Here is a 57,156-nt window from a genome sequence, read left to right on the forward strand (position 1 = left end):
TCCTGGCGCCGCTGATCTACCTGCGGAGTCCGGAGAAGTACACGCTGCCGCTGATGCTGCGGCAGTACGCGGACCAGACCAGCGTCTCCGACTACGGCGCGCAGATGGCGGCGGCGATGCTGGCGCTGGTGCCGGTGATCCTTTTCTTCGCCCTCTTCCAGCGCTATATCGTCGAGGGCGTGTCGACCCAGGGGCTCCGCGGCTAGCGGGGCACGCACGGCGAAAGGCGGCGGACGATGACCGGCAGGCGCTGGACGAGCGGCTTCGCCCTGTTCGGCGAGGTCCTGATCACCGGCGTGTTGGTCGCCGTGCTGTCGCTGCCGGTCGTCACCGCGCTGCCCGCGGTGGCGGCCGGCACCGCGCACCTGCGGCGGCATCTCACCGGCGACAGCGTCCGGGTGGCCGACCTGATGCGGGACTTCGGAGCCGCGTGCCGCGGTCTGTGGCGGCTCGCGCTCGGGCTCACGGGCGTGGCGCTGGTGCTGCTGTGGAACCTGTCGCTGGGCCAGGCCGGGGTCATGCCCGGCGCCGGCGGCGTGGTCACCGTCTCGGCGCTGCTGCTGGTGGCCTGGGCGGTGCTGCTGCTCCGCACCGCCGCCGGCTGGCGTGCCGGCGCGTCCGGCGGCGCCGAGCTGCTCCGCGCCACCGCGGAGCGGGCCTGGCGCGATCCGGCCGGCTCGGTGCTGCTGGCGTTCGCCTGCGGGATGTGCGGGCTCTTCGTGTGGATGCTGCTGCCGCTGGTGCTGGTGGCCGGCGGCTTGCTCTGCCTGGCCTCGCTGGCCGTCGAGCTGCGCCACGAGGCCCGCACGACGCCCGGCCCCGACGCCGCCGGCGGCGTCGTCGAGAGCTAGCGCGTGTCGCCAACTCCCACGCGGGCGCGGGCGTGCTCGACGGCGGCCGTGGCGAGGCCGGTGATCAACGGGTGCGCCCGGGTGCCGTCGCCGTCCAGCTCGGGCTGGAAGAGGGTGCCGAGGAAGAACGGGTGGCCGGGGAGTTCGGCGATGCGGACCGCGCCCGACTCGTCGACTCCGGTGAACTCCAGGCCGTGGGCGCGCAGCGCGTCGAGATGATCGGGACTGGGGCCGTAGCCGCAGTGGTAGCGCGCCGGCACCCGCTCGACGCCGAGCAGTTCGGCGGCCCGTGAGCCGGGGGCGACCGTGACCGTGCCCTCGTGGCCGACCAGGGAACAGCCCAGCGGAACGACCAGGGCGTCCTCGTCGGCGATCCCCGGGTCGTTCTCGGTGTGGCCGGCGCGCGCCATGCCGCAGACGTTGCGGGCGAACTCCAGCAGCGTGTGCTGGAAGCCGCCGCAGGTGCCGAGGAACGGGATGCCGCCCTCGCGGGCCGCGCGGATCGCCGCCAGCACCCCGGCCTCGCTGCGGTACGGGCTGCCGGGCAGCACCCAGACCGCGTCGAAGCCGTCCAGGTCCTGGTCGGCCTCCGGGGAGGGGATCCAGTAGGCGTCCAGGTCGAGCCCTTCGCGTGCGCGGAGGGCCGCCAGCAGGCCGGGGACCCGGGTGTGCGAACGGACGGCGTCGGAGCGGTCCCCGACCAGTGCGATGCGTGCCTGGTTCATGGCCTCATGCTCCCGCCGGAGCCCGCATCAGGTCCAACGATGATTCCGCGATCCCGCATCAGGAACGCTGATGGAGACTGGCCGCCATGGACCCGCATCTGCTGCGCACCTTCGTCGCGGTTCTCGACCACCGCTCGTTCTCCGGCGCCGCCGTGGCCCTCGGCTACACCCAGTCCGCCGTCTCCCAGCACATCGCCGCGCTGGAGGCCGACCTGGGCGCCCGGCTGGTCGAGCGCCGCCCCGTCGCTCCCACTCCGGCCGGCGCCCGGCTGCTGGAGCACGCCCCCGCCCTGCTGCTGCGCCTGGACGCGGCCCGCGCCGACGTCGCCCGGATCCGCCACACCGACGCCAGCCGGCTGACCCTGGCCTGCTCACCGCTCGCCTGCGGCCCCGCCGTCGCCGGCGCCCTCTCCCGGCTGCGCGGGGCCTCCCCCATCCTGGACCTGGAGGTGCGGGTGCTGGGCCGGGACGCGGTCATCGGGCAGGTGCTCACCGGGCGCGCCGACGCCGCCCTGGTGGACGGCGTCGCCGCGCCCAGCGATCCGCTGCCGCTCCCCGACCTCGGTCCCGCCGTCCCCCTCGCCGCCGGCGAGGAGCCGCTGGCCGTGCTCTTCCCCGACGACCATCCGCTGGCCCGGCGCCGCTCCGTGCGGCTGACCGATCTGGCGCAGGCCCGGTGGATCGACGCCCCGGACGCCGCCGTCCCCCTCGACCGGCTGCGCGCCGTCTGCCGGACCGACGGCTTCCTCCCCCGGATCCGCCACCGCGGCACCGACGTGCACGGCCTCGCCGCGCTCGCCGCCGCGGGCCACGGCCTCGTCGCTCTCCCGCTCCCCCTCGCCACCACCCTCCCCGGAGCGGCCGTCCGCGTCGGCGAACCCCGCCTGGTCCACCGCACCGAACTCCTCCACCCGGCCACCCCCACGGAACCGGCCAGCCGGCTGGTCGCCCTCCTCACCACCTGAGGCGGCTCCGCCGGGCGGGTCAGCGGGCGATGAACGGCTCGGTCAGGTGCGGGGTCGCGAGGTGGAGGGTGCTGGCGGCCCGGCTGCGGAGCACCCGTTCCCTTGAGGCCCTGGCCTGCTCGGGGTCCATCTCGTGGGCGTAGGCGAGTTCGGGGTGCAGCAGCTGGATCGCGTGCACGAGCAGGTCACCGGTGACGGCGACCCGTTCGCGCCCGAACCCGACGAGCACGCTCTGGTGCCCGGGCGTGTGGCCCGGCGTGGCGCACACGCGCTCGCCGCCGCGCAGCGGGGTGTCGCCGTCGAGCAGCCGGAGCTGATCGGCCTTCCGGAGCGGGTCGATCAGCGCGGACCGCAGCCGCGGATTGACCTCCTCGATCGCGTCGAGTTCGGCCCGCTGCAACAGGTACTCGGCGTTCGGGAAGAACGGCCGCGTCCGCTCGCCGACGACGGCCCAGCCCACATGGTCGGTGTGGAGGTGCGTGAGCACCACGGTGTCCACGTCGGAGGGATCGATCCCCGCGGCGGCCAGCGAATCCGGGAGCACCCCGGGCACGGGCGCCCACGAGGCCGCCGGGCTGTCGACCGGGCCGATTCCCGCGTCGACCAGCGTCACGCCCTGGTCGCCGCGGATCGCGAACGCGCGGAACCGGAGCCACCAGCGCCCGTCGCCGTCGAGCGCGCCGGGATCGAGCCGGTCGGCCGCCGCCCACTGCTCGGTGGTGGCGCCGGGGAACGCCTCCGCCCGGGGAGAGAAGAAGGGGCCCGCGCCGTCGGCGAGCGCGATGACGGTGTACGGGCCGATCTGGAGGGAGGGGGGCAGGGGCATCCCACGATGCTGCCACCGGCGGACGGCCCGCGACCAGGCGGGCTGCCCCGGAGCCCACCCCCGGGAGAGCAGCTAGCCCGGGCGGACCGCAGTCTCGATGTGGGCGAGTTGGGCGGCGAGGATCTCCTCGAACGCGGCGCGGCGGTCCTCCCCGAGGGGGCGGACGTCGCGGGCGAAGTGGGCCAGGGCGGGGAAGCGTTCGGGGTCGGCGCCCAGTACCGCCACGCGGAACAGCTCCATGCCGTGTTCGTGCTCTGTGGGGGCGACGGTGCCGAAGCCGGCCTCGGAGGCGATCAACGCGACGATGAGGACCGCGATCCGGTGGTACCGCACCGGGATCTCCTCCTCGGGCAGCCCCGACGCGCGCAGGGCCTGCAGCACCTCTTCCATGGCCAGCCGGGAACCGGTGCCGCCCGAGGCGTGGCGTCCCCAGACCGAGGCGAGCTGGGGGTGCTGGCCGAAGGCCTCCCGCATGCGCAGGGCCAGGGACGTGATGCGCTGCTTCCAGTCGCCCTCGGGGCGGTAGCCGTCCATGGCGGCCAGCAGGACCCGGTCGGCGACCGCGCGCAGCAGTTCGGTCTTGCTGCGGAAGTGCCGGTAGAGGCTGGAGGAATCGGTGCCGAGCACCGCCGCGAGCTTGCGCACGCTGAACGAGTCCGGGTCGTCCGTGCGCAGCAGTTCCGCCGCCGCGTCCAGGATCTCCTCGGTCGACCAGCGTCGTCTGCCTGCCATTCCACCCCTCTCGTCGGGTTCAGCCTAGCCCATGCACTTGGTGTTGCACGCACTGCGTGCAACATGCGAGCATGAACGTGCCGAGCAGCCCGTCAGCGGGCGCCCGGCGCACCGCTCGCGCCCTGTCGCCCCAGGTCAGGCAGCAGATACGCGGCTCACCCGCCGGGTTGGTTCGCGACGAGATGACGACGACGGGAGAGAGATGAGCGCCACCGCACGTGCTCAGACAGAGGAGCGGTCCACACCCCCACCACCAGAAGCCGACGCTCCCGACGCTCCGGCGGGACAGCGCCTGACCGGGCTGCTGCGTCCCCACCGACGGAGCTTCGCCGCCGTGGTGATCCTGCAGGTGATCGGCGCTGTCGCGGGTCTGGCTCCGCTGGTGGCGGTCATCGAACTGGGCCGGACGCTGCTGTCGCCCGGCCCGGTCGAGCACGATCACGTGTGGACCGTCGTGATCGCGGGCGCGGCCGGCCTTTTCGTCCGGCTGCTGTGCACGGCCGCGTCGGCCGGACTCGGGCATCTGGTCGACGACCGGGTGCAGCTGTCGTTCCGCCGGGCACTGGCGGCGCGGCTGGGCAACGTGCCGATCGGCTGGTTCTCCCGGCGCCGGACCGGCGAGCTTGCCAAGGTGGTCGGCGAGGACGTGAGCGCGGTGCACCCGTTCATCGCCCACACCCCCGGCGAGCTCGTCTCGGCGTTCGTGGTGCCCCTGGTGTCGCTGGTCTACCTCTGCACCGTCGACTGGCGGCTCACCCTGATCACGCTGATCCCGGTGGTGCTGGCGGTGGCCGTGGTCCCGCTGATGATGACCCCGGCCCGGCTGCGCGAGCAGGAGGCGTTCGACGGGGCCATGGGACGGATCTCGAGTTCGGTCGTCGAGTTCGTCCAGGGCATCTCGGTGGTCAAGGCGTTCGGCGGAGGGGAACGCGCCCACCACAGGTTCCGCACCGCCGTGGACGACTTCGTCGGCACCTTCAACCGGTGGGTGCGCGGCATGTCCGGGCCCGCCGCGGGAATGCAGCTCGCCCTGTCGCCGCCGTTCGTGCTGCTGGTCGTGCTGATCGGAGGTACGACTCTGATCACGAACGGCGGCATGGCCCCAGCCGACCTGCTGCCCTTCCTGCTGCTCGGACTGGGCCTGACCGCTCCGGTGGCGGCCCTCGGTCACGGCTTCGACGAGATGCAGGCCGCCCGGCGCGCCGTCGGCCGGATCCGGGACGTGCTCGACGTGCGGCCCCTGCCCGAGCCCACGGAGCCGGTCGCGCCACGGGGCCACCGGGTGGAGCTACGGGACGTTCGGTTCGGCTACGAGGCCGAACACGAGGTGCTGCGCGGGATCGACCTGGTGCTCGAACCGGGGACGGTCACCGCGATCGTCGGACCGTCGGGAAGCGGGAAGTCCACGCTGGTACAGCTGTTGCCGCGGTTCTTCGACCCGACCCACGGCTCGGTCCTCCTCGGCGGCGTCGATCTGCGCGACCTGGGCAGCCGGGAGCTCTACCGGACGGTCTCCTTCGTCTTCCAGGACACCGCCCTGCTGCGGGCATCGGTCGCGGACAACATCGCGCTGGCGGTGCCGCGTGCCGACCGCGACGCCGTGGTGCACGCCGCCCGGCTGGCGAACATCCATGACCGGATCCTCGAGCTGCCGCGCGGATACGACACCGTGCTCCTGGAGGAAGCCGGACTGTCCGGCGGCGAGGCGCAACGGATCTCGATCGCCCGCGCGCTGCTCGCGGACACGCCCGTTCTGGTGCTCGACGAGGCGACCGCGTTCGCCGATCCGCACACCGAACAGGCGGTGCGCCGAGCCCTGGCGACGCTGCGGGCGGACCGGACGATTCTGGTCATCGCGCACCGCCTCGAGACGGTCGCCGACGCCGACACCGTCGTGCTGCTGGAGAACGGATCCGTCGTCGAACGCGGCGGGCCCGCCGAACTGCTGACCCGGAACGGCAGGTTCGCGGCGTTCTGGCGAACCCACCGTACGGCGATCGGCGACGAGATCGGAGAATCCCGGTGATTCGAACGCTGCTGCGCGTGCTGGGGCACGAGTACGCCCGGCCGGTGCGACGCACCGTGGCGCTGATGACGACGACCGCGATCGCCGAGGGCCTGTCCTACGCGTTGCTGGTTCCGGTGCTGCGGGCGCTGTTCGGGGACACGCCGGGCGATGCCTGGCCGTGGCTGGCCGCGTTCGGGGCCGCGGTCGCGTGCTACGCGGTGCTGCGCTACAGCAGCGACCTGTCCGGTTTCCGCGCCGGAACCACGCTGCTGCACGGGATGTATCACCGGATCGGCGATCATCTGGCCCGCCTGCCCATCGGGTGGTACACCGCCCGGCGCGTCGGCGAGGTGTCCGTCCTGGCCAGCCAGGGCGTGCTGCAGTCGATGAGTGTGATCGCGCATCTGCTGGCGCCGTACGTCTCGGCCTGCGTCACCCCGCTGACGATCGTCGTCGTGATGCTCGCCCTCAACTGGCAGATGGGGCTCGCCGCGCTGATCGCGGTGCCGGTCGTGGCCGCGATCCAGTCCTGGACGGGGCGCTCGATGGCGATCCACGACACGGAGCGCGCCGAACGCGATCACGAAGCCACCGGCCGGGTCATCGAGTTCCTCCAGGCGCAGCCGGTGCTGCGCGCGGGCGGCCGGACCGCCGAGCGGTTCCGGTTGCTCGACGACTCGCTGTCGGAGCTCCAGCGCGCGTCCCGCCGCGGCACCGTGTCGGCGCTGCCCGGCGTGCTGGGCCTGGCGCTCACCGTGCAGGTGGTGTTCACCGGGCTGCTGGTGCTGGGCACCTACCTCGCGCTCGGCGGGAACATCGGCGCGGCCGAGCTGCTGGCGATCCTGGTGCTGGCCGCCCGCGGCGCGGACCCGTTGCTGTCGCTGACCGACATCGCGGGCAAGCTCCGCGGCGCGCGGTCCGAGCTGGCCCGGCTCGACGCGGTGTTGCGCGCCGAACCGCTGCCGGAGGCCAGGGAACCCGTCCAGCCCGCGGGCCATGGTCTGGAGTTCGACTCCGTTGTCTTCCGGCACGGCGGCCACGCGGTGATCGACAATCTGTCGCTGTCCGTGCCGGAAGGCCAGCGCCTCGCCGTCGTCGGACCGTCGGGGGCCGGCAAGAGCACGTTGCTGCACCTGCTCGCGCGCTTCTACGACGTGGACACGGGCGCGGTGCGCGTCGGCGGGGTGGACGTCCGGGACATCAGCACCGAGGCGCTGATGTCCCGGATCGCCATCGTCTTCCAGGACTCCTACCTCTTCGACGGGACGCTCGAGGAGAACGTGCGCCTCGGCCGCCCCGACGCCGACGAGGCCGAGGTACGGGCGGCCGCGACCGCCGCCCGACTGGACGACGTGATCGAGCGCCTGCCCGGCGGCTGGGCGGCCAGGGTCGGCGAGGGCGGCGCGCTGCTCTCGGGCGGCGAACGCCAGCGGGTCTCGATCGCGCGGGCCCTGCTGAAGAACGCGCCCGTCGTGCTGCTGGACGAGGTGACCTCCGCGCTGGACCCGGTGAACGAGGCCGCCGTCCACGAGGGAATCGCACGCCTGATGACGGGCCGGACCGTGGTGATGGTCGCGCATCGCATGCGAACCGTCCGACGCGCCGATCGCATCGTCTTCGTCGACGACGGCCGGATCGTGGAGGAGGGCGACCACGACGAACTGCTGCGCCGCGACGGCCGCTACGCCGCCTTCTGGAACGCCTCCCTGAACGCGGTGGCCAGCGAACGAGCACTCGATTGTGGGTCTGGATCGTCGCGGCGGCACGGGGCGGTTCGGTGAGGCCACCCGGGCGGTACGCCATGCCACAGCCCTCGACCGGAGGTGGGCTCTCCGCCGTCGACGCCGTGCGGCCACGCCGATGAGTTTCGTCGCGCGCAGCGGTCTCAACGTGCATGGAAACGTCACTTGACCCCGAGCCGCAGACCGCGGCCGGCAAGGTGCTCTGGCACTTCACGATGTCGCTTGACGGCTTCGTCGCCGGGCCGAACCACGCCATGGACTAGATGTCCGGGCTGACCAACCGGTCCGGGCTGGAGGAGGAGTACGCCGCGACCACCGGCGCCGTGCTCGGCGGCCGGGACGGCTGGGACGCGTTCTCCGACGCCCGCCCGTACGGCGGCGGCGAGGTGTGGCAGGGACGGGTCTTCGTCCTCACCCACCATCCGGAGGACGCCGCCCCGGCCGACGACGTCACCTTTCTCAGCTGCGACGTCGCCGAGGCCGTGCGGATCGCGCTGGAGGCCGCGAACGGCAAGAACGTCGAGGTGCTCTCGGCCTCGATCGGCGCGCAGCTGATCGAACGCGGCCTGATCGACGAGATCGACCTGCACATAGCGCCAGTGCTGCTCGGCGACGGCATCCGGCTGTTCGACAACCCCGGAGGTCGGCCCGTGCCCCTCCTGCGCGTGCACGACGGCGCGCCGAACGCGGAGCTCAACGTCCGGTTCCGACCGGCACACCGGGCGCCGCTCCGGGGGCGAACACCCGAAGGGTGAGGTCCAGCAGATGGACCGGGCCCGCTCCGAGGAGTACCGGGCCGGGGAGCGCCTCAGCCGCAGGGCCCCGGGCTGGCGGGCTGGCGGGCCGGCGGGCTGGCGGGCTGGCGGGCTGGTCTACGCCCGGTGGGTGGTGATGATGCGCTGCAGCTCGCGGGCGGCGCGGGGTGGGGAGACGTCGCTGCGGTGGGCGACCGAGATGGTGCGGTGCAGGCCGGGCGGCGCGAGCGGGGTGGTGCGCAGTCCAGAGCGGGTCGCGACCATGCGGGGCACCACGGCCACGCCGAGCCCGGACCTGACGAAGCCGAGCACCGCGTCCATCTCGCCGCCCTCGACGCTGAAGGACGGCTCGAACCCGGCGCGCTGGCAGGCGGCCAGGGTCAGCTCCCGCAGGTCGTAGCCGCGCCGGAACATCACCAGCGGCGTCTCGCGCAGGTCCTCGATGCGGATCCGCGGCTCCGCGCCCGCACTCGCTCCCCGCACCGGCATGGGGTATCCCCTGCTCGAAGCGCTCGGGGAGGGCGCGTTCGGAGAGGAGATCACCACCAGCTCCTCGCGGAGCAGCTCCTGGGTGGTGAGCGCCGGGGCCTGCCCCGGCACGGGCGTGATGATCAGCGCCAGGTCGAGCTCGCCGGCGGCGAGGCTGCGCACCAGGTCCTGCGAGCCGTCCTCGTGCACGAAGAGCTCGACGCCCGGATAGCTGTCCCGGAAGGTGCGCAGCACGTCCGGCACCAGGCTGGCGCACAGGCTCGGCGGCGCGCCGAGCCGCACCCGCCCGCGCCGCAGCTGCGCGACCTCCTGCACCTCGCGGCGGGCCGTCTCGGCGTCGGCGAGGATGCGGCGGGCGAGCGGCAGCAGCGCCGCGCCGGCGTCGGTGAGCGAGATGTGGCCGCGGGCCCGGTGGAACAGCTCGGCCCCCAGCTCCCGCTCCAGCGACCGGATCTGCTGGGACAGTGAGGGCTGCGCCACATGCTCGCGGCGGGCCGCCTGGGTGAAGTGCCGGGTCTCGGCGACGGCGGTGAAGTACCTGAGCTGCTGGAACTGCATGTGGCCAGGATACGACGGCATAGCTCACGCCTATCGAAAGCAGCGTTTCTATGTCTTGGACTGATTCACCCAGGTCTTCGTACCGTCTGACGTATGGCTGTGGCGACCAAGGAGCGCGCGCGCTCGGAGCACCGTCCTCCTCCCCCGTCCTCGACGCTGGGCCGGATGTGGCACTCCACCATCGGCAAGAAGACGGCGATGGCCGTCACCGGCGCGATCATGCTGCTCTACCTGGTGGCCCACATGGTCGGGAACCTGAAGGTCTTCTTCGGTCCCGACGAGATGAACGGCTACGCGCACTGGCTGCGCACCATCGGCGACCCGGTGCTGCACCACGAGTGGTTCCTGTGGATCATGCGGCCGGTGCTGGTGGCCGCCGTGGTCGTGCACGGCGTGGCCGCCTACCAGCTCAGCCGCCGCGACCTGGCCGCCCGCCCGGTCGGGTACGCGCACCGCCGCCGCCCGGCCAGCTACGCCACCCGCACGATGCGCTGGGGCGGCGTGATCGTCGCGCTGTTCGTCGTCTGGCACCTGCTGGACCTGACCACGGGCACGGTGAACCCCGACTTCCGGTCGGGCGAGCCGTACCACAACATCGTCGAGACCTTCAGCACCTGGTACGGCAACGCGATCTACATCGTCGCGATGCTGGCCGTCGGCCTGCACATCAGGCACGGCTTCAACAGCGCCGCGCAGACGCTGGGCGCCGGCGGCCGCGGCCGGGACCGCGCGCTGCGGCTGACCTCGAACGCCCTCGCCCTGGTGCTGACCGTCGGATTCCTCGCCGTGCCGGTCGGCGTGATGACCGGATTGGTGGACTGATCATGAGCTCCTACTCCGACTACGCCACGGGCGAGCCCGTCGTCGACACCCGGGCACCGGACGGTCCGGTCTCCGAACGCTGGGACCGCCGCCGGTTCGAGGCGAAGCTGGTCAACCCGGCCAACCGGCGCAAGCACACGGTCATCGTGGTGGGCACCGGACTCGCCGGCGGCGCCGCCGGCGCCACCCTCGCCGAGCAGGGCTACCGGGTCGTCCAGTTCTGCTACCAGGACTCCCCGCGCCGCGCCCACTCCATCGCCGCGCAGGGCGGGATCAACGCCGCGAAGAACTACCGCAACGACGGCGACTCCATCCACCGGCTGTTCTACGACACCGTCAAGGGCGGCGACTTCCGCGCCCGCGAGTCCAACGTCTACCGGCTGGCCCAGGTCTCCGTGGAGATCATCGACCAGTGCGTCGCCCAGGGCGTGCCGTTCGCCCGCGAGTACGGCGGGCTGCTCGACACCCGCTCGTTCGGCGGCGTGCAGGTCTCCCGCACCTTCTACGCCCGTGGCCAGACCGGGCAGCAGCTGCTGCTCGGCGCCTACCAGGCGCTCTCCCGGCAGATCGCCGCGGGGAACGTCGAGATGCACCCGCGCACCGAGATGCTCGACCTGATCGTGGTCGACGGCCGGGCCCGCGGCATCGTCGCCCGCGACCTGGTCACCGGCGAGGTCTCCACGTACCTGGCGGACGCCGTGGTGCTGGCCACCGGCGGCTACGGCAACGTCTTCTACCTCTCCACCAACGCCAAGAACTCCAACGCGTCCGCGATCTGGCGCGCCCACCGGCGCGGCGCCTACCTCGCGAACCCGTGCTTCACCCAGATCCACCCCACCTGCATCCCGCGCGCCGGCGACCACCAGTCGAAGCTGACCCTGATGAGCGAGTCGCTGCGCAACGACGGCCGCATCTGGGTGCCGAAGCGGGCCGGCGACACCCGGCCGGCGGCCGAGATCCCCGAGGACGAGCGGGACTACTACCTGGAGCGGATCTACCCCTCGTTCGGCAACCTGGTGCCGCGCGACATCGCCTCGCGCGCCGCCAAGACCGTCTGCGACGAGGGCCGCGGCGTGGGCCCCGGCGGCCAGGGCGTGTACCTGGACTTCGCCGACGCCATCGCCCGGATGGGCCGCAAGGCGGTCGAGGCGAAGTACGGCAACCTCTTCGACATGTACCAGCGGATCACCGCCGAGGACCCGTACCAGGTGCCGATGCGGATCTACCCGGCCATCCACTACACGATGGGCGGCCTGTGGGTGGACTACGACCTGCAGACCACGATCCCCGGCCTGTTCGCCATCGGAGAGGCCAACTTCTCCGACCACGGCGCCAACCGCCTCGGCGCCTCGGCGCTGATGCAGGGCCTGGCCGACGGGTACTTCATCCTGCCCGCCACGCTGGCCGACTACGTGGCCCGCCACCCGCACGCCGAGCCGGTGCCCGCGGACCACCCGGCCGTGACCGAGGCCGTCACCGAGACCACCGACCGGCTCCAGCGGCTGCTGGCCGTCGGCGGCGACCGGACCCCCGACTCGTTCCACCGGGAGCTCGGCGAGCTGCTCTGGGACGAGTGCGGCATGTCCCGCAGCGAGACCGGCCTGCGCAAGGCGCTGGGCCGGATCCCCGAACTGCGGGAGGAGTTCTGGCGGCGCATCAGGGTGCCGGGCAGCGGCGCCGAGCTCAACCAGTCCCTGGAGAAGGCGAACCGGATCTCCGACTACCTGGAGCTGGCCGAGCTGATGTGCCTGGACGCGCTGCACCGCGCCGAGTCCTGCGGCGGCCACTTCCGCGAGGAGAGCCAGACCCCGGACGGCGAGGCGGCGCGCCGCGACGACGAGTTCTCCTACGCCGCGGCGTGGGAGTTCACCGGAACCGGCCAGGCGCCCGTGCTGCACCAGGAGGACCTGACCTTCGAGTACGTCCACCCCACCCAGCGGAGCTACGCGTGAACCTCACCCTGCGCATCTGGCGCCAGTCGGGCCCCGACACGGACGGCGCCATGTCCACCTACGAGGTCGCCGACGTCTCCCCCGACATGTCCTTCCTGGAGATGCTGGACACCCTCAACGAGGAGCTGATCCTCCGCGGCGAGGAGCCCGTGGCGTTCGACCACGACTGCCGGGAGGGCATCTGCGGCGCCTGCGGCATGGTCATCAACGGGCAGGCGCACGGCCCCGAGCGGACCACCACCTGCCAGCTGCACATGCGGCAGTTCTCGGACGGCGACGTCATCGACGTGGAGCCGTGGCGCGCCGCCGCCTTTCCCGTGGTGAAGGACCTGGTGGTGGACCGCTCCGCGTTCGACCGGGTCATCGGCTCCGGCGGGTACATCACCGCGCCGACCGGCTCGGCGCCCGAGGCGCACGCCACCCCGGTGCCGAAGCCGGCCGCGGACACCGCCTTCGAGCACGCCGAGTGCATCGGCTGCGGCGCGTGCGTGGCGGCCTGCCCCAACGGTTCGGCGATGCTCTTCACCTCCGCCAAGATCAACCACCTCAACGTGCTGCCGCAGGGCGCCCCGGAGCGCGAGAGCCGGGTGCTGGACATGGTCGAGCAGATGGACGCCGAGGGCTTCGGCGGCTGCACCAACACCGGGGCCTGCGCCACGGTGTGCCCCAAGGGCATCCCGCTGAGCTCCATCAGCGGCATGAACCGCGAGTACCTGCGGGCGATCCGCAAGGGCGGCTAGGTCCTGTCCGGCGGGTCTTCGTGGGCCCGCGAAGACCCGCCGGACAGGGCCTCAGCCGGCCGGGCCCGGATCAGGGGCGGGCCCCGCACGGCGCGGCCGGGGCCGGCCCGCTCGACCCGGCCGGGGCCCAGCACGGGCCCCGGCCGGGTGCTCGTTCGGCGCTCGGTGCGCCGGCCCGCGGTGCTCAGATCCGGCCGACGCCGACCCCGGCCGGAATGATGTCCGGCAGGCTCCGCGGGTCGTCCAGCGTGTAGGAGTAGTAGCCGCTCGGCTCGGCGACCGTGCCCAGCGTCTCCGGCGTGCCGGACGAGACGTAGACGTTGTCCCGCTCCACCACCCGGCCCGGGCCGCTCTCGTCGTAGCCCGAGTAGATCGGGTAGGGCACGTTCTCGAAGTAGTTGCCCTCCACCAGGACGCCGGCGTCCATGGTCGAGGCGACGCCGTAGAGCGCGCAGCCGCGGTAGTAGTTGTTGTAGACGTGCACCGGCTCGCCGAAGCGCACCCGGGGGTGCCGCTGCTCGGTGCCGTCGAAGTAGTTGTGGTGGAAGCTCACCCGGAGGTGGCCGGTGTCCTGGCTGCCGTTGGAGTCGGAGTGCCCGATCAGCATCGTCTTGCTGTGGTCGTGGAAGTGGTTCCAGGAGACCGTGACGTAGTCCGCGCCGCGCACGATGTCGATCAGGCCGTCGGCACCCGAGCTGAAGTCGCAGTGGTCGATCCAGATGTGGTGCGAGTCCTGCTGGATGCTGATCGCGTCGTCGTCGGCGCCGGTGAACCGCAGGTTCCTGATGATCACGTTCTGCCGGCGGTACATGTCCAGGCCGCCGCCGCTGATGGTGGCGTCCGTGCCCAGGCCGATGACGGTCTTGTTGGAGCGCAGCCCCTGCTTGCTGCTGATGTTCATGGTGCCCTGCACCTGGATGACGTACGGCTCGTTCCGGTCGCAGTAGTCGAGGAACGTCTCGGCGTCGGTGACGGTGACCACCTCGCCGCCCTCGCCTCCGGTGACGCCGTTCTGACCGAGGGCGTTGACGCCCGCGAAGCCGTCCGCGACGTTCAGCACGGAGGGGTGGGCGGCGGGGTGGGCGGCGGGACGGACGGCCGAGCGCGCCGCCGGGGTGGCGACGGCCAGCGCGGCCGCGGTCGCGGCCGAGCCGGTGAGCAGGCGGCGTCGGGTGATGCGGCTCATGGTCTGTCTCCTCAGATCTTTCCGGTGCCGGCGCCCGCCGGCACGATGGTGGGCACGTCGGCGGCCGCGTCGAGGGCGTAGGAGTAGTACGCGGACGGCTCCTCGACGGAACCCCTGACCTCGATCTCGTGGTTGCAGTCGACGAGGATGTTGTCGCGGGACACCATCCGGCCGAGGTCCCCGCTGAAGTCGACCCGGGCGGGGTTGTTGACGCTGAAGAAGTAGTTGCCCTCCAGGACCACCCCGGCGTCCATCGTGGAGGCGACGCCGTAGCTGTTCTCCCGGTAGTAGTTGTTGTAGACGTGCACCGGCTCGCCGAAGCGCACCCGCGGATTGCGCTGGTCGGAGGCGTCGAAGTAGTTGTGGTGGTAGGTCACCCGGAGCCGGCCCACGTCCTGGGCCGACGCCTCGTCGTCGTGCCCGAGCAGCAGCGTCTTGTCGTGGTCGTGGAAGTGGTTCCAGGAGACCGTGACGAAGTCGGAGCCCCGCTTGATGTCCAGCGCGCCGTCGTCGCCGTTCGAGAAGTCACAGTGGTCGATCCAGACGTGGTGGGTGAACATCTGGACGTTGATCAGGTCGTCGGTGGCCCCGGTCAGCGCCAGGTTGCGGATGATGATGTTGTGCACCGCGTCGGCCGGCGGGCTGGTGGTGTCGTCGTCCACCGGGAGGCCGATGTTCAGGCCGCCTCCGGCGAGGCCCGCGTTCGCGCCGAGGCCGAGGATCGTGGTGTCCGAGGCCACGTCGTGCATGCCGTCGCTGTCGCCGGTGGGCAGCGTGATCGTCCCGCTCACCTGCACGACCAGCGGCTCGGGACGGGCGATGTAGTCGAGGAACTGCTCGGTCGTGGTGGCGGTCACCACCTCGCCGCCGGCGCCGCCCGTGGTGCCGTTCTGGCCCAGCGCGTTGACGCCCGCGAAGCCGTCGGCGACGTTCAGCACGGAGGGGTGGGCGGCGGGACGGGCGGCGGCGCGCGCCGCCGGGGTGGCGACGGCCAGCACGGCCGCGGTGGCGGCGCTGCCGGTCAGTAACTGACGTCGGGTCAAGCGGCTCATGCGTGTCTCCTCGGGTCGGCCCCCGCCGCGAGAAAGCGCTTACTATGTTGCCGGACGGTAAGCGCTTGCTACGTACATGTCAATAGCGCACGGGCCCGTACCCGTGCCGTGACGGCGGCCCGGGCGCGGTACGCGTCCGGGCCGGGGAGGCGGCGGGGCCGGTCAGCGCACCGGGTGGCCGGCCGCCCGCAGCGTGTCCTTGACCTGGCCGATGCGCAGGTCGCCGAAGTGGAAGACGGAGGCGGCCAGCACGGCGTCGGCGCCGGCGGCCACCGCCCGTGGGAAGTGGTCCAGGCGGCCCGCCCCGCCGGAGGCGATGACCGGCACGCCGACGTGCTCGCGCACCGCGCTGATCATCTCGGTGTCGTAGCCGTCCCTGGTGCCGTCCGCGTCCATGGAGTTGAGCAGGATCTCGCCGGCGCCCAGCTTGGCGGCGCGGGTCGCCCAGGCCACGGCGTCGATGCCGGTACCACGCCGGCCGCCGTGGGTGGTCACCTCGAATCCCGAGGGGGTGGTGGTGCCCTCGGGGCAGCGGCGGGCGTCGACGGACAGCACGAGCACCTGGCTGCCGAACCGCTCGGAGATCTCCCCGATCAGCTCGGGCCGAGCGATGGCCGCGGTGTTGACCCCCACCTTGTCCGCCCCGGCGCGCAACAGGCGGTCCACGTCCTCGGTGGAGCGCACCCCGCCGCCGACCGTCAGCGGTATGAAGACCTGCTCGGCGGTGCGGCGCACCACGTCGTAGGTGGTCTCCCGATTGCCCGAGGAGGCCGTGATGTCCAGGAAGGTCAGCTCGTCGGCGCCCTCCGCGTCGTAGACCCGCGCCATCTCCACCGGATCGCCGGCGTCGCGCAGGTTCTCGAAGTTGATCCCCTTGACGACCCGGCCGGCGTCCACGTCCAGGCAGGGGATGACTCGTACGGCCAGGGTCACGAGGCGGCTCCTCGGCGTGCTTCCGGATCGGTCTCAGGGTCGGCCCGCGGGCCGGCGTGCGGGGCGGCGCCGGCGTCCCGGCCGGCTCCTCGGTGCGCCTCGAGCTCGACCTGCACCAGCACCCGGGAGTCGGCGAAGCCGGAGACCACCACCAGGGTGGTGACCGGCCGGACCGCGTCGAACAGCTCCTTGTGGGCCCGGCCGACCTCGTCGGCGTCCCGGCCGTGGCTGACGTACAGCCGGGTGCGGACGACGGACTCGACGCCGAGCCCGAACGGCTCCAGCGCCGCCACCGCGTCGGCCAGCGCCGACCTGGCCTGCTCGTAGGGGTCCCCGACGGCGGCGGCCCCGGCGGCGGGCGGCATCGTCCCGGCGACCAGCACCAGGTCGCCGGCGGCCACCGCGCGCGCGGAACCCACGGACTCCTGCCAGGAACTGCCGTTCCGCACGCGCTCGATGGTCACGGTGACACCGCCTCCAGGGCCTCCTCCAGGGTGAACGCCCTGGCGTAGAGCGCCTTGCCCACGATGGCTCCCTCGACGCCCTCGGGTACCAGGGTGGCGATCGCGCGCAGATCGTCAAGTGAGGACACTCCGCCGGACGCGACGACCGGGCGGTCGGTGACGGCGCAGACGTCCCGCAACAGCTTGAGGTTGGGGCCCTGCAGCGTGCCGTCCTTGTTGATGTCGGTGACCACGTACCGGGCGCAGCCCTCGGCGTCGAGCCGCGCCAGCGTCTCGAAGAGGTCGCCGCCGTCCCGGGTCCAGCCACGGCCGCGGAGCGTGGTGCCGCGCACGTCGAGGCCGACGGCGACGCGGTCGCCGTGCTCGGCGATGACCTTGGCCACCCACTCCGGCGACTCCAGCGCCGCCGTGCCCAGGTTGACCCGGGTGCAGCCGGTGGCCAACGCGGCGGCCAGCGTGTCGTCGTCGCGGATGCCGCCGGACAGCTCGACGCGGACGTCCATGGCCGCGACCACCTCGGCGATCCGCGCGCGGTTGTCGCCGGTGCCGAACGCGGCGTCCAGGTCGACCAGGTGCAGCCACTGGGCGCCGGCGCGCTGCCAGGCGAGGGCGGCGGTCAGCGGGTCGCCGTAGCCCGTCTCGGTGCCGGACTCGCCGTGCACCAGGCGGACCGCCTGGCCGCCTCGGACGTCGACGGCCGGGAGGAGTTCAAGCATCAGAGGGTCTCGATCCAGTTGGTGAGGAGCTGGGCGCCGGCGTCGCCGGACTTCTCCGGGTGGAACTGGGTGGCCCACAGCGGGCCGTTCTCCACGGCGGCGACGAACGGGTCGCCGTGCGTGGACCAGGTGACCCGGGCGGCGGCCAGCGGATCCGCCGGGCCCGGGGGCGTCAGCTCCCAGTCGTGCACCGCGTAGGAGTGCACGAAGTAGAAGCGGGCGTCCTCGGCCAGGCCGGCGAACAGCCGGGAGTCGGCCGGGGGCCGCACCGTGTTCCAGCCCATGTGCGGGACGATGTCCGCGCGCAGCGGGCCGACCGTGCCCGGCCACTCGTCCAGCCCCTCGCTGGCCACGCCGTGCTCGATGCCGCGGGCGAACAGGATCTGCATGCCGACGCAGATGCCCAGCACCGGCCGGCCACCGGCCAGCCGGCGGCCGACGACCCAGTGGCCGCGGGCCCTGGTCAGTCCCGCCATGCAGGCGGCGAACGCCCCGACGCCCGGCACCACCAGGCCGTCCGCGGTCATCGCGCGGTCGTAGTCCCGGGTGATCTCGACCCGGGCGCCGGTCCTGGCCAGGGCGCGCTCGGCGGAGCGGACGTTGCCGAAGCCGTAGTCGAAGACCACGACGTCCTTGGCGACCTTCGACACGCTCACACCTCCAGCCTCAGCGCGCCGCCCAGCAGGCACAGCGCGCTGCCTATGCCGAGCACCAGCACGACGCTCCGCGGCATGCCCTGTTTGCGGAACGAGTACACGCCGCCGAGCAGGAACAGCCCCAGCACGATCAGCAGGGTGGACGCGCCGTTCACCGTGCCCTCCGCTCGCCGGTCTCGCCGGTCACAGCGCGCCCTTCGTGGACGGGATCCCGGTCTGCCGGGGATCGATCTCGCTGGCCTGCCGCAGCGCGCGGGCCAGGGCCTTGAACTGGCACTCCACGATGTGGTGCGCGTTCCGCCCGTAGGGCACGTGGACGTGCAGCGCGACCTGGGCCTGGGCCACGAAGGACTCCAGGATGTGCCGGGTCATGGTGGTGTCGTAGGAGCCGATCATGGGCGCCATGCCCTCCGGCTCGCGGTGCACCAGGTACGGGCGCCCCGACAGGTCGACGGTGACCTGGGCGAGCGACTCGTCCAGCGGCACCGAGGCGTCGGCGAACCGGCGGATGCCGCTCTTGTCGCCGAGCGCCTGGCGGAACGCCGCGCCCAGCGCCAGGGCGGTGTCCTCGATCGTGTGGTGGCTGTCGATGTGCAGGTCGCCCTCGGTCTTCACGGCGAGGTCGAACAGGCCGTGCCGGCCGAGCTGGTCCAGCATGTGGTCGAAGAAGCCGACTCCCGTCGCTACGTCGACCCGGCCGGTGCCGTCGAGGTCGATCTCGACGGTGACCGAGGTCTCCTTGGTGGTGCGTTCCACCCGGCCCACGCGGCTCATCGGTTGTCCTCTGCCTTCTCGTTCCGGTCGGTCCGGTCGTGCCGGTCGTTCTCCAGGTCCTTGACCACGGTGCGCATCGCCTCCAGGAAGGCGTCGTTCTCCGGACGGGTGCCCGTGGAGACGCGCAGCCGGCCGGCGATGCCGTAGTCCCGGACCAGCACGCCGCGGTCGAGCAGCCGCTGCCAGACGGCCGCGGCGTCGTCGAAGACGCCGAACTGCACGAAGTTCGCGTCGGAGTCGGTGACGTCGCAGCCCAGTGCGCGCAGCTCCGCGACCACCCGGTCCCGCTCCGACTTCAGCTCCTCGACGTACCCCAGGAGCGTGTCGGCGAACTCCAGGGCGGCCAGCGCGGTGGCCTGGGTGACCGCCGAGAGGTGGTACGGCAGGCGCACCAGCTGCACGGCGTCGACCACGGCGGCGTCGGCGGCCAGGTACCCCAGGCGGAGCCCCGCGGCGCCGAACGCCTTGGACATGGTACGGCTGAGCACGAGCGTGGGGCGGCCCTCGACCAGCGGCAGCAGCGAGGGCCGGTGGCTGAACTCGGCGTACGCCTCGTCGATGACCACCAGCGCGCCGGCCCCGCCCCTGGCCTCCTGCGCCGCCTCGTACAGCGCCAGCACGGTCTCGGGCGCGACGGCGGTGCCGGTGGGGTTGTTCGGCGAGCAGACGAAGAGCACGTCGGGACGGTGCTCCCGGATGGTGGCCACCGCGACGTCGAGGTCCACGGTGAAGTCGGGCCGGCGCGGCCCGGAGACCCAACGGGTGCCGGTGCCCCGGGAGATCAGGGCGTGCATCGAGTACGTCGGGTCGAAGCCCAGGGCGGTGCGTCCGGGGCCGCCGAACGCCTGGAGCAGCTGCTGGATGATCTCGTTCGAACCGTTGGCCGCCCAGACCCGGTCGTGATCGAGCGGGAAACCGGTGGTGCGGGTGAGATAGCCGGCCAGCTCCGTGCGCAGCCGCACCGCCTCCCGGTCGGGATAGCGGTTCAGCGACCGGGCGGCGTCGGTGACGCGCTCGGCGATGCGGCGCACCAGGGGCTCGGGCACCGGGTACGGGTTCTCGTTGGTGTTCAGCCGGACCGGGACGGTGAGCTGCGGGGCGCCGTAGGGGCTCTTGCCGCGCAGTTCGTCCCGGATGGGCAGATCGTCGATGCGGGTCACTGCGGGCCGGGAACCTTCCAGTCACTCGTGCCTTCTGGTTCGCCTCCGGCGCTGGCGCCTTCTGGTTCGCCTCCGGCGCTGGCGCCTTCTGGTTCGCCTCCGGCAAAACGAGCCTTGACGGCGGTGCCGTGGGCCGGGAGATCCTCGGCCTCGGCGAGGGTGACGACGTGGTGGGCCACGCCGGCGAGGGCCTCGCGGTCGTAGTCCACGACGTGGATGCCGCGCAGGAAGGACTGCACGGACAGGCCCGAGGAGTGGCAGGCGCAACCGCCGGTCGGCAGCACGTGGTTCGAGCCGGCGCAGTAGTCGCCGAGGGAGACCGGCGCGTAGGGGCCGAGGAAGACCGCGCCGGCGTTCCGCACCCGGGGGGCGAGGGCGGCGGGGTCCTCGGTGATGATCTCCACGTGCTCGGCGGCGTACGCGTTGACCACCGCCAGGCCGTGGTCCAGGTCGCGGACCAGCACCGTGCCCGACTGGCGGCCGGCCAGCGCCTCGGTGATGCGCTCGTGGTGCTTGGCGGCGGGGACCTGGCGGCGCAGCTCGGCGTCCACCGCGTCGGCGAGCTCGAGCGAGGGGGTGATCAGCACGGCGGCGGCCACCACGTCGTGCTCGGCCTGGCTGATCAGGTCGGCGGCCACGAAGGCGGGGTCCGCGCCGGCGTCGGCCAGCACCGCGATCTCGGTCGGTCCCGCCTCCGCGTCGATGCCGACCACACCGCGCAGCAGCCGCTTCGCGGCGGCCACGTACACGTTGCCCGGGCCGGTGACGAGGCTGACCGGCTGGCACTCCTCGGTGCCGTACGCCAGCATGGCGACGGCCTGGGAGCCGCCGGCCGCGTGCACCTCGTCGACGCCGAGCAGCGCGCAGGCCGCGAGGATGGACGGGTGCGGCAGGCCCACGCCCCAGTCGTTCCCCGGCGTGCGCTGGGGTGGCGAGGCGACGACGAGCGAGCCGACCCCCGCCTCCTGGGCGGGCACCACGTTCATCACCACGGAGGACGGGTAGACGGCGCGGCCGCCCGGCACGTACAGACCGACCCGGTCGACGGGCACCCAGCGCTCGGTGACCGTGCCGCCGGGCGCGACGCGCACGGTGGAGTCGGCGCGCCGCTGGTCGCGGTGCACCAGGCGGGCCCGCCTGATCGACTCCTCGAGGGCCGCGCGCACCGCGGGGTCGAGCTCCGCCAAGGCCCTGGTCAGCGCCTCCGCGGGGACCCGGGTCCGGGTCAGCCGCACCCCTTCGAACCGCTCCGCGTACTCGATGAGCGCCGCGGTGCCGCGATGGCGCACGTTCTCGCAGATCGGCCGCACCTGGTCCAGGGCGGCCTCAACGTCGAGCTCGGCGCGGGGCAGCAGCGCGCGGTCGATCCCACCCGACGAGGGGTCGGAATCCCGCAGATCGATTCGGTTCAGCACGGCTCTAGTCTCGCAGAACGCGACGACGAGCGGTCGCGTCATTTCACCATGCGGGCCGGAGGCGGCGGCTCAGCCGCTAGGCTCACCGGCTGTGACGACGACGCGCCTGCCACTCTTCCCGCTCAACACGGTGCTGTTCCCCGGGCTGGTGCTGCCGCTGAACGTGTTCGAGGCGCGCTACCGGGCGCTGATGCGGGACCTGCTGAAGCTACCGGAGGACGGCCCGCGCCCCTTCGGGGTGATCGCCATCAGAGACGGCCACGAGGTGGCGCCGACCGCGACCGGCCTGCCGGAGCCGGGGGAGCAGCCGGAGGTCGGTCCCGGGGCGGGCTTCGCGGCGGACCCGATGGACTCCTTCCACGGCGTGGGCTGCGTGGCCGACGCCGCCACGATCCGGCCGCGGCCGGGCGACGGCGGTGCCGACGAGGCAGCCGAGGGCTACGAGGTGTTGGCCACCGGCACCACCCGGTTCCGGCTGCGGTCGGTGGACGCGAGCGGCGAGTACCTGACGGCGGAGGTGGAGCCGCTGCCCGAGGTGACGGGCGAGGGCGCGGGCGCGCTGGCGTCCGGTGTGCTGCGGGCGTTCCGCACCTATCAGAAGGTGCTGGCGGGGGCGAACGAGCGCACGCTGGCGCCGGGCCAGGAGCTGCCGGAGGATCCGGGCGTGGTGTCCTACCTGGTGGCGGCCGCGACCATGCTGTACGCGCCGGACAAACAACGGCTGTTGCAGGCGCGCGACACGGCGACGCGGCTGGCCGAGGAGCTGCGGATCCTGCGCCGGGAGACGGCGTTGATCCGCCGGCTGCCCACGGTGCCGGGGGCGGAGTTCACACTCCGGCCGACCAGCCTGAACTGACCGGACCCGAACGGACCGGACCGGAACCGACCGGAACGGACCGGAAGGTGTCGAACGACGGGAGCGACGTGGTGGGCGGGAAGCGGGGCGCGGGCTCCGGGGGCGGAACGCCGGCGACGGTGGCCGCGACGCGGGCGGGCGTGACCTTCGCACTGCACGCCTACCGGCACGAGCCGGGCGCCCAGTCGTACGGGGCGGAGGCGGCGCGGGCGCTCGGCGTGGAGCCGGCGCGGGTGCTGAAGACGCTGGTGACGGAGGTGGACGGGGCGCTGACGGTGGCGCTGGTGCCGGTCGACGCCTCGCTCGCGTTGAAGGCGCTGGCCGCGGCGGTGGGCGGCAAGCGGGCGGCGATGGCCGATCCGGCGGCGGCCGAGCGGGCGACGGGGTACGTGCGGGGCGGGATCTCGCCGCTCGGCCAGCGCCGGCGGCTGCCGACCGTGGTCGACGCCTCGGCCGCCGGTCATCCGACGGTGTTCGTCTCGGCCGGCCGCCGGGGCCTGGAGATCGAGTTGGCGCCCGCCGATCTGGTCGCCCTCACGGCCGCGCGCACGGCCGCCATCGCCCGCCTCGCCTAGCCCTGTCGGCCGAGGGCCGGCGGGCCGGCGGGGGCCGGGTGCTCAGCCGCGTGGGGGGTCGCCGTTCCGGCCGGGGATGTCGTGCCCCGGCGCGGCGTCGCCCGCGGGGGCGCCGGGCTGGCGGTCGGGGACGCCCCAGCTCGGCACGGGGACGGGCGGCTGCGGGGCGGGGTCGCGCGGACCCCAGAGCGCCATGCAGGCGAGGTGCACGCCGAGCGCGGCCAGCGGCAGACCCATCAGCACGCCGCGGGCGGTCAGCTCCAGCGGTCCGTCGAAGACGACGTCCGGGCCGACGGCGCGCGCGTGCGCCCGGATGTCGTCGGTGGGGCCGAACCAGGTGCCGATGCCCCAGGCCAGCAGCGAGCCGAGCAGCGAGCCGGCGGCGAGGCCGACGACCACCGCCACTCCCCCGGTGCGGCGCAGCAGGAAGACCACGAGCCCGGCCACGGCGCCGACCGCGAGGCCGTAGAGCAGGAAGGTGCCGTCCGCGCCGACGACCTGCTCGCCCTCGGAGCTCACCAGCAGCACCTGCTCGCCGTCGGAGACCAGCGGCAGCCGCGGCGCCCGCCACAGCCACAGCAGCCCCAGGGCGGTGCCGGTCAGCACCAGCACGGGAAGGGCGACCAGGACGGCCTGGGCTATCTCCCCGAACCAGTGGCGGGTCGGGGGCCGCGCCGGCTCGTCCTTGTCCGGCAGGGGCGCCGCCCACGGACCGTGGCGGCCGGGGTCCCGGTCCCGGGCCACCGCGCCGTCCGTCTCGTGGTGCGTGTCATGATCCGGTGAAGGCTGGGCTGGGGTCACTCAGTCATCCTGTCAGGTGCGGGTGGTCGTTCGACGCCTGGGACATCCGTTCGTGCGAATCGTGCGTGACCCGCGGCGCGCGGCGGCGGCCGGGGTCAGTGTCGCGCCGCGCGGCCGTAGGCCCAGGTGGCGAGAGCCAGTGCCGCGGCGCCGACGGCGGCGCAGACCGCGAGGTTGCCGGCCACCGTGCCCCATTCGGGGCTGGGGCGCAGGGCCTCGGCGAGGGCGTCCACGCCGTAGCTGGAGGGCAACGGCTCCCGCAGCCAGCGCGCGGGCTCCGGCAGCCGGTCCGGGGGCAACACGCCGAGCAGCAGCGCGGCGGACATGCCGAGCTGGCCGCAGACGGTGGCGAGCTCGGGACGCGGGGCCAGCAGCCCGAGCGCGGCGCCCAGCCCGGCCAGCGCCGCGCCGGCCAGCGGCACCACGGCGAACAGCACCCACAGGCCGCCCAGCGGCAGCCCGTAGAGCAGCCCGCCGGTGACCGCGGTGACCGCGACGCCGGGCACCGTGAAGGAGGCGTAGGCGGCCGCGGTGCCGAGGGCCACGGCGGCGGCGGGCACCGGCAGCGTGGCGTAGTGGTCGAGGCCGCCGCCGGCGCGCAGCTGGCCGAAGTACTGGGCCAGCAGGTTGAGGGCGACGAACGCGACCACCAGCACGGCGGAGCCGGCGACCACGGCGCGCGCCTCGGCGCCGCCGTCGCCGTCGACGACGCCGCGCATCAGCACCATGATCCCGATGGACTGGAAGGTGGCGACGAAGAGCAGCGGGATCCGGGCCACCCTGACCCGGGACAGCTGCGCCCGGTAGACCGCGGTCAGCGCGGGCCACAGCCGCGGCCCCGGCGTCAGCGGCGCCGGTTCCCCCGGGTCGCCCGGCATCCGGACCTGGTCGCCGGCCGGCGCTGCGGCGCTCACCGGGTGAGCCCCGCGGCCCGACCGCCCAGCGCCAGGTAGACGTCCTCCAGGCTGGGGGTGGCGAGCGTGAAGTCGTCCAGGGCGGCGAAGGCCGGGCCCTGGGTGACGGCGGCGACGGCCGCGCGGGCCTCGTCGGGCGGCAGCCGCAGCGTCCAGCGCCGCCCGGCGACCGTGGCGCGTTCGCGCAGCGCGGCGACCCGGGCGTCGGCCGCGGCGGGCGGTGGCTCCGCGCGCCACACCAGGTCGAGGCGCACCTCGGCGCCGACCCGCTCCTTCAGGCCGCCCGCGGTGTCGCAGGCGATGACCCGGCCGGCGTCCAGCACGGCGACCCGGTCGAGCACGGTCTCGGCCTCGGAGACGTTGTGGGTGACCAGCAGCACCGTGGTGCCCTGCTGGGCGCGGCGGCGGTCGACGGCGGCCCACACGGCACGCCGGGCGACGGCGTCCATGCCGGCGGTGGGCTCGTCGAGCACGAGCACGGGGCGGCGGCCGACGAGCGCGGCGGCGACGCAGGCCAGCCGCCGCTGGCCGCCGGAGAGCCGCTTCAACGGGCGGCCGGCGAGGCCGGTGAGGTCGAGCTCCTCCAGCACGGCGTCGCGCTCCCGGCGGGCGGCCGCGGCGTCCAGGCCGCGCAGCCGGGCGGTGGTCTCGGCGGCGACCGCGACGGTCAGCTCGTCGAGCGCGGTGGACTCCTGTCCGAGGTAGGCCAGCAGCCGGGCGGCCCGGCGCGGGTGGCGCACCAGATCGTGGCCGAGCAGGGTGATCCGGCCGGCGTCCGGGCGGAGCAGCCCGGTGAGCTGCCTGACCAGGGTGGTCTTGCCCGCCCCGTTGGGGCCGAGCAGGCCGAAGATCTCGCCGCGGGCGACCTGGAGGCTCACCCCGTCGGTGGCGCGGACGGGAGGCGCTCCGGCCCGCCGGGCGCGGCGGCCGGCGGCGTACGTCTTGACGAGCTCGCGCACGCTGAGCGCGGTCTCGGCCGGGGCGCTGCGCGGGTGGCCGGCGGGGGGTGCCTGGGGGCGCCGCCCAGGCCCGGAGGGCCTGGGGGAAGGTCCGGCCCGCGCGATGGAGGTGGGCACGGCACCCGAGCCTACGTGCCGGGTCAGGACCCGGGCACGCCGGGTTGTCGGTTCCGGACCGTTTCATCAGGGTCGTACGGCCCCGGTCCGGGTGTCCACCTCGCGCCAGAAGCCGGCGCGGATGGCGTACCGGTCGCGCTCGTCGATCTGGTCGTCCTTGTGCGCCAACAGCCCGAACCGCGCCGCGTAGCGCAGCAGTTCGCCGTCGATGCGGTGCGGGATGCGCGGGTACTCGCCGGACAGCCGGTGCAGGGCGTCGGCGCCGGCGAGGCGCTCCGCCCAGCGGCGCGCGAAGACCTGGCCGACCTCGAACGGGTCGCCGCTGACCGCGGTGATGTCCTCCTCGCGGTCGGCCCACCGCTGCTCGGCCGTGGTGAGTTGGGAGAGCATCGGCAACGCCGCGGTCTCCGGCGACTCCTCGGGGCCACCGCGGTCCACCCAGCCCCGGTCGGAGGACCAGCGCAGGGTGGCGGTGGGCTCCGGGTGGGTGGCCCGACTGCCGAGGGTGGCGAGGTCCTTGGGGGTGGGCACGGCCCGGCCCGGCGCCCCGACGGCGTCCTTGGGCGCGCCCACGACCTCGTCGCCGCCCCGGTGCGTGCCGTTCTTCTGTCCCGCCCGCTCGTGCTGTTCGGCGTCCTGGGGGGCGGCCGGCGTCTCGGGCAGCGGGGCGGAGAGGATCGCCGCGATCTCGGGGCGCGGGGTGGCGTGCGGGGCGCCGGCGTCGGGCGCCTCGCTGGGCCGCACCGCCTGGGTGATCCAGGCCCGGTCGAGCACCCGCCGCTCGTCGGCCTCCGCGACCAGGTCCTCCGACTGGTTGTAGTCGCCGTCGGCGGCCTGGACCGCCCACAGGTGGACGGCGACGCCGTGCTCCTTGGCGGACATCAGCCCGGGCAGCAGATCGCCGTCGCCGGTCACCAGCACGATGTCGGCGCAGGCGCGGTTGCGGGCCAACTCCGTGAGCTCGGCGTGCATCGCGGCGTCCACACCCTTCTGCGCCCAGCGGCCGTCGCTGCGGGTGAGGGCGCCGAGGCGCACCGTCACCCGGGGCATCACGCGCAGCCGCCGGTGCTCGGGCTGGGGCACCCGGTCGGGCGCGCCGTCGAACCAGTAGATCCGCAACAGGTCGCGTCCGGTGTCCGCCTCGGCGCGGTCCCGCAACCCCTGGATGAGAGCGGCGTAGTCGACGGTGATGCGCGGGCGGGAAGGCTCCCCGGCGAGCAGGCTCGCGGCGGCGCCCAGCAGATACCCGGCGTCCACCAGGACGACGCAGCGGTCCACGTTGCACCTCTTTCGCCGATCTTTCGCCGAATTCGCCGAGACTTCGTTGAAGCGTTTTCATGAGTCTGCCCGACCAGGCCACTCTTATCTGCCCTGCTTGATCTTCGGCGTGGCGAATCGGGCAACCCCCGTCGAGGCCCCGTTCGCCGAGGCGCGGGACGCGGGGGACGAACCCGGGTGCGAGCACCCGGTCATGGCCGGCCGGGAAACGGCGGCGAGAACCGCGGAGAGAACCGCGGAGAGAACCGCCGGGAGAACCGCCGAGAGGGCGCACCCCCGAAAGGGCACGCCCTCGTCGCGTACGGATCCGAACTCGGATCCCGCGGGTCAGTCGGTGAATCCGTGTCGCTCGTGCGCGGACGCGAAGTACCGCGCGTCGGCCAGCTGCGAGGCCACCACGACCCCTTCGGGCGCACCGCGGTGCGCCATGTCCCACGCCTCGGAGACGCATCGCAGCCGATCGTCGAAGGCGCTGCCGGGAAAGTACTCCGCCAGCGCGTGCACCGCGTCCTGGCGTGACACATGCGCGTCCGCGAGAAGAAACGCCGCCTTCGCGACCATCAGGGCATCCATGACCATCCCACCCCTCACATGGGCGATTACCTCATCACCGAAGGTAGCGCCCGCTATGCCCCGCTTCGGTAAAGCGCGCTCCATCTTCCGGCCAAGCAACTCCCCCATCAAACAAAGGGATTGACACAAGCGCCGCAAGGGACCCGTGAGGGCGCGAGGCGGCGCGCCGGACCGCCGTCGGGGCCAGGGCGAACACCCTCCGCAGCTGTGACGCAGATCACTCCCGACTACTTCTCGCCACCGCCCGCACGCGGCCCGGAAAAGGGCGTCGTCCGGGGCTCGGCGGCCGTCGGACGGACCGCTTCGAAGATCGCTCTCAACGCTAAGGTGGACCCTCTCACCTCCCCCATGGCCCACTCGCGAGGAGTCCTGTCGCATGGCTGACAGCTTCGTTCACCTGCACGTTCACACCGAGTACTCGATGCTCGACGGAGCGGCGAAGAACAGCAAGCTGTTCGCGGAGGTGGCGAGGCAGGGCATGCCCGCGGTGGCGATGAGCGACCACGGGAACATGTTCGGGGCCTACGAGTTCTACGATCTCTCGAAGAAGTCGGACGTCAAGCCGATCATCGGCATCGAGGCGTACGTCGCCCCCGAGTCCCGCTACACCAAGAAGCCCGTCTTCTGGGGTCCGGGCGGCAAGCGGGCGGTGTCGGACGACGGCGAGGGCAGCAAGGACGTCTCCGGCGGCGGCCGGTACACCCACATGACCATGTGGGCGCGGAACGCGCAGGGCCTGCGCAACCTCTTCCGGCTCTCCTCGCTGGCCTCCTTCGAGGGCTACTACGGCAAGCCGCGGATGGACCGGGAGCTGATCGCCGAGCACGCGGCCGGCATCATCGCCACCACCGGCTGCCCCTCGGGCGAGGTGCAGACCCGGCTCCGCCTCGACCAGTACGACGAGGCGGTCAGGGCGGCGGCCGCCTACCAGGACATCTTCGGGAAGGAGAACTACTTCCTGGAGCTGATGGACCACGGCCTGGACATCGAGCGGGACGTCCGCGAGGGCCTGCTGCGCATCGCCCGGCAGCTCGACATCCCGCTGCTGGCCACGAACGACTCGCACTACGTCACCGAGGACCAGGCCGACGCGCACGACAGCCTGCTGTGCGTCGGCGTGGGCAAGACCAAGGCGGACCCGAACCGCTTCAAGTTCAACGGCTCCGGCTACTACATCAAGACCCCGGAGCAGATGCGGCAGCTGTTCCGGGAGCTGCCCGACGCCTGCGACAACACGCTGCGGCTCGCGGAGATGGTGGAGTCCTACGAGGAGGTCTTCAGCTACGTCGACCAGATGCCGCAGTTCGACGTCCCGGAGGGCGAGACACAGGCGACCTGGCTCCGCAAGGAGTGCGAGCGCGGCCTGAAGGAGCGCTATCCGGACGGCACGACCCCCGAGATCCTGGAGCGGCTGGAGACCGAGCTCAACGTCATCACCCCGATGGGCTTCGACTCCTACTTCCTCGTGGTCTCCGACATCTGCCGGCACGCCAGGAACAACGGCGTGCCGGTGGGCCCGGGACGCGGCTCCGCGGCCGGTTCGCTGGTCGCCTACCTGACCCGGATCACCGACGTCGACCCGCTGCGCCACGGCCTGCTGTTCGAGCGGTTCCTCAACCCCGAGCGCATCAACCCGCCGGACGTCGACATCGACTTCGACGACCGCCAGCGCGACGTCATGGTCCGCTACCTGAGCGAGCGGTACGGCGTCGAGTACACCGCCCAGGTGAACACCTTCGGCACCATCAAGGCCAAGGCGGCGGTCAAGGACGCGGCCCGGATCCTGGGCTTCCCCTTCTCGATGAGCGACCGGATCACCAAGGCGATGCCGCCGGACGTGATGGGCAAGGGCATCCCGCTCACCGGCGTCTTCGACCCCGACCACCCGCGGTACAGCGAGGCGGCCGAGGTCCGGCAGATGTACGAGAACGAGCCGGACGTCAAGAAGGTGCTCGACACCGCCCGCGGCATCGAGGGCCTCACCCGGGGCACCGGCGTGCACGCCGCGGCGGTCATCCTCTCCCGCACGCCGCTGCTCGACCTGGTCCCGATGCACAGGCGGGACCGCGACGGGGTGATCATCACCGGCTTCTCGTACCCGCAGTGCGAGGAGATGGGCCTGATCAAGATGGACTTCCTGGGTCTGCGGAACCTGGGCGTCATCGATCACGCCGTCCAGCTCGTCAGGGACAACCGCGGCCTCGAGATCGACACCGCCACCGTGCCGCTCGACGACCAGAAGACGTTCGAGCTGCTGGCCCGCGGCGACACCCTGGGCGTGTTCCAGCTCGATGGCGGCCCGATGCGCGCGCTGCTGCGGCTGATGCGCCCCGACAGCTTCGACGACATTTCGGCGGTCCTCGCCCTGTACCGGCCGGGACCGATGGGCGTGGGCTCGCACACCAACTACGCCCTGCGCAAGATCGGCCAGCAGGAGATCCAGCCCATCCACCCGGAGCTGGAGGAGCCGCTCAAGGAGATCCTGGAGCCGACCTACGGTCTGATCGTCTACCAGGAGCAGGTGCAGAAGGCCGCGCAGATCCTCGCCGGGTACAGCCTGGGCCAGGCCGACCTGCTCCGCAGGGCCATGGGCAAGAAGAAGCCCGAGGTGCTGGCCAAGGAGTTCGTGCCGTTCCAGAACGGCTGCCGGGAGCGCGGGTACTCGGACGAGGCGATCCAGGCCGTCTGGGACGTGCTGGTGCCGTTCTCCGGATACGCGTTCAACAAGTCGCACACCGTGGCCTACGGCATGGTGGCGTACTGGACCGCCTACCTGAAGGCGAACTACCCGGCCGAGTTCATGGCCGCCCTGCTGACCTCCACGGACAACGACAAGGACAAGGCCGCCGTCTACCTCGCCGAGGCCCGCAAGATGGGCATCAGGGTGCTCTCCCCCGACATCAACGAGTCGGTCGCCGACTTCTCGGCCGTCGGCGACGACGTCCGCTTCGGACTCCAGTCGGTCCGCAACGTCGGCGCGAACGTCATCGAGTCGCTGGTCAGGACCCGCAAGGGCAAGGGGAAGTACACCTCCTTCGCCGACTTCCTCGACAAGTCCGAGATCGCCGTCTGCAACAAGCGGACCATCGACTCGCTCATCAAGGCCGGCGCCTTCGACTCGCTGGGCCACACCCGCAAGGGCCTGTGCGACGTGCACGAGACCGCCATCGACTCGGTGCTCCCCGTCAAGAAGCAGCAGGCCATCGGCCAGGACGACCTCTTCGGCTCGCTGGCCACCGACGACGACACCCCGGCCATGGGCCTGGACTTCGAGGTCGGCGAGCAGGAGTGGAACCGCAAGGCCAAGCTCTCCCTGGAGCGCGAGATGCTCGGCCTCTACGTCTCCTCGCACCCGCTGGACGGCGCCGAGCACATCCTGGCCCGCAGCCGCGACACCTCCATCGCCGAGCTGCTCGCCTCCGGACGCACCGAGGGCGAGACCAAGCTCGCCGGGCTGATCAGCGCCATCGACCGACGGATCAACAAGCAGGGCGATCCCTGGGCCATCGTCACCCTGACCGACCGGGACGCCAGCCTGGAGGTGCTGTTCTTCCCCAAGTCCTACGCGCTGGTGCAGCACGAGCTGATCGACGACAACGTCATCTCGGTGCGCGGCCGGCTCAACGAGCGGGACGGCGCCATCAGCATCTTCGGCCAGGAGCTCAGCCCGCTCGACGTCTCCGCCGCCGAGCACGGCGGCCGGCCCCCGGTGCTGCTGGTGCTGCCCGAGCACCGGATCACCCAACAGGTCGTCGGCGAGCTCAAGCGCACCCTGCGCGCCCACCCCGGCGACTCCCCGGTCCGGCTGAAGGTCGAGGGCCGCGAGAAGACCACGGTCTACGAGCTCGGCTTCCTGGTGAACCCGGACAACATCGCCTCGGACATCAAGGGCAGCTTCGGACAGGCCGCCTGGGCGGGCATCGCGGCCTGACGTCCGTGCTCTTCCGGGCTCTTCAACGCGAAGCGGTCACGGTGCGGTCACCCCTTATACCTCTTTGACACCAGGCGTGGCACACTCTGGCTCGATGGGCATATCAGCACTCCGGATCCCCGGAACGCCGGGCATCAGCGGGGTACGGGTCGCGCGCGCGGCGGTCTTCACCGCGTGCTGCGTCACGCTGTCCACCGGCGCCCACGTGCTGCTCTCCGGCGCCCCGCTGCCGCTGCCCACCGTGGCCGCCGTGGCGGCCGCCGTCTTCGTGCTCGCCCTCGCCCTCGCCGGGAACGGCGAGCGCCGCTTCTGGCACATCGCCGCCCTGCTGATCCCGTTGCAGCTGGCCGCCGACACCGTCTTCACCACCGGCCAGGCCACCTGCTACGGGCCGGGCGGCGGGCCGGTCACCGGGCCGCTGCGGGTGATGGGCGTGGACCTGATGTGCGCCGGCGGCGACGTCGGCACCCCCCTGGACTGGGGGGCCAGCATCGCTGCCGGCGAGCACGCCCCGCAGCTGCACCACCCGGCGGGTCCCTGGCTGCTGCTCGCCGCGCACGTGGCGGTCGGCCTGGCCGCCGCCGCCTGGCTGCGCAGCGGCGAGGCCGCGCTCGGCCGGCTGCTGCGTTCCGCGGCGGCCGCCACGTTCCGCCCGCTGCTGCTGGCGGCGGCGATCCGCGTTCCCGCCGGAGGCTCCGGCGCGGCGCCGCGGCGCATCCCGCCGGTCGGCCGCCCCGAGGGCACCGCCCCGGCGCTTCCGTTGCTCATCCACTCCGTCGCCCGCCGCGGGCCGCCGCCGTTCCTCGCGCCCGCCCGCTGAGGCGGCGCGCCCCGGCAGCCACCAGCACGCAGGACCTTTTTCACCCGACGGAGACACCAACCATGAGCAAGCGCAACTCCCCCGAGGCCAAGCGGGCCGCCCGCGAGCGGCTGCGCGCCGAACGCGAGCGCCAGGCGAAGCGCGAGAAGATCCGCCGTCAGCTGATCGTCGGCAGTTCCGTGGTGGCCATCCTGGCCATCGCCGCCGGCATCGGCATCGTCGTGGCCGGCATGGACGAGGGCGGCGACAACACCGACTGGGACGCCGTCCGGGCCCAGCTGGACGGCGAGGCGAGCGAGGACGCGGAGAGCTACCCCACCGACGCGCCCTCCGGTGCCAGCGGCGACGACGGGCTGACCGTCGTGGTGGGCGACGAGAGCGCCGAGCACACCCTCAGCCTGTACGAGGACGCCCGCTGCCCGGCCTGCGCCGCGTTCGAGCAGTCCATGGGCGAGAACGTGCGCCAGGGCATCGAGGACGGCGCCTACCAGGCCGAGTACGTCTTCGCCACCTTCATCGACGACAACATGGGCGGCACCGGCTCCAAGAACGCGCTCAACGCGCTCGGCGCCGCGCTCGACGTCAGCGACGAGGCGTTCCTGGACTTCCACGACGCGCTGTACACGCTGGAGAACCACCCGGCGGAGACCGACGACGCCTTCGCCGACGACGAGCGGCTGATCGAGATCGCTCAGGACGTCGACGGCCTGAAGAACAACGAGGACTTCGACAACGCCGTGCGGAACGACAAGTTCGCCGTGTGGGCGCTGCAGATGTCGGACAAGTTCAACGGCACCGAGGGCGTCGAGTCGACCCCGACGCTGATGTGGGACGGCGAGATCATCGAGACCCCGCAGACCCCCGAGGACTTCGACGCCTTCGTCGAGGAGAGCACCAAGTAGCCCCGTCCGCACGCCCGACGGGTGGGCGAACATCCGGTGACGTTCCCGGTGTTCGCCCACCCGCGGGCCGCCGGGCGCATAGCATCGGCATCCGTGACCCGGCCCTCGTTCACTCCCCGCCGCCGCACCGTCGTCACCGCCGCCGCCACGGCCGCGGCCGGTGCCGCGCTGCCGCTGGCCGCCGCGCCCACCGCCCGCGGTGCTGACGCCCCCGCCTTCCACCACGGCGTCGCCTCCGGCGACCCCCTGCCCGATGGCGTCCTGCTGTGGACCCGCGTCACCCCCACCCCGGAGGCCGTGCCCGGCTCCGGCGTGGGCCCCGACACCGCGGTCGGCTGGGAGGTGGCCGAGGACGCGGCGTTCGCCCGGACCGTCGCCCGGGGCGAGGCCCTCGCCACCGCCGCGGCCGACCACACCGTCAGGGCCGACGTGCGCGGGCTGCGCCCGGACACCGCCTACCACTTCCGGTTCACCGCCGGCGGCGTCGTCTCCCCGGCCGGCCGCACCCGCACCACCCCGGCCGCCGACGCCCCGGCGCCCGCGGCCGGCGGCCTGCGCCTGGGCGTCGTCTCCTGCGCCAACTACGAGGCCGGCTACTTCGCCGCCTACCGCCACCTGGCCGCCCGGGCCGACCTGCACGCCGTCCTGCACCTGGGCGACTACGTCTACGAGTACGGCACCGCCGAGTACCCCGCCGAGCCGGTCCGGCGGCAGGAACCCGCCCACGAGATCCGCACGCTGGCCGACTACCGGATCCGGCACGCCCACTACCGCGCCGACGCCGACCTCCAGGCGCTGCACGCGGCCCACCCGGTGATCGCCGTCTGGGACGACCACGAGACCGCCAACGACAGCTGGCGCGACGGCGCCGAGAACCACTCGGCCGACGAGGGCGCCTGGGCGGACCGGGTGGCCGCCGCCAAGCAGGCGTACTTCGAGTGGCTGCCGGTCAGGCCCTCCGTCGAGGGCACCACCTACCGGCGGCTGGGCTTCGGCGCCCTGGCCGACCTGCATCTGCTGGACCTGCGCTCGTTCCGCGACCAGCAGGCCGCCACGGGCGACGGCGAGGTCGACTCCCCCGACCGCACCATCACCGGCCGCGCCCAGCTGGACTGGCTGAAGTCCGGGCTGTCCGCCGGCACCGCCCGCTGGCACCTGGTGGGCACCTCGGTGATGATCTCGCCGGTGGCCTTCGGCTCGGTGCCGGCGTACCTGCTGGGCCCCCTGGGCGAGATCCTGGGCATCCCGGCCGGCGGCCTGGCGATCAACACCGACCAGTGGGACGGCTACACCCACGACCGGCAGGAGCTGCTCGCCCACCTGAACGACGCGTCCGCGGGCGACACCGTCTTCCTGGCCGGCGACATCCACATGCACTGGGCCAACGACGTGCCGGTGACCGCCGCCACCTACCCCGACTCCCCCTCCGTAGCCACCGAGTTCGTCGTCACCTCGGTCACCTCGGACAACCTCGACGACACGCTCGGCGTGCCGCCGCACACCCTGTCGCCGGTGGCCGTCGCCGCGATCCGCGCCGCCAACCGGCACGTGAGCTGGCTGGACATGGACTCGCACGGCTACGCGGTGCTCGACGTCACCGCCGAGCGGGCGCAGATGGACTACTTCGCGCTCTCCGACCGGGCCGACCCCGCCGCCACCAGCACCCACCTGCGGTCCTACCTGACCCGCGCCGGGCGGCGGCGCGTGGAACGGGCCGAGGGTCCGGTGGCCTGACCGGGACGGGCGCGGGCGCGGCTCAGTCCCGCGCGCCCAGCGTTTCCAGGAAGGCGAGCGCCACCCGCCAGGTGGCCTCGGCCGCCGCCGCGTCGTGGTCGGGCAGCTCCGGATCCGTGTACAGGTGTCCCGCCCCTGGGTAGCGATACACCTCGACGTCCGTGCCGGCCTTCCGCATCCGCAGGTACCAGGCGTTCAGCCACTCGTGCGTCTCGAACGGATCGGGGTCGGCCACGTGCAGCTGGACCGGGAGGCCGTCGGCACTCGCCTCGTCGGGGAGGTCCGCGGTACCGTGCAGGAGCAGCAGGCCGCGGGCCCGCTCGTCGCCGAGGGCGACGGTCTGGGCCAGTGCGCCGCCCAGAGAGAAGCCCGCGTACACCAGGCCCGCGTCGGAGAGCGGCGCGCTCGCGGCGATCGCCCGCCGGAGCAGTTCGTCCCGGCCGATCTCGTCCCTGATCGCCGTGCCCTCCTCCACCGAGTCCGCGGTCCGCCCGTCGAAGAGGTCGGGCGTGACCACCCGGTGACCCGCGTCACGCAGCCGCTCCGCGGCGGCCGACACGGCGGGGCGCAGGCCGTACACGGAGTGAAAGAGCATGACATCGGTCACGGCGGGCACCGCCTTCGGGTGGGCAAACTGGCCCCCGGCCGGGGGCCTCGGCCATCATCCTGCCAGGTGGCCCACCCACCACGGACCGACGGACTTCAGCTGGAGGAACCATGGATGATGTGTTGCGGCCGGTTCTCGTGATCGGCGGCACCATCACACTCACCCTGGTCATCGGCTGGTTGATCGACCGCGCCCTGTGCGCCGCCGACCGCCGCCACCCCGACACCCGGCTGTGGAGTCTGCTGCGCCGCTGCCAGATGCCGCTCCAGCTGCTCCTCGCCGCGTCCGCGGTGCAGGTGAGCTACGACACGTTCCACGTGGACCTGCGGCGGGGCGACGTCATACAGAGCATGCTGGCCACGATCACCGTCGTGGCCGCCGTCTGGCTGGTGATCCGGGCGGCCGGCGCGGTCGCCGAGAACTCGCTGACCCGCTACGCCGCCCGCACCACCGACCAGGCCAGAGTCCGGCAGTTCCGCACCCAGCTCGCCATGATCCGGCGGGTGGTGACCACCGTGCTGGCGATCGTGGCCGTGGCCGTGGCCATCCTGCTGGTCTTCCCGAGCATGCGGGCGCTCGGCACGTCGATGCTGGCCTCCGCGGGCATCATCGGCGTCATCGCCGGCGTCGCCGCGCAGTCCATGCTGAGCAACCTGTTCGCCGGGCTCCAGGTGGCCTTCGGCGACTCGGTGCGGATCGGCGACACGGTGGTGGTCGACGGCGAGTGGGGCACCGTCGAGGAGATCTCGCTGGCGTTCCTCACCGTGCGGATATGGGACGACCGGCGGCTGACCATGCCGGTGTCGTACTTCAACAGCAAGCCGTACGAGAACTGGTCCCGCGGCGGCCAGGAGATCACCGGCACCGTCTTCTTCCACCTCGACCACGCCACGCCGGTGGCCGCGCTGCGCCGGAGGCTGCACGACTTCCTGCGGGACCGCGAGGACTGGGACGGGCGGCACTGGGGCCTGGTGGTCACCGACACCACCCCCACCACCATCGAGGTGCGGGCCGCGATGTCCACCCGGAACCCGGACGACGCCTGGTCGCTGCGGTGCGCGGTCCGCGAGGAGCTGATCGCCTGGTTGGGCGAGCACCACCCGTACGCGCTGCCCCGGGTGGCCACCTCCCCCGCGGCGACGTTCCCCGGCGCCGAGGCCCTGGACGGCCAGGCCACGGACGGGCGGGGGCGCGGCTCCCGGACCGCGGACGGCGAGGTGGAGGCCGGGCTGGCGGCCGAGGCGGAGGCCAGGTCCCGGACGGTCAGGAGCTCTCGGCCCGCAGGATCGTGAGCGCGCGCCGCAGGTCGTCCGGGTAGTCGCTGTGGAAGACCACCCAGTGGCCGTCGCTCGGGTGGGCGAAGCCCAGCCGCACCGCGTGCAGCCACTGCCGGGTCAGCCCCAGCCGCCCGGCCAGCGTCGGGTCGGCGCCGTACGTCGTGTCCCCGACGCACGGGTGCCGGTGCGCGGACATGTGCACCCGGATCTGGTGGGTGCGGCCGGTCTCCAGCCTGATGTCGAGCAGGCTGGCCGCGCGGAACGCCTCCACCAGGTCGTAGTGGGTCACCGCGGGCTTGCCGTCGGCGATGACCGCCCACCGGTAGTCGTGCTGCGGATGCCGCCCCACCGGAGCGTCGATGGTGCCGCTGAGCGGGTCCGGGTGGCCCTGCACCAGTGCCTGGTACCGCTTGTCCACGGTCCGCTCGCGGAACTGCTGCTTCAGCCGCGCGTACCCGGACTCGGACTTGGCCACCACCATCAGGCCCGAGGTGCCGACGTCCAGCCGGTGCACGACGCCCTGCCGCTCGGCCGCCCCCGAGGTGGCGATCCGGTAGCCGGCGGCGGCCAGCCCGCCGACCACGGTGGGCCCCGTCCAACCCGGGCTCGGGTGCGCGGCGACCCCCACCGGCTTGTCGACCACCACCAGGTCCGCGTCGTCGTGCACGATCTCCATGCCGGGCACCGGCTCGGCGACGACCCGCACCGGGGTGGGTGGCGCGGGCATCTCGACCTCCATCCAGGAGCCGCCGGTGACCCGCTCCGACTTGCCGACCTCGGAGCCGTCGAGGCGGACCTTGCCGGCCGCGGCCAGCTCGGCGGCCTTGGTCCGCGAGAAGCCGAGCATCCGGGCGAGCGCGGCGTCGACCCGTTCCCCCTCAAGTCCCTCGGGGACGGGCAACGTGCGGGTCTCGGGAATCTCGGGAATCTCGGAGAGCGGGTTCACCCACCCGAGTATGTCAGTCCCGGTGCGTCGAACCGTCGGGGTCCAGACCGCGGAAGGACAGCAGCACGATCAGGATGCCGCCGCAGACGATCGCGGAGTCCGCGAGGTTGAACACCGCGAAGTAGCGGGGCGCGATGAAGTCCACCACGTGCCCCTCCAGGAAGCCCGGGGCGCGCAGCAGCCGGTCGGTGAGGTTCCCCAGGGCGCCGCCGAGCAGCAGGCCGAGCGCCACCGCCCAGGGCGCGCTGTACAGCTTCCTGGCCAGCCGGATGATCACCACGATCACACCCACGGCGATGCAGGTGAAGACGACGGTCAGCGCCTCGCCGACGCCGAACGCCGCGCCGCCGTTGCGCACCGCCTGGAAGCGGAGCCACTGGCCGAGCACCTCGACCGGCTCCCGGTGCTCCAGCCACTCGACCACCATGATCTTGGTGATCAGGTCGAGCACGTAGGCGAACGCCGCGACGCCGACCAGCACCGGGATGCGCCGGCGGCGCGGGGCGTCCGCGCCGTCCCCCGCCGGCTCCTCGGCCGTGTCGGGGCGCCGCGCGGCGGCCGGCCGCTCCGCCGCGTCCGGGCCCGCCGGGTCGGCCGCGCCGGGACGACCCGCCGGGTCCTCCGGGCCGTCGGCCGTCGGGGGGTCGTCGGGTGACTCGATGGTCCGCTCCGCCTCACTGCTCACGGGATGAGCGTACGACACAGCAGTGCGATCACCGGACGTCCCTCGGACCGCCGTTCGGAACCCGGCTCAGAATCGACGCTCCTGTTTCTGCTTGCAGTCCACGCACAGCGTGGCGCGCGGGAACGCCTGCATCCTCGCCTTGCCGATCGGATTGCCGCAGTTCTCGCACAGACCGTAGGTGCTGGCCTCCAGCTGCCGCAGCGCGCGCTCGGTCTGGTAGAGCACCTCCCTGGCGTTGCTGGCCAGGGCCATCTCGTGCTCCCTGGTGACGTTCTTGGTCCCGGTGTCGGCCTGGTCGTCGCCCGCGCCGTCGCCGGAGTCCCGCATCAGCCCGCTCAGCGCCGCCTCGGCCGCGGAGATCTCCTCGCGCAGCCGGTCCGCGTCGGCCTGCAGCCCCGCCCGGGCCTCGGCCACCTCCTCCTCGCTCCAGGGCTCCTCGCCGGCACGTACGGCCAGTTCACCGGGGGCGGCGGGCGCCGCGGTACGGGCCTGCGGTACCGCGGTAGCCGACCTCTCCGTCGTGCTCTTCTTCGCAGCCACCTTCTTGGCTCCTGTCTTCCGGGCCCTCTTCGCTGTCGCCGTCTCCGCGGCCTCCGCCGGCTTCTCCGCGGCGGTCTTCCGCGCCGTCTTCCGTGCGGTCCTCTTCTCGGTGGCCCCGGTCGTCCCCTCGTCCGTGGCCCCGCCCGTCCTCGGCGTCGCCTTCGTCGCCTTCGTGGCTTTCGCGCTCTTCCTCGCCACCATGGCGGCGGCCCCTTCACATAGTGTGATCTTGCTCGCGAATCGTGACCGGAACGATAAATCGACAGCGAGCTCACGGCAACGAGGCCACGCCGGTCTGCCTGCGTTGTGCCCCGCGCGGCCCCGGGATAACCGGTCGTACCGGTCCACGGCGGGCCCGTACACTGGGAGCCAGCGAGAGGCGTTGATGGGGACGAGTAGCGTCGTCAGGCAGCCGCGAGCGACCCGGGGACGGTGTGAGCCCGGGGGCGAGCGCGACGCGAAGATCACCCCGGAGCCGCCGGAAGAAAGCCCTCGGTCATCCGTGGGCGAGTAGACCCGGCAGCGCGGCCCAACGAGCGGGTCGCGGGCAGCCAGGCCATGCCGGCCGGCCGCCCCGGCCAAGGAGGGTGGTACCGCGGGGGCTCGCGCCCTCGTCCCTCCGACGGAATACGCAGCGTGTGTCCGCCGGAGGAACGATCCGATGAGCAGCCAGTACCGGCCCGTGCCGGCCCAGGTCGATCTGCCCGCCCTCGAGCACGAGGTGCTCGCGCTCTGGCGGGAGCGGAAGACCTTCGCCAGGAGCGTGGAGCAGTCCGAGGGACGCCCCGAATGGGTGTTCTACGAGGGCCCGCCGACCGCCAACGGCATGCCCGGCGCGCACCATATCGAGGCCCGGGTCTTCAAGGACGTCTTCCCCCGCTTCCGCACCATGCGCGGGTACCACGTGGTCCGCAAGGCCGGCTGGGACTGCCACGGCCTGCCGGTGGAGCTCGCCGTGGAGCAGGAGCTGGGCTTCACCGGCAAACGCGACATCGAGGAGTTCGGCATCGCCGCGTTCAACGCCAGGTGCCGCGAGTCGGTCACCCGGCACACCGACGCGTTCGCCGAGCTGACGACCCGGATGGGGTACTGGGTCGACCTGGACGACGCCTACCGCACCATGGACCCGGCGTACATCGAGTCCGTCTGGTGGTCGCTGAAGCAGATCTTCGACAAGGGGCTGCTCACCCAGGACTACCGGGTGGCGCCCTGGTGCCCGCGCTGCGAGACCGGCCTGTCCGACCACGAGCTGGCGCAGGGGTACGAGACGGTGGCCGACCCCTCGGTCTACGTCCGGTTCCCGCTGACCTCGGGCCCGCTGGCCGGCGAGGCCGACCTGCTGGTCTGGACGACCACCCCCTGGACCCTGGTGTCGAACACCGCGGTCGCCGCGCACCCCGAGGTGACCTACGACGTCTTCGAGGCCGAGGGGCAGGGCCGCGTGGTGGCCACCCGGGAGCTGTTCGAGAAGGTCGCCGGCGAGGGCTGGACGCCCACCGGGCAGCGCTTCACCGGTGCCGAGATGGAGCGCTGGTCGTACCGGCGCCCGTTCGAGCTGGTCGACTTCGGCGGGGCCGAGGCCCACTACGTGGTGACCGCGGAGTACGTGACCACCGAGGACGGCACCGGGCTCGTGCACCAGGCCCCGGCCTTCGGCGAGGACGACCTGCGGACCTGCCGCGGGTACGGCCTCCCGGTGGTGAACCCGGTGCTGCCGAACGGCACCTTCGAGGAGGGCCTGCCCCTGGTGGGCGGCCAGTTCTTCAAGAAGGCGGACGAGACCCTCGTCGCCGACCTGCGCGAGCGCGGTCTGCTCTTCCGGCACGAGGCGTACGAGCACAGCTATCCGCACTGCTGGCGCTGCCACACCCCGCTGCTGTACTACGCACAGCCCTCGTGGTACATCCGCACCACCCGGATCAAGGACGCCCTGCTCCGGGAGAACGAGGCGACCACCTGGTACCCCGACTCCATCAAGCACGGCCGGTACGGCGACTGGCTGAACAACAACGTGGACTGGGCGCTGTCCCGCAACCGGTACTGGGGCACCCCGCTGCCGATCTGGCGGTGCTCCGAGAAGCACCTGACCTGCGTGGGCTCGCTCGAAGAGCTCGGCGAGCTGACCGGCGCCGACCAGTCCGGGCTCGACCCGCACCGCCCGTTCATCGACGAGGTCACCTTCGCCTGCCCGGAGGCGGGCTGCGAGGCGACCGCCCGCCGGGTCCCCGAGGTGATCGACGGCTGGTACGACTCGGGCGCCATGCCGTTCGCGCAGTGGGGCTATCCGCACCGGAACCGCGAGGAGTTCGAGAAGCGGTACCCGGCGCAGTACATCTGCGAGGCGATCGACCAGACGCGCGGCTGGTTCTACACGCTGATGGCGGTCGGCACCCTGGTCTTCGACCGGACGTCGTACGAGTCCGTGGTGTGCCTGGGTCACATCCTCGCCGAGGACGGCAGGAAGATGTCCAAGCACCTGGGCAACATCCTGGAGCCGATGCCGCTCATGGAGCGGCACGGCGCGGACGCGGTGCGCTGGTTCATGGCGGCCGGCGGCTCCCCCTGGGTCGCCCGCCGGGTGGGGCACGGCGCCATCCAGGAGGTGGTCCGCAAGACGCTGCTGACGTACTGGAACACCGTGGCCTTCCAGTCGCTCTACGCCCGCACCGGCGAGTGGTCGCCCAGCGACGCCGACCCGGCGCCCGCCGAACGGCCGCTGCTGGACCGCTGGCTGCTCAGCGAGCTGCACGCGCTGACCGAGATGGTCACCAAGGCGATGGACGGATACGACACCCAGCGCGCCGGCAAGCTCGTCTCGACCTTCGTCGACGACCTCTCCAACTGGTACGTGCGCCGCTCCCGCCGCCGCTTCTGGCAGGGCGACCGGGCCGCGCTGCGCACCCTGCACGACACGCTGGAGACGGTCACCCGGCTCATGGCGCCGCTGGTCCCGTTCATCACCGAGCGGGTGTGGCAGGACCTGGTGGTGCCGGTCACCCCGGACGCGCCGGACTCGGTGCACCTGACCTCCTGGCCCGAACCCGACCTGTCGCTGGTCGACCCCGAGCTGTCCCGGGACATGCTGCTGGTTCGACGGCTGGTCGAGCTGGGGCGGGCGACCCGGGCGGAGTCCGGGGTGAAGACCCGCCAGCCGCTGTCCCGGGCGCTGATCGCCGCGCAGGGCTTCGAACTGCTCAGCGACGACCTGCGCGAGCAGATCGCCGACGAGCTGAACGTCACGGCGCTGGCCTCGCTGTCCGAGATGGGTGGCTCGCTCGTCGACACCACCGCCAAGGGCAACTTCCGGGCGCTGGGCCGCCGGTTCGGCAAGCGCACCCAGCCGGTGGCCCAGGCCATCGCGGCGGCGGACGCGGCGGCGCTCGCCGAGGCACTGCGCGCCGGCACGGCCGCCGTGGAGGTGGACGGCGAGCAGGTGGCGCTCACCCCGGAGGAGGTCATCATCACCGAGACGCCGCGTGAGGGCTGGTCGGTGGCCTCGGACTCCGGCGCCACGGTGGCCCTGGACCTGGAGATCACCCCGGAGTTGCGCCGGGCCGGGCTGGCCAGGGACGTGATCCGGCTGGTCCAGGAGTCGCGCAAGAACAGCGGCCTGGACGTCGCCGACCGCATCGTGGTGCGGTGGGGCACGGACGACCCGGAGCTGGAGCGGGCGCTCGAGGAGCACCAGGCGCTGATCTCGGCCGAGGTGCTGGCCACCGACTTCGCGGCGGGCGCCGGGGACGAGGCGTTCGGCCCGGAGTTCCGCGACGAGGCACTCGGTCTGACCTTCCGGCTACGCCGGGCATAGGCAGAGTCCGGCTACGCCGCGTATCGGCAGAGACGTCGCACCACGGCGCCGTGGCCCGGATGGAGATCCGGGCCCCGGCGCCGTGTGGGTCGTGCGCTGATCGCGAGCGGTCAGCTGTCGTCCTCGTCGATGAGGAAACCGCGCATCGGCGAGGGCGCCTGGTGCTGCACCGGCTGCGGGCCCTGGGGCCGGACCGGCGCCATCGGCTGGGTCATCGCCGGGGACATCTGCTGCTGACCGCCGTAGGACCCCTGCGGGCCCGGTCCCCCGGGGCCGCCCATCGACTGGTTGCCGCCCATGGAGCCGGGGGCACCCATCGGGGAGTTGCCACCCATGGAGTTGCCGCCCATGGAGTGGTGCCCGCCCATCGTGCCGCCCGGCGCCGGGGCGCCGGCGGAGGCCAGCGACGGCTGGGGGGACGGGGGCAGCGGCGCGGCGGCCGGGGTGCGCGGCGGCGCGAGCGAGTCGTCGGACTGGCTCTCCAGCTGGCGCAGCTGGCTCTCCAGGTACGACTTCAGCCGGGTGCGGTACTCGCGCTCGAAGCCGCGCAGGTCCTCGACCTTGCGCTCCAGCGTCGCGCGCGCGGACTCCAGGGAGCCCATGGCGACGCGGTGCTTCTCCTGCGCGTCCCGCTCCAGGGCGTCGGCCTTGGCGCGCGCGTCGCGCTCCAGGCCCTCCGCCCGGCTCCGGGCCTCGCCGACGATCTTGTTGGCCTCGGAACGGGCCTCGGCGATCGCCTGGTCGGCCGTCTGCTGGGCCAGCGAGAGCACCCGCGCGGCGCTCTCGTTGCCGCCGCCCGGCATGTGCGGTGCCGGAGCCGGACCGCCCATCTGACCGCCGGGGCCGCCCATCTGCCCGCCCATCTGACCACCGGGGCCGCCCATCTGACCACCGGGGCCACCGAGCTGGCCGGCAGGTCCGCCCAACTGACCGGCGGGACCACCCATCTGCATGGGTGCGCCGGGGTGGCCCTGGTGCGCCTGATGCGCCTGCGGGCCCAGCCCGCCGGGGGCCACCGGGGTGTGGCCGCCAGGACCCATCGGGCCGCCGGGATGCCCCTGGCCGCCCTGCCCCGCCGGCAACTGCGGCGGGCCGCCCATCTGCTGCTGCGGGTGCTGTTGGGGCACCGGCTGCGGTCCCGATATGGCGGCGGGCCCTCCGGGCCGATCCTGCGGCTCGGGTTTGCGCATGTTCTGCTGGTTCTGTGCGGCGGCTCGGGTGGCCGCGGCCAGCTTGGCGCGCAGGTCCTCGTTCTCCCTGAGCAGCCGGGTCAGCTCGGCCTCGACCTCGTCGAGGAAGGCATCGACTTCATCCTCGTCGTAGCCCTCGCGGAGACGGACGGTCGTGAACTGCTTGTTCCGCACGTCCTCGGGAGTCAGCGGCATCTCTTCACCTCAACGTAATTCGTCGGCATATCGGCAAGACCGTAACCGTTCACAGCCCGGCCACGACGCTGATCAGGATGTAGACGATGATCATGAGTACGAAGAAGGACAGATCAAGCGCCACACCCCCGAAGCGCAGCGGAGGGATCACCTTCCGCAGCGCCTTCAGTGGCGGATCGGTGACAGTGTAGGTGGCTTCCAGGGCGACGACCATCGTCTTGCCGGGCTGCCAGGAGCGCGCGAACATGAAGACGTAGTCCATCACCAGCCGGAAGAGCAGCAGTCCGAGAAGGCAGTACAAGGCAATCAGGATCACCTGCTGAACGATGCCCATCCGGCCTGTCCCTCTCCCCTGTCCTCCGCCCCGACCACCTGGTCGGGGGCATGTCTTCCGGTGTCGTCCGTCAACTCTGGTTGAAGAACCCGCCCTCAGCGATGCGGGCCTTGTCCTCCGCCGTTACATCGACGTTAGCAGGCGACAGAAGGAAGACCTTCTGCGTCACCCGCTCGATGCTCCCATGCAGACCGAAGACAAGACCAGCGGCAAAGTCGACAAGTCTCTTTGCATCCGTGTCGTCCATCTCCGTGAGGTTCATGATCACCGGGGTCCCCTCGCGGAAGTGTTCCCCGATGGTACGAGCCTCGTTGTACGTCCTGGGGTGGAGCGTCGTGATCCGGTAGGGCTCCCGCTCGGACACGACCTTGGGCATGATCACCGGCGCGCTCTTCTCCACGTTCTGTCGGTCGGATGTGATGGAAGACACGGGAGCGATCCTCCCGGGCCGTCTGTTTTCGGTCAGCAGCGCGGCGGGCGTGGGCTCCGTCTCCCGCTGCGCCGGCGGGTGCACGACCCTGACCGGCTCCTCCACCCGCTCCCGCTGCGGCGGTTCGTGCGTCTGCTGACGCCGCCCCCGCTCGGGCTCCGGCTCGGGCTCGAACTCGTCGTCGGGGGCGTACCCCGGGCGGTCGTAGCCGTCGTCCTCCACGAGGCCGAGGTAGACCGCCATCTTGCGCATAGCGCCAGCCATCGACTGCGTCCTCCGCTCTGTGGTGGATCGGCTCCGCCTGTCGGGGCCGCGCATCCACGTGCTGTCGGAAATGACCATATTTTCGGTTGTGATCCCTCGCGTGGCGACGTTACCCGAGGGACTCACGGACTCCGAGCACCGCGCTGCCGACGCGCACATGTGTCGCTCCGGCGGCGACAGCCTCCTCCATATCCGCGCTCATGCCTGCCGACACCATGGTCGCAGCAGGATCGGTCCTGCGCAGGTCCCTTGAGATTTCCACCAGCCGCCCAAAGGCTACGCCCGGCCGCCCGGCGTACGCCCCCGACAGCGGCGCGACCGTCATCAGTCCGGCCAGCACCAGACCGGGGGCGGCGCCGATCACGGCCGCCAACTCCGGCACCCCGTCCGGGGCCACACCACCCCGGTCGCCACCGTGTCCCTGCTCCTTCTCCAGCGCCACCTGAATGAGGCAGCGCACCGGGCCGCGCTCGCGCCGCTCCACCGCCGTCGAGAGCGCGCCGACCAGCCGGGGCCGGTCCACGGAGTGCACATAGTCTGCGTAGTTCGCCACGGAACGCACCTTGTTCGTTTGCAACTGCCCCACAAAGTGCCAGTTCAGCGGAAGATCCGCGCAGGCCTCGGCCTTCTCCGCGGCCTCCTGGTCCCGGTTCTCGGCGACGTGACGCACGCCGAGCTCGGCGAGCAGCCGAACGTCCGTGGCCGGCCGCGTCTTGGTGACGACGATCAGCGTGACGTCCTCCCGTGCGCGCCCCGCCGCGTCACACGCGCCGGTGATGCGCTCCTCCACTCGGGCGAGGCCGGCGGCGATCTCCGCCCGTCGCGTCGCGCTCACGGCGTGATCCAGACGTAGCTCGCCTGACGCCCCGTGATCGCCGCCCTGCGGTAGGAGAAGTGGTCGGGCGACTCCAGGGTGCAGACGGTGGGCGGCACGACGTCGACGACGCCGAGGTCGACCAACTGGTTCCTGACCCCACGGGGGATGTCGATGGCGGGCGTGCCCCGACGGGTGGTGGCGGAGCTGCCCGGCGCGGTCCGCGCGGCCTCCGCGCGCATCGTCGCCGGGACCTCGTAGCACCGGCCGCAGACCGCGGGTCCGATGCGGGCGACGATCCGGGCCGCCTTCGCGCCCAGCCGGACCATCGCCTCGACCGTCGCCGGCACCACCCCGGCCACCAGCCCCGGCCGCCCGGCGTGCGCGGCACCGGCCACGCCGGCGATCGGATCGGCCAACAGGACGGGCACGCAGTCGGCGGTCAGCACGGCGAGCGCCATCCCGGGGACCGCGGTGACCACGCCGTCCGCCGCCGGCGGTTCGCCGTCCGGCCACGGTCCCTCGGCCACCGCCACCGCCCGGCCGTGCACCTGGTTCATCCAGCGGACGTCGCCGGGGTCGAGCCCCAGCGACGCGGCCGCGCGCTCGCGGTTGGCCCGCACGTCGGCGGGCCGGTCGCCGACCGCGCCGCCGAGGTTCAGGGCGTCATACGGAGCGGCGCTCACGCCGCCCCACCGGTCGGTGAAGGCGAAGTGGGCGCCGCTCTCGGTGTTCTGTTGCTCTATCACGGAAGACGACGGGTCACTTCAGGAAGTCGGGCACGTCGAGCTCCTCGACCTGGCCGCTGTCGTACGGGCGGGCCGACGGCACCTGCGGGGTCGGCGGCTTCGACTCCGCGACCGGTTCCGCGGGCTCCCGGCCACCGGAGCCGCCGTCCAGGTCCGTGGACAGGCCGGCCACCTCGCGCGGGGGCAGCGAGCCCAGCCCGCCGAACGACGGGCGGTCGGTCTCGCCGGGCTCCGCACCGGACGACGAGTCGTCCCGGCCGCCGTACCCGAGCACCTTCTCCCGGGTGCGCGAGGGCGGCTGGCCGCCGTCGAAACCGGCGGCGATCACGGTGACCCGGACCTCGTCGCCGAGCGCGTCGTCGATCACCGCGCCGAAGATGATGTTCGCCTCGGGGTGGGCCGCCTCGCTGACCAGCTGGGCCGCCTCGTTGATCTCGAACAGGCCGAGGTCGGAGCCGCCGGAGATGGAGAGCAGCACGCCGCGGGCGCCGTCGATCGACGCCTCCAGCAGCGGGGACGAGATGGCCATCTCCGCGGCGGCCACCGCGCGGTCGTCGCCGCGCGCCGAGCCGATGCCCATCAGCGCCGAGCCGGCCTCCGACATCACCGACTTGACGTCCGCGAAGTCGAGGTTGATGAGGCCGGGCGTGGTGATCAGGTCGGTGATCCCCTGCACACCGGACAGCAGCACCTGGTCCGCGGACTTGAACGCGTCGAGCACGCTGACCTGGCGGTCCGAGATGGACAGCAGCCGGTCGTTGGGGATGACGATGAGGGTGTCCACCTCGTCCCGGAGGGCCGCGATGCCGTCCTCGGCCTGGTTGGCCCGGCGCCGCCCCTCGAAGGTGAACGGGCGGGTGACCACACCGATCGTCAGCGCGCCGAGCGTCCGCGAGATGTTGGCCACCACCGGCGCGCCGCCGGTGCCGGTGCCACCGCCCTCGCCCGCCGTGACGAAGACCATGTCGGCTCCCTTGAGAACCTCCTCGATCTCCTCGCGGTGGTCCTCGGCAGCCTTGCGCCCCACATCGGGATTGGCACCCGCGCCGAGTCCACGGGTGAGCTCGCGGCCCACGTCGAGCTTGACGTCGGCGTCGCTCATCAGGAGCGCCTGCGCATCGGTGTTGATCGCGATGAACTCGACGCCCTTGAGACCGACCTCGATCATCCGGTTGATGGCGTTGACACCACCGCCGCCGATACCGACGACCTTGATGACTGCGAGGTAGTTCTGCGGTGCTGCCACGTCGAAGGCCTCTCGCCTCGATTTACGTGTCGGGCTCCGCGTGTGCCGCAGTGCGCCGACTGATGCCGATGGGACGACTCGGAATGCCGCCCCGAACCCTAACGGTTCAGTTTAGGGTTACCTGTGCTCGCTGTTCCTTGGATTCCTCGGAACGGACACTAAGCCGCAAGTGGTACGCGTTCAACGAACACGCCGAACCTCCCGTTTTTCTTTTCACCCTATGTGATCGCGCTCGGTGCCAGTCAACCTGGGTGCGCACGTCAACCCCCGGATGCGGCAGGGGCGGTGACCACGCTGACGTCGAAGTGCGTAGCGTCGTCGGCCGCCTTCATCACCCGGGTGAGCGCCTCCGCCTTGGCCGCCGAGTCCTCGGGGCTCCCCCACAGCACCGTACGACCGCCCGAGAGCTCCAGGGTGACGGAGTCGTAGGAGGCGACGCGGATGACGTGGGTGTCCCGGCGCACCGCGGGCGGCAGCGCGGCGGCCACGCCGACCGCCTCCCGCCGAATGCGGTCCGCGCCGAAACGGCTCAGGCTCGGGCTGTTCTCCAGTTCCAGTTCGAGGAGTGGCACGCCGGGCGGGCGCTCGTCGGTCTCGGCGAACGGGACTCCGGCGCCGTCCACCTCGGTGTAGCCGCCGGCGCTCCGCATCACCACCTCGGACTCACGCTCCGTCACCTTCAGTGTGACGCCGTGCGGCCAGGCCCGGACCACCGCGACCGACGCGACCCGCGGCAGCGCGTCGAGGAGGCGGTCCCGCACGGCGTCCTTGTCGAGCGCGATCATCGGGTCGCCGACCGGCACCCGGGCCGCGGCCAGGATCTGGTCCTCCGTCACCTGGTGCGGGCCGCCCTCGGTCCAGTGCACCGTGACCCGCTCGACGCGCAGCCAGTCGGAGCCGTACAGCGCCCAGCCGCCGAAGCCGCCGAGCAGCAGCGCGAGCACCAGCAGCACCACCAGGATGCGCCGCCTGGGCAGCCGGCGCCGGGCGCGGGGGGCCGGCGAGGGCGGGCCGGCCACGCGGCCCGTCGGGCCACGGCCTCCGCCGCGCTCGGCGGTCGTCGCTCCGGCCACGCTCCTCGCCTCCCGTCTCGTCCTGACCTACTCGCTGACGATCTTCCGCGCCCGGCGCGGAACAGCTACGCCCGGCGCGCGGCGATGGCCTCGTGCACCATGCCGAGCAGCAGGTCGTCCGCGTCCCGGCGGCCGAACTCGGCGGCGGCCCGGGACATGGCGGCCAGCCGTCCGGGATCGGTCAGCACCGGCAGCACGGTCCCCCTGACCCACTCCGGCGTCAGCTCGGCGTCGTCGATCAGCAGTCCGCCGCCCGCCCTGACCACCGGCTGGGCGTTGAGCCGCTGTTCCCCGTTGCCGATGGGCAGCGGGACGTAGGCGGCAGGCAGCCCGACGGCGGACAGTTCGGCGACGGTCATGGCGCCGGCGCGGCAGAGCATCATGTCGGCCGCGGCGTAGGCTAGGTCCATGCGGTCCACATACGGTACCGGGATGTAGGGCGGCATTCCGGGCATCGTGTCCAGCTGCGGCAGTTCGTTCTTCGGGCCGACCGCGTGCAGGATCTGCACGCCGGAGCGCTGCAGGGTAGGCGCGATGGCCTGGGTCACCTCGTTCAACCGCCGGGCGCCCTGGGAGCCGCCGGACACCAGGAGGGTGGGCAGCCGGGCGTCCAGGCCGAACGCCGCGCGGGCCTCGGCGCGGACCGCGGCCCGGTCCAGGGTGGCGATGGAACGCCGCAGCGGGATGCCGACGTACCGGGCGTGTCGCAGCTTGCTGTCCGGCGTCGACACGGCGACGAAGCGGGTGTAGCGCGCGCCGATCCGGTTGGCCAGGCCCGGGCGGGCGTTGGCCTCGTGCACCACGATCGGCACCCGCTGCCGCTTGGCGGCCAGGTAGCCGGGCAGCGCCACGTAGCCGCCGAAGCCGACCACGCAGTCGGCCTTGGTGCGCTCGATGATCTCCTCCGCGGCCCGGATCGTGCCGCGCAGCCGTCCCGGAACGGTGATCAGCTCGGGCGTGGGCTTCCGCGGCAGCGGCACGGCCGGGATCAGTCCGAGTTCGTACCCGCGCTCCGGGACCAACCGGGTCTCCAGGCCGCGCTCCGTGCCGAGCGCGGTGATGCCCACCGTGGGGTCCTGCCTGCGCAGGGCGTCCGCGAGGGCGAGCGCGGGCTCGATGTGACCGGCGGTTCCGCCGCCGGCGAGGACAACATGCACCGAAATTTCACCGCTCTCCGTACGGCGCCGCCTGGGCCACCGTCACGTCGTCTTCCGTCTCGTCGTCTTCCGCCCGAACCAGGCCAGCCGTCGGCCGGACGGGCGCCGCATCGCCAGGGCGGTCCTGGCCGCCGCGTCGCTGCGGGCGAAGGCGATCAGCAGCCCGACGGCGAACATGGTCGGCAACAGGGCGGAGCCCCCGTAGGAGAACAGCGGGAGGGGCACCCCCGCGATGGGCAGCAGGCCCAGCACGGAGCCGATGTTGATCACGGTCTGGGCCATGAGCCAGGCCGTCACCCCGCCCGCGGCGTACCTCACGAAGGGGTCCTCCGTGCGTCCGGCAACGCGGATACCCGCATAGCCTAGAGCCGTGAAGAGGGCGAGGACCGACAGCGTCCCCGCCAGGCCGAGCTCCTCCCCGGTGATGGCGAAGATGAAGTCCGTGTGGGGTTCCGGGAGTTCGCCCCATTTCTCCACGCTGGCGCCGAGCCCCGAGCCGAACCAGCCGCCGGAGGCGAGGGCGTAGATGCCGTGCACCGCCTGCCAGCAGTCGTCCTCGGCGCCGGGCTCGGCGGCGATGCAGGCCAGCCGGTCCATGCGGTGCGGGCTGCTGACGATGAAGAAGGCGCCGAGCGCGGCCGCGGTGGCCAGCACGCCGGTGAACAGCCGGGTGGGGGCACCGGCCAGCCAGAGCAGGCCGAACAGGATGGCCACCAGGATCATCACGGTGCCCATGTCGCCGCCCAGCATCACCAGTCCGCAGACCAGCAACGCCCCGGGCACCAGCGGGACCAGCAGGTGCCGCCACTGGGTGAGCAGCCGCCGCTCGCCCTTCCGGGCCAGCAGGTCGGCGCCCCACAACACGAGCGCGAGCTTGCCGAACTCGCTCGGCTGGAGCTGGAACGGGCCGGCCACGGAGATCCAGCTGGTGTTGCCGTTGACCTCGACGCCGACGCCCGGCACCTGGACGAGGCCCAACAGCACCACGGAGAACGCCAGGAACGGGTAGGTGAGGGCGCGCAGCAGGCGCAGCGACATCCGGGAGGCCAGCAGCATCAGCACGCCGCCGAGCACGGCCGCGACGAGCTGCTTCTGGAAGTAGTAGCTGGCGGACAGGTCGTAGCGCAGCGCCTGGATCTGGGAGGCCGAGAAGACCATGGTCAGGCCGAGCAGGGTGATCAGCAGGCCGGTGCCCATGATGACGTAGTACGCCGTCAGCGGGCGGTCCCAGGCCCGGCGGGCGCGGGCGACGAAGCGGGGCGTGCGGGGCGGCCGAACGGGGGTGCGCGCGGCCGGAACGCGGGCGGGCACGCGGGCCGGAGCGGGGCGCCGGGCGGGCGCCGGCGCGGTCCTGGCGGCCCGCGCCCGGTCCGTGTCCCCGGCGCGGCGGCGCGGATACACCCTCGATCCGACCACCTGACCCGGGCCCTGGCCCTGCCGCGGCCGGCCGGCCGCGGCACCGGGCGCGTCGCCGGCCTGGTCGGCCGGACGCGCTCGGCCCGCTCCGGGGTGGTCGCCCGTCATGCTCGGCCCCTCCTTCGGACCCGCGCCAGCGGTCCGCGGGCCACCGGCGGGCTACTGCTCGTCGCTGCGTGCCTGGTCGGCGGCGAGGTCGCGGACGGCGGCGGCGAAGGCATCGCCTCGCGCGCCGTAGTTGGTGAACATATCCCACGAGGCGCAGGCCGGGGCCAGCAGCACGGTGTCGCCGCCCCTGGCCATCGCGGCCGCCGCGCGGACGACCGCCGCCATCGCCCCAGTGTCCGTCCGGTCCAACTCCACGACCGGCACATCCGCGGCGTGTCGCGCGAGCGCTTCCGCGATCAGCCGGCGGTCCTCCCCGATCAGCACCACCCCGCGCAGCCGGGCGGCCGCCGCGGCGACCAGGTCGTCGAAGTCGGCGCCCTTGGCCAGCCCGCCCGCGATCCACACCACGGAGGGGTAGGCGACCAGCGACGCCTGGGTGGCGTGCGGGTTGGTGGCCTTGGAGTCGTCCACGTACGCCACGCCGTCGACGTCGGCGACGTGCGCGATCCGGTGCGGGTCGGGGCGGAAGCCGCGCAGCCCGTCACGCACCGCGGCCGGCGGCACCCCGTACGCCCGGGCCAGCGCCGCGGCGGCCAGCGCGTTGGCGATGGTGTGCGGCGCGGCGCGCGGGGCGCCCGGCACGATGTCGGTGACCTCGGCGAGCTCCTGGGCCTCCCGCCGACTGTCCGGGACGAACGCGCGGTCCACCAGGATGTCGTCGACCAGGCCGAACTGGCCGGGGGCCGGGACGCCGAGGGTGAAGCCGACCGCCCGGCAGCCCTCGACCACGTCCGCCTTGCGGACCAGGGTCTCGGTGGCCGGGTCGGCCACGTTGTACACGCAGGCGGCGACGTTGCCCTCGTAGACCCGGCCCTTGTCGGCGGCGTACGCCTCCATCGAGCCGTGCCAGTCGAGGTGGTCGGGGGCCAGGTTGAGCACGGCCGCGGCATGCGCCCGGACCGACGGGGCGTAGTGCAGCTGGTAACTGGACAGCTCGACGGCCAGCACCTCGGGCCGCCCGTCGGGCGCGCCCCCGGTGCCGAGCACCACGTCGACCAGCGGCGTGCCGATGTTGCCCACCGCGGCGGTGCGCCGGCCGGCGGCGGCCAGCATGGCGGCGAGCATCCGGACCGTGGTGGTCTTGCCGTTGGTGCCGGTGACGGCGAGCCAGGGCGCGGCGTCGGGGCCGCGCAGCCGCCACGCGAGCTCCACGTCGCCGAGCACCGGGGCGCCGGCCGCCTCGGCGGCGAGGAACAGCGGGCTGTCGGGGCGCCAACCCGGCGAGGTGACGACCAGTTCGGTGCCGGCCGGCAGGGTGGCGCCGGGGCCGGCGCCGAGCCGGGCGGCGATGCCCTCCTCCGCCAGCTCCGCGGCCCGGGCGCGCTGCCGTTCGCCGTCGGTGCCGTCCACCACGGTGACCCGGGCGCCGATCCTGGCCAGCGCGCGGGCCGCGCTGACGCCGCTGACGCCCAGGCCGGCGACCGTGACGCGCCGCCCGGCGAGGTCGCCCGGGTCGCCGGGGCCGCCGAGCCCCGCGGGGTACCCGGACGGGGTGTCTGGCCTGCTCACGGTCACAAGTCTGCCACCCAGGCGCCGTAGAAGATGCCGATGCCGACGATGACGCACATGCCCTGGATGATCCAGAACCTGACCACCACCAGCACCTCGCTCCAGCCCTTCAGCTCGAAATGGTGCTGGAGCGGCGCCATCTTGAAGACCCGCTTGCCGGTGAGCCGGAAGGAGCCGACCTGGATCACCACGGACATGGTGATCAGCACGAAGAGGCCGCCCAGGATGGCCAGCAGCAGCTCGGTGCGGGAGACGATGGCCAGACCGGCCAGCGCGCCGCCGAGCGCGAGCGATCCGGTGTCGCCCATGAAGATCTTGGCCGGCGAGGTGTTCCACCACAGGAAGCCGAAGAGCGCCCCCATCAACGCGGCGGCGACCACGGCCCCGTCGAGCGGGTCGCGCACCTCGTAACAGGTGGCGCCCGCGGTGCCGAACTCGGCGCAGGTCTGGCCGTACTGCCAGACGCCGATGAAGACGTAGGCGCCGAAGACCATGACGGAGGCGCCGGTGGCCAGGCCGTCCAGGCCGTCCGTGAGGTTCACCCCGTTGGACATGGCCAGGATCATGAACAGCGCCCAGAGCACGAACAGCACCGGGCCGATGGTCCAGGCGAAGTCCGTGGTGAAGGACAGGTGCGTGGACGCGGGGGTGAGCTGGCGCTTGTCCTCGAAGTTCAGCGAGAGGATGGCGAAGGTGACGCCGACCGAGAACTGGCCGAGCATCTTCGCGCCGGCCCGCAGGCCGAGGCTGCGCCGCCGGACGATCTTGATGTAGTCGTCGAGGAAGCCGACCAGGCCCATGCCGGCCATCAGGAAGAGGACGAGCAGCCCGGAGATGGTCGGCGGCTCGCCGGTCACGAGCTTGGTGACCACGTACGCGACCAGCGTCGCCAGGATGAACGCGATACCGCCCATCGTGGGGGTGCCACGCTTCGCGTGATGGTCGCGGGGCCCGTCGTCCCTGATGTACTGGCCGTAGCCGCGGCGGGCGAGGAGCTTGATCAGCAGCGGGGTCCCGATCAGGGTCAGGAAGAGTCCGATGGCCCCGGAGAAGAGAATCTGCCTCATGGGGCGGCGACCTCGCCATCCACGCCTGGCGCCTCGGCGCCCTCCTGGGCGAGCTGGAGCGCGACCCGCTCCAGGCCCACCGACCGGGATGCCTTCACCAGCACCACATCCCCCGGCCGAAGCTCACCGCGCAGCAGCGTGACCGCCGCCTGAGCATCGGACACGTGCACCGACTCCTCACCCCACGAACCCTCGTTCTTGGCACCCGAGTCCAGCCAGGCGGCCTCCTGGCCGCCGACCGACACGAGCCTGTTGACGTGCAGCCGGGCCACGAAGCGCCCGACCTCGTCGTGCTCGGCGCGCGACCGCGCGCCCAGCTCGGCCATCTCGCCGAGCACCGCCCAGGTGCGGCCGCCCTTCGCCGCCGCGGTCTCGCCCATCGCCGCCAACGCGCGCAGCGCGGCCCGCATGGACTCCGGATTGGCGTTGTAGGCGTCGTTGACGATCGTCACGCCGTCCGGCCGCTCCGTGACCTCCATCCGCCACCGGGCGAGCGAGCCCGCCGCGGCCAGCGCGTCGGCGATGTCGGCGGCGGACATGCCCGCCTCATGCGCAACGGCGGCCGCGGCAAGCCCGTTCGACACATGGTGCTCACCGTACAGGCGCATCGTGACCTCGGCGCACCCGGTGGGGGTGGTCAGCCGGAACGACGGCCGGCCCTCGGGGGTCAGCCGGACGTCCTCGGCGCGGACCGCGGCGTCGGGCGCCGTGCCGAACAGCAGGACGCGGGCGGCGGTCCGGTCGGCCATGGCGCGCACCCGCGGGTCGTCGGCGTTGAGCACGGCCACGCCGCCGTCGGCGGCGGCCGGCAGGGCCTCGACCAGCTCGCCCTTGGCGGCGGCGATGCCCTCGACGGAGCCGAACTCGCCGAGGTGCGCGGTGCCGACGTTGAGCACCACGCCGATCCGCGGCGGGGTCAGCGAGGTCAGGTAGCGGATGTGTCCGGTGCCGCGGGCGCCCATCTCCAGCACCAGGTGCCGGGTGTCGGGCTCGGCGCGCAGCGCGGTCAGCGGCAGCCCGATCTCGTTGTTGAAGTTGCCCGGGGTCCAGACCGTGGGTCCCGCGCGGTCCAGCAGCTGGGCGGTCAGGTCCTTCGCGCTGGTCTTGCCGACCGAGCCGGTGAGCCCGACCACGATGGCGCCGCCGCCCTCGACGAGCCGGGCGACCGTGTGCCGGGCGAGGGCGCCGAGCGCGTCCGTGACGTCCTCGACGACCACCGCGGGCACCCCGACCGGGCGGCTGGCGAGCACGAGCGCGGCCCCCGCCGCGACGGCGCCGGCCGCGTAGTCGTGTCCGTCCACGCGCTCCCCCGGCAGCGCGGCGAACAGCGCGCCGGGCTCGGCCAGTCGGGAGTCGATGACCACGGGCCCGGTGATGCGGGGTGGCGGCTGAGGTATGTCGTGCGGCTCTCCCCGCACGACCGTGAGGAGCTCAGCTAGGGGAAGGGGGATCACTGCAGCGGGCCTCGCCTGGCGTCGGATGCTTGCTCGGATGGGGAGGAAGCGGTGGGAGGGGGTGCGGTGGGGGGCGCCGTGGGGGGTTCTGTCGAGGTCGTGGGGTGGTGCGCGCCGCGCTCGATGGCGACGCGCAGCTCCTCGCGGTCGTCGAAGGGCCGGATCACGCCGGCCACGTCCTGGCCGCGCTCGTGGCCCTTGCCGGCCACCAGCACCGTGTCGCCGGGCTCGGCACGGGCCACCGCGGCGGCGATGGCCGCGGCCCGGTCCGCCTCGACCAGCACCGTGCCGCGCTCGTGGACCGGCACCTCGGCGGCGCCGGCGAGCATCGCGGCCAGGATCGCGAGGGGGTCCTCGGAGCGCGGGTTGTCGGAGGTCAGCACGGCGGTGTCGGACAGCCGGGCCAGCGCGGCGCCCATCGCGCCACGCTTGTGCGGGTCGCGGTCGCCGCCGCAGCCGAGCACGGCGTGCAACCGGCCCTCGGTGACCTTGCGGAGCGCGTGCAGCACGGACTCCACGGCGTCGGGTTTGTGCGCGTAGTCGACCACGGCGAGGAAGGGCTGGCCGGCGTCCACCCGCTCCAGCCGTCCCGGCACGCCGGGCACCGCGGCCACGCCGGCGGCGGCCACCGCCGGGTCGACGCCGGCCACGGCCAGCGCGGTGACGGCGGCCAGGGCGTTGGCGACGTTGAACGGCCCGGGCAGCGGGACGCTGGCGGGCAGCCGCAGCCCGTCCGGGCCGAGCACGGTGAAGGTGGAGCCGAGCGGGCCGAGCTCGATGTCGGCGGCGCGCCAGGCGGCGTCCGGGTGGCCCTCGGCCGAGTAGGTGGTGATCGGGAGCGGGGACTCCTCGGCCAGCCGCCGGCCGTACTCGTCGTCGAGGTTGACCACGCCGGCGTGGGCCCGGGCCGGCGTGAAGAGCTGCGCCTTCGCCCGGTAGTAGTCCTCCATGTCCGGGTGGAAGTCCAGGTGCTCGGGGCTGAGGTTGGTGAACACCGCGACGTCGAAGCGGCAGCCGTCCACCCGGCCGAGCACCAGGGCGTGGCTGGAGACCTCCATGGCGACCGAGCGGACGCCGCGCTCGCGCATCACCGCGAACAGCGCCTGCAGTTCGGTGGCCTCGGGGGTGGTGCGCTCCGAGGAGACGCGCTCGCCGCCGATCCGGGTCTCCACCGTGCCGATCAGTCCCGTCGAGTCGCCGTCGCCGGGGCCCCGGCCCTGGTCCCGGCCCGCGGCGCGGGCGGCCT

The 57,156-nt window shown here is 73.1% G+C and carries 50 protein-coding genes and 3 pseudogenes (2 of these 53 cut by a window edge); 17 read left to right on the forward strand and 36 right to left on the reverse strand.

Annotation, left to right across the window (positions count from 1 at the left end; all coding sequences use genetic code 11):
* A protein-coding gene (locus tag ABGB06_RS20560) for a carbohydrate ABC transporter permease (protein WP_347591447.1) crosses the window boundary here: on the forward strand, positions 1–206 show its end. It extends 703 nt beyond the left edge of the window; only the last 206 of its 909 coding nucleotides appear in the window; its start codon lies beyond the left edge, outside the window; it ends in the stop codon at positions 204–206.
* Between the two features lie 30 nt (positions 207–236).
* Complete coding sequence (locus ABGB06_RS20565; protein ID WP_347591449.1) at positions 237–851, forward strand: hypothetical protein; 615 nt, start codon at positions 237–239, stop codon at positions 849–851.
* Here the strand turns inward: ABGB06_RS20565 and ABGB06_RS20570 are convergent.
* Positions 848–1,576: a hypothetical protein gene (locus tag ABGB06_RS20570; protein ID WP_347591451.1), complete on the reverse strand. Its 729-nt coding sequence runs from the start codon at positions 1,574–1,576 to the stop codon at positions 848–850. The genes ABGB06_RS20565 and ABGB06_RS20570 overlap by 4 nt on opposite strands.
* Positions 1,577–1,662: 86 nt before the next feature.
* Between ABGB06_RS20570 and ABGB06_RS20575 the strand changes: the two genes are divergently transcribed.
* A complete protein-coding gene (locus ABGB06_RS20575) occupies positions 1,663–2,541 on the forward strand; it encodes a LysR family transcriptional regulator (RefSeq protein WP_347591453.1) in 879 nt (292 codons plus the stop codon).
* A gap of 19 nt (positions 2,542–2,560) precedes the next feature.
* Here ABGB06_RS20575 and ABGB06_RS20580 read toward each other — a convergent pair whose 3' ends face one another.
* The gene (locus ABGB06_RS20580; protein WP_347591455.1) at positions 2,561–3,367 is read right to left on the reverse strand and encodes an MBL fold metallo-hydrolase; all 807 of its coding nucleotides are present in this window, start codon (positions 3,365–3,367) and stop codon (positions 2,561–2,563) included.
* A 72-nt stretch (positions 3,368–3,439) separates the two neighbouring features.
* Positions 3,440–4,099, reverse strand: a complete 660-nt coding sequence (locus ABGB06_RS20585) for a TetR/AcrR family transcriptional regulator (RefSeq protein WP_347591457.1) — start codon at positions 4,097–4,099, stop codon at positions 3,440–3,442.
* A 202-nt stretch (positions 4,100–4,301) separates the two neighbouring features.
* On the opposite strand from ABGB06_RS20585, the gene ABGB06_RS20590 reads away from it, so the two are divergent.
* The 3 genes from ABGB06_RS20590 (at position 4,302) to ABGB06_RS20600 (ending at position 8,604) form a co-directional block, all read left to right on the forward strand.
* Complete coding sequence (locus ABGB06_RS20590; protein WP_347591459.1) at positions 4,302–6,125, forward strand: ABC transporter ATP-binding protein; 1,824 nt, start codon at positions 4,302–4,304, stop codon at positions 6,123–6,125.
* Positions 6,122–7,888: an ABC transporter ATP-binding protein gene (locus tag ABGB06_RS20595; protein WP_347591461.1), complete on the forward strand. Its 1,767-nt coding sequence runs from the start codon at positions 6,122–6,124 to the stop codon at positions 7,886–7,888. Before ABGB06_RS20590 ends, ABGB06_RS20595 begins: the two co-directional genes overlap by 4 nt.
* A gap of 224 nt (positions 7,889–8,112) precedes the next feature.
* A complete protein-coding gene (locus ABGB06_RS20600) occupies positions 8,113–8,604 on the forward strand; it encodes a dihydrofolate reductase family protein (protein ID WP_347591463.1) in 492 nt (163 codons plus the stop codon).
* Positions 8,605–8,721: 117 nt separating this feature from the next.
* Here ABGB06_RS20600 and ABGB06_RS20605 read toward each other — a convergent pair whose 3' ends face one another.
* Entirely contained in the window at positions 8,722–9,651 is a 930-nt protein-coding gene (locus tag ABGB06_RS20605) for a LysR substrate-binding domain-containing protein (protein WP_347591465.1), read from the reverse strand.
* A gap of 93 nt (positions 9,652–9,744) precedes the next feature.
* Between ABGB06_RS20605 and ABGB06_RS20610 the strand changes: the two genes are divergently transcribed.
* Genes ABGB06_RS20610 through ABGB06_RS20620 form a run of 3 tightly spaced genes read left to right on the forward strand, consistent with a single transcriptional unit; the run spans position 9,745 to position 13,165 of the window.
* Entirely contained in the window at positions 9,745–10,473 is a 729-nt protein-coding gene (locus tag ABGB06_RS20610; protein ID WP_347591467.1) for a succinate dehydrogenase cytochrome b subunit, read from the forward strand.
* 2 nt (positions 10,474–10,475) lie between these two features.
* Positions 10,476–12,425: a fumarate reductase/succinate dehydrogenase flavoprotein subunit gene (locus ABGB06_RS20615; RefSeq protein WP_347591469.1), complete on the forward strand. Its 1,950-nt coding sequence runs from the start codon at positions 10,476–10,478 to the stop codon at positions 12,423–12,425.
* The gene (locus ABGB06_RS20620) at positions 12,422–13,165 is read left to right on the forward strand and encodes a succinate dehydrogenase/fumarate reductase iron-sulfur subunit (protein ID WP_347591471.1); all 744 of its coding nucleotides are present in this window, start codon (positions 12,422–12,424) and stop codon (positions 13,163–13,165) included. The genes ABGB06_RS20615 and ABGB06_RS20620 overlap by 4 nt, the downstream gene beginning before the upstream one ends.
* A gap of 184 nt (positions 13,166–13,349) precedes the next feature.
* Here ABGB06_RS20620 and ABGB06_RS20625 read toward each other — a convergent pair whose 3' ends face one another.
* The 10 genes and pseudogenes from ABGB06_RS20625 to hisD all read right to left on the reverse strand — a co-directional run.
* The gene (locus ABGB06_RS20625; RefSeq protein WP_347591473.1) at positions 13,350–14,351 is read right to left on the reverse strand and encodes a right-handed parallel beta-helix repeat-containing protein; all 1,002 of its coding nucleotides are present in this window, start codon (positions 14,349–14,351) and stop codon (positions 13,350–13,352) included.
* An 11-nt stretch (positions 14,352–14,362) separates the two neighbouring features.
* On the reverse strand, positions 14,363–15,403 hold the full coding sequence (locus ABGB06_RS20630) for a pectate lyase (RefSeq protein WP_347591475.1): 1,041 nt from the start codon (positions 15,401–15,403) through the stop codon (positions 14,363–14,365).
* Between the two features lie 162 nt (positions 15,404–15,565).
* The gene (gene hisF, locus ABGB06_RS20635; RefSeq protein ID WP_347591477.1) at positions 15,566–16,336 is read right to left on the reverse strand and encodes an imidazole glycerol phosphate synthase subunit HisF; all 771 of its coding nucleotides are present in this window, start codon (positions 16,334–16,336) and stop codon (positions 15,566–15,568) included.
* Between the two features lie 86 nt (positions 16,337–16,422).
* Positions 16,423–16,800 (reverse strand): annotated as a pseudogene (locus ABGB06_RS20640) (Rid family hydrolase); the annotation flags it as partial.
* Complete coding sequence (gene priA / locus ABGB06_RS20645) at positions 16,797–17,516, reverse strand: bifunctional 1-(5-phosphoribosyl)-5-((5-phosphoribosylamino)methylideneamino)imidazole-4-carboxamide isomerase/phosphoribosylanthranilate isomerase PriA (protein WP_347591479.1); 720 nt, start codon at positions 17,514–17,516, stop codon at positions 16,797–16,799. The pseudogene ABGB06_RS20640 and the gene priA, both read right to left, overlap by 4 nt.
* Positions 17,516–18,172 carry an imidazole glycerol phosphate synthase subunit HisH gene (gene hisH, locus ABGB06_RS20650; RefSeq protein WP_347591481.1) on the reverse strand — a complete coding sequence of 219 codons (657 nt, stop codon included), beginning with the start codon at positions 18,170–18,172 and terminating at the stop codon, positions 17,516–17,518. Before hisH ends, priA begins: the two co-directional genes overlap by 1 nt.
* Positions 18,169–18,327 carry a hypothetical protein gene (locus ABGB06_RS20655; protein WP_347591483.1) on the reverse strand — a complete coding sequence of 53 codons (159 nt, stop codon included), beginning with the start codon at positions 18,325–18,327 and terminating at the stop codon, positions 18,169–18,171. Before ABGB06_RS20655 ends, hisH begins: the two co-directional genes overlap by 4 nt.
* A 28-nt stretch (positions 18,328–18,355) precedes the next feature.
* A complete protein-coding gene (hisB, locus tag ABGB06_RS20660; protein ID WP_347591484.1) occupies positions 18,356–18,946 on the reverse strand; it encodes an imidazoleglycerol-phosphate dehydratase HisB in 591 nt (196 codons plus the stop codon).
* Entirely contained in the window at positions 18,943–20,106 is a 1,164-nt protein-coding gene (locus ABGB06_RS20665) for a histidinol-phosphate transaminase (RefSeq protein ID WP_347591485.1), read from the reverse strand. Before ABGB06_RS20665 ends, hisB begins: the two co-directional genes overlap by 4 nt.
* Before the next feature lie 104 nt (positions 20,107–20,210).
* A pseudogene (gene hisD / locus ABGB06_RS20670) lies at positions 20,211–21,521 on the reverse strand (histidinol dehydrogenase); the annotation flags it as partial.
* A 91-nt stretch (positions 21,522–21,612) separates the two neighbouring features.
* Here hisD and ABGB06_RS20675 point away from each other — a divergent pair.
* Positions 21,613–22,377: an LON peptidase substrate-binding domain-containing protein gene (locus ABGB06_RS20675; protein ID WP_347591487.1), complete on the forward strand. Its 765-nt coding sequence runs from the start codon at positions 21,613–21,615 to the stop codon at positions 22,375–22,377.
* Positions 22,378–22,424: 47 nt separating this feature from the next.
* Positions 22,425–22,952, forward strand: coding sequence for a Cys-tRNA(Pro) deacylase (ybaK, locus tag ABGB06_RS20680; protein ID WP_347591489.1), 528 nt, complete (start codon positions 22,425–22,427; stop codon positions 22,950–22,952).
* A gap of 42 nt (positions 22,953–22,994) precedes the next feature.
* Here ybaK and ABGB06_RS20685 read toward each other — a convergent pair whose 3' ends face one another.
* From ABGB06_RS20685 to ABGB06_RS20705, 5 genes are all read right to left on the reverse strand, one after another.
* Positions 22,995–23,753, reverse strand: coding sequence for an ABC transporter permease (locus ABGB06_RS20685; protein WP_347591491.1), 759 nt, complete (start codon positions 23,751–23,753; stop codon positions 22,995–22,997).
* Between the two features lie 95 nt (positions 23,754–23,848).
* On the reverse strand, positions 23,849–24,631 hold the full coding sequence (locus ABGB06_RS20690) for an ABC transporter permease (protein ID WP_347591624.1): 783 nt from the start codon (positions 24,629–24,631) through the stop codon (positions 23,849–23,851).
* Positions 24,632–24,663: 32 nt separating this feature from the next.
* Positions 24,664–25,626, reverse strand: coding sequence for an ABC transporter ATP-binding protein (locus tag ABGB06_RS20695; protein WP_347591628.1), 963 nt, complete (start codon positions 25,624–25,626; stop codon positions 24,664–24,666).
* Positions 25,627–25,809: 183 nt separating this feature from the next.
* Positions 25,810–27,021: an NYN domain-containing protein gene (locus tag ABGB06_RS20700; protein ID WP_347591493.1), complete on the reverse strand. Its 1,212-nt coding sequence runs from the start codon at positions 27,019–27,021 to the stop codon at positions 25,810–25,812.
* 327 nt (positions 27,022–27,348) lie between these two features.
* Positions 27,349–27,594, reverse strand: coding sequence for a hypothetical protein (locus ABGB06_RS20705; protein ID WP_347591495.1), 246 nt, complete (start codon positions 27,592–27,594; stop codon positions 27,349–27,351).
* Between the two features lie 376 nt (positions 27,595–27,970).
* Here ABGB06_RS20705 and dnaE point away from each other — a divergent pair, with 376 nt between their 5' ends.
* From dnaE to ABGB06_RS20725, 4 genes are all read left to right on the forward strand, one after another.
* Entirely contained in the window at positions 27,971–31,525 is a 3,555-nt protein-coding gene (dnaE, locus tag ABGB06_RS20710) for a DNA polymerase III subunit alpha (protein WP_347591497.1), read from the forward strand.
* Positions 31,526–31,619: 94 nt separating this feature from the next.
* Positions 31,620–32,345, forward strand: a complete 726-nt coding sequence (locus ABGB06_RS20715; protein ID WP_347591499.1) for a hypothetical protein — start codon at positions 31,620–31,622, stop codon at positions 32,343–32,345.
* Positions 32,346–32,407: 62 nt separating this feature from the next.
* Entirely contained in the window at positions 32,408–33,247 is an 840-nt protein-coding gene (locus ABGB06_RS20720) for a thioredoxin domain-containing protein (RefSeq protein WP_347591501.1), read from the forward strand.
* A 93-nt stretch (positions 33,248–33,340) separates the two neighbouring features.
* Entirely contained in the window at positions 33,341–34,981 is a 1,641-nt protein-coding gene (locus ABGB06_RS20725) for an alkaline phosphatase D family protein (protein WP_347591503.1), read from the forward strand.
* 22 nt (positions 34,982–35,003) lie between these two features.
* Here the strand turns inward: ABGB06_RS20725 and ABGB06_RS20730 are convergent.
* Positions 35,004–35,603 (reverse strand): annotated as a pseudogene (locus tag ABGB06_RS20730) (dienelactone hydrolase family protein); the annotation flags it as partial.
* Positions 35,604–35,698: 95 nt separating this feature from the next.
* On the opposite strand from ABGB06_RS20730, the gene ABGB06_RS20735 reads away from it, so the two are divergent.
* The gene (locus ABGB06_RS20735) at positions 35,699–36,880 is read left to right on the forward strand and encodes a mechanosensitive ion channel domain-containing protein (protein ID WP_347591505.1); all 1,182 of its coding nucleotides are present in this window, start codon (positions 35,699–35,701) and stop codon (positions 36,878–36,880) included.
* On the opposite strand, the gene ABGB06_RS20740 is transcribed toward ABGB06_RS20735, so the two are convergent.
* From ABGB06_RS20740 to ABGB06_RS20750, 3 genes are all read right to left on the reverse strand, one after another.
* A complete protein-coding gene (locus ABGB06_RS20740; protein WP_347591630.1) occupies positions 36,852–37,793 on the reverse strand; it encodes an RluA family pseudouridine synthase in 942 nt (313 codons plus the stop codon). The two genes, ABGB06_RS20735 and ABGB06_RS20740, sit on opposite strands and share 29 nt — an antisense overlap.
* Before the next feature lie 31 nt (positions 37,794–37,824).
* Entirely contained in the window at positions 37,825–38,496 is a 672-nt protein-coding gene (lspA, locus tag ABGB06_RS20745) for a signal peptidase II (RefSeq protein WP_347591508.1), read from the reverse strand.
* Positions 38,497–38,562: 66 nt separating this feature from the next.
* Entirely contained in the window at positions 38,563–39,036 is a 474-nt protein-coding gene (locus ABGB06_RS20750; RefSeq protein ID WP_347591510.1) for a TraR/DksA family transcriptional regulator, read from the reverse strand.
* A gap of 661 nt (positions 39,037–39,697) precedes the next feature.
* Here ABGB06_RS20750 and ileS point away from each other — a divergent pair.
* The gene (ileS, locus tag ABGB06_RS20755) at positions 39,698–42,844 is read left to right on the forward strand and encodes an isoleucine--tRNA ligase (protein ID WP_347591512.1); all 3,147 of its coding nucleotides are present in this window, start codon (positions 39,698–39,700) and stop codon (positions 42,842–42,844) included.
* A 110-nt stretch (positions 42,845–42,954) separates the two neighbouring features.
* Here ileS and ABGB06_RS20760 read toward each other — a convergent pair whose 3' ends face one another.
* From ABGB06_RS20760 to ABGB06_RS20820, 13 genes are all read right to left on the reverse strand, one after another.
* The gene (locus tag ABGB06_RS20760) at positions 42,955–44,229 is read right to left on the reverse strand and encodes a DivIVA domain-containing protein (RefSeq protein WP_347591514.1); all 1,275 of its coding nucleotides are present in this window, start codon (positions 44,227–44,229) and stop codon (positions 42,955–42,957) included.
* Positions 44,230–44,278: 49 nt separating this feature from the next.
* A complete protein-coding gene (locus ABGB06_RS20765; RefSeq protein WP_347591516.1) occupies positions 44,279–44,563 on the reverse strand; it encodes a YggT family protein in 285 nt (94 codons plus the stop codon).
* A 70-nt stretch (positions 44,564–44,633) separates the two neighbouring features.
* A complete protein-coding gene (sepF, locus tag ABGB06_RS20770) occupies positions 44,634–45,257 on the reverse strand; it encodes a cell division protein SepF (RefSeq protein ID WP_347591518.1) in 624 nt (207 codons plus the stop codon).
* 109 nt (positions 45,258–45,366) lie between these two features.
* Positions 45,367–46,092, reverse strand: a complete 726-nt coding sequence (locus ABGB06_RS20775) for a YggS family pyridoxal phosphate-dependent enzyme (RefSeq protein WP_347591520.1) — start codon at positions 46,090–46,092, stop codon at positions 45,367–45,369.
* Positions 46,089–46,820, reverse strand: coding sequence for a peptidoglycan editing factor PgeF (gene pgeF / locus ABGB06_RS20780; RefSeq protein WP_347591522.1), 732 nt, complete (start codon positions 46,818–46,820; stop codon positions 46,089–46,091). The genes ABGB06_RS20775 and pgeF overlap by 4 nt, the downstream gene beginning before the upstream one ends.
* 13 nt (positions 46,821–46,833) lie before the next feature.
* Entirely contained in the window at positions 46,834–48,066 is a 1,233-nt protein-coding gene (gene ftsZ, locus ABGB06_RS20785; protein ID WP_347591524.1) for a cell division protein FtsZ, read from the reverse strand.
* Between the two features lie 260 nt (positions 48,067–48,326).
* Entirely contained in the window at positions 48,327–49,139 is an 813-nt protein-coding gene (locus ABGB06_RS20790) for an FtsQ-type POTRA domain-containing protein (protein ID WP_347591526.1), read from the reverse strand.
* Between the two features lie 65 nt (positions 49,140–49,204).
* Positions 49,205–50,296, reverse strand: a complete 1,092-nt coding sequence (murG, locus tag ABGB06_RS20795) for an undecaprenyldiphospho-muramoylpentapeptide beta-N-acetylglucosaminyltransferase (RefSeq protein WP_347591528.1) — start codon at positions 50,294–50,296, stop codon at positions 49,205–49,207.
* Positions 50,297–50,338: 42 nt separating this feature from the next.
* Positions 50,339–51,820 (reverse strand): putative lipid II flippase FtsW, encoded by a 1,482-nt coding sequence (ftsW, locus tag ABGB06_RS20800; protein ID WP_347591530.1) that lies wholly within the window; start codon positions 51,818–51,820, stop codon positions 50,339–50,341.
* 51 nt (positions 51,821–51,871) lie between these two features.
* Positions 51,872–53,389 carry a UDP-N-acetylmuramoyl-L-alanine--D-glutamate ligase gene (gene murD / locus ABGB06_RS20805; RefSeq protein ID WP_347591532.1) on the reverse strand — a complete coding sequence of 506 codons (1,518 nt, stop codon included), beginning with the start codon at positions 53,387–53,389 and terminating at the stop codon, positions 51,872–51,874.
* Between the two features lie 2 nt (positions 53,390–53,391).
* Complete coding sequence (gene mraY, locus ABGB06_RS20810; RefSeq protein WP_347591534.1) at positions 53,392–54,456, reverse strand: phospho-N-acetylmuramoyl-pentapeptide-transferase; 1,065 nt, start codon at positions 54,454–54,456, stop codon at positions 53,392–53,394.
* Positions 54,453–55,910 (reverse strand): UDP-N-acetylmuramoyl-tripeptide--D-alanyl-D-alanine ligase, encoded by a 1,458-nt coding sequence (gene murF, locus ABGB06_RS20815; protein ID WP_347591536.1) that lies wholly within the window; start codon positions 55,908–55,910, stop codon positions 54,453–54,455. Before murF ends, mraY begins: the two co-directional genes overlap by 4 nt.
* A protein-coding gene (locus tag ABGB06_RS20820; RefSeq protein ID WP_347591538.1) for a UDP-N-acetylmuramoyl-L-alanyl-D-glutamate--2,6-diaminopimelate ligase crosses the window boundary here: on the reverse strand, positions 55,907–57,156 show its 3' portion. Its footprint extends 466 nt past the window's final position; only the last 1,250 of its 1,716 coding nucleotides appear in the window; its start codon lies off the right edge, out of view; the stop codon is at positions 55,907–55,909. Before ABGB06_RS20820 ends, murF begins: the two co-directional genes overlap by 4 nt.

Source organism: Streptomyces sp. B6B3 (genome assembly GCF_039871525.1).
GTDB lineage: Bacteria > Actinomycetota > Actinomycetes > Streptomycetales > Streptomycetaceae > Streptomyces.

Excerpts from the sequence above, each read along its gene's own strand:
- hisB (WP_347591484.1), bottom strand. The coding sequence starts at position 18,946 with ATGAGCCGCGTGGGCCGGGTGGAACGCACCACCAAGGAGACCTCGGTC.
- ABGB06_RS20575 (WP_347591453.1), top strand. The coding sequence starts at position 1,663 with ATGGACCCGCATCTGCTGCGCACCTTCGTCGCGGTTCTCGACCACCGC.
- sepF (WP_347591518.1), bottom strand. The coding sequence starts at position 45,257 with ATGGCTGGCGCTATGCGCAAGATGGCGGTCTACCTCGGCCTCGTGGAG.
- mraY (WP_347591534.1), bottom strand. The coding sequence starts at position 54,456 with ATGAGGCAGATTCTCTTCTCCGGGGCCATCGGACTCTTCCTGACCCTG.
- ABGB06_RS20705 (WP_347591495.1), bottom strand. The coding sequence starts at position 27,594 with ATGGATGCCCTGATGGTCGCGAAGGCGGCGTTTCTTCTCGCGGACGCG.
- ABGB06_RS20765 (WP_347591516.1), bottom strand. The coding sequence starts at position 44,563 with ATGGGCATCGTTCAGCAGGTGATCCTGATTGCCTTGTACTGCCTTCTC.
- ileS (WP_347591512.1), top strand. The coding sequence starts at position 39,698 with ATGAGCAGCCAGTACCGGCCCGTGCCGGCCCAGGTCGATCTGCCCGCC.
- ABGB06_RS20570 (WP_347591451.1), bottom strand. The coding sequence starts at position 1,576 with ATGAACCAGGCACGCATCGCACTGGTCGGGGACCGCTCCGACGCCGTC.
- ABGB06_RS20580 (WP_347591455.1), bottom strand. The coding sequence starts at position 3,367 with ATGCCCCTGCCCCCCTCCCTCCAGATCGGCCCGTACACCGTCATCGCG.
- dnaE (WP_347591497.1), top strand. The coding sequence starts at position 27,971 with ATGGCTGACAGCTTCGTTCACCTGCACGTTCACACCGAGTACTCGATG.
- ABGB06_RS20600 (WP_347591463.1), top strand. The coding sequence starts at position 8,113 with ATGTCCGGGCTGACCAACCGGTCCGGGCTGGAGGAGGAGTACGCCGCG.
- ABGB06_RS20735 (WP_347591505.1), top strand. The coding sequence starts at position 35,699 with ATGGATGATGTGTTGCGGCCGGTTCTCGTGATCGGCGGCACCATCACA.
- ABGB06_RS20585 (WP_347591457.1), bottom strand. The coding sequence starts at position 4,099 with ATGGCAGGCAGACGACGCTGGTCGACCGAGGAGATCCTGGACGCGGCG.
- ABGB06_RS20610 (WP_347591467.1), top strand. The coding sequence starts at position 9,745 with ATGGCTGTGGCGACCAAGGAGCGCGCGCGCTCGGAGCACCGTCCTCCT.
- ABGB06_RS20720 (WP_347591501.1), top strand. The coding sequence starts at position 32,408 with ATGAGCAAGCGCAACTCCCCCGAGGCCAAGCGGGCCGCCCGCGAGCGG.
- ABGB06_RS20565 (WP_347591449.1), top strand. The coding sequence starts at position 237 with ATGACCGGCAGGCGCTGGACGAGCGGCTTCGCCCTGTTCGGCGAGGTC.
- ABGB06_RS20760 (WP_347591514.1), bottom strand. The coding sequence starts at position 44,229 with ATGCCGCTGACTCCCGAGGACGTGCGGAACAAGCAGTTCACGACCGTC.
- ABGB06_RS20690 (WP_347591624.1), bottom strand. The coding sequence starts at position 24,631 with ATGCCGGGCGACCCGGGGGAACCGGCGCCGCTGACGCCGGGGCCGCGG.
- ftsW (WP_347591530.1), bottom strand. The coding sequence starts at position 51,820 with ATGACGGGCGACCACCCCGGAGCGGGCCGAGCGCGTCCGGCCGACCAG.
- ABGB06_RS20615 (WP_347591469.1), top strand. The coding sequence starts at position 10,476 with ATGAGCTCCTACTCCGACTACGCCACGGGCGAGCCCGTCGTCGACACC.
- ABGB06_RS20625 (WP_347591473.1), bottom strand. The coding sequence starts at position 14,351 with ATGAGCCGCATCACCCGACGCCGCCTGCTCACCGGCTCGGCCGCGACC.
- ABGB06_RS20630 (WP_347591475.1), bottom strand. The coding sequence starts at position 15,403 with ATGAGCCGCTTGACCCGACGTCAGTTACTGACCGGCAGCGCCGCCACC.
- ABGB06_RS20590 (WP_347591459.1), top strand. The coding sequence starts at position 4,302 with ATGAGCGCCACCGCACGTGCTCAGACAGAGGAGCGGTCCACACCCCCA.
- ABGB06_RS20715 (WP_347591499.1), top strand. The coding sequence starts at position 31,620 with ATGGGCATATCAGCACTCCGGATCCCCGGAACGCCGGGCATCAGCGGG.
- priA (WP_347591479.1), bottom strand. The coding sequence starts at position 17,516 with ATGCTTGAACTCCTCCCGGCCGTCGACGTCCGAGGCGGCCAGGCGGTC.
- ABGB06_RS20605 (WP_347591465.1), bottom strand. The coding sequence starts at position 9,651 with ATGCAGTTCCAGCAGCTCAGGTACTTCACCGCCGTCGCCGAGACCCGG.